Origin of the sequence: Enterococcus sp. AZ095a (assembly GCF_050546735.1) — a bacterium.
GTDB lineage: Bacteria > Bacillota > Bacilli > Lactobacillales > Enterococcaceae > Enterococcus_D > Enterococcus_D entomosocium.
Genome location: NZ_CP172953.1, coordinates 800344 through 858014, shown reverse-complemented (window position 1 = coordinate 858014; position 57671 = coordinate 800344). Strand labels below are relative to the sequence as shown.

The 57671-nt window shown below is 39.4% G+C and carries 40 protein-coding genes, 1 tRNA gene and 2 pseudogenes (2 of these 43 only partly in view); 9 read left to right on the top strand and 34 right to left on the bottom strand.

From position 1 onward, the window contains the following. The 8 genes from IGJ26_RS03860 to IGJ26_RS03825 all read right to left on the bottom strand — a co-directional run. Nucleotides 1–178: the beginning of a MurR/RpiR family transcriptional regulator gene (locus IGJ26_RS03860; protein WP_008377233.1), read on the bottom strand. 560 nt of this gene lie to the left of the window's left edge; 178 of the gene's 738 nt are visible here — the first part of the coding sequence; its start codon is at nt 176–178; its stop codon lies beyond the left edge, outside the window. A gap of 42 nt (nt 179–220) precedes the next feature. Further along, nucleotides 221–1027 carry an MBL fold metallo-hydrolase gene (locus IGJ26_RS03855; RefSeq protein WP_430599887.1) on the bottom strand — a complete coding sequence of 269 codons (807 nt, stop codon included), beginning with the start codon at nt 1025–1027 and terminating at the stop codon, nt 221–223. Between the two features lie 55 nt (nt 1028–1082). Beyond that, on the bottom strand, nt 1083–1937 hold the full coding sequence (locus tag IGJ26_RS03850; RefSeq protein WP_005237391.1) for a two-component system regulatory protein YycI: 855 nt from the start codon (nt 1935–1937) through the stop codon (nt 1083–1085). Then, nucleotides 1938–3248 carry a YycH family regulatory protein gene (locus tag IGJ26_RS03845; protein WP_086372670.1) on the bottom strand — a complete coding sequence of 437 codons (1311 nt, stop codon included), beginning with the start codon at nt 3246–3248 and terminating at the stop codon, nt 1938–1940. After that, nucleotides 3245–5086: a cell wall metabolism sensor histidine kinase WalK gene (gene walK / locus IGJ26_RS03840; protein ID WP_008377228.1), complete on the bottom strand. Its 1842-nt coding sequence runs from the start codon at nt 5084–5086 to the stop codon at nt 3245–3247. The genes IGJ26_RS03845 and walK overlap by 4 nt, the downstream gene beginning before the upstream one ends. 3 nt (nt 5087–5089) lie before the next feature. After that, the gene (yycF, locus tag IGJ26_RS03835) at nt 5090–5794 is read right to left on the bottom strand and encodes a response regulator YycF (protein WP_010747607.1); all 705 of its coding nucleotides are present in this window, start codon (nt 5792–5794) and stop codon (nt 5090–5092) included. 132 nt (nt 5795–5926) lie between these two features. Further along, complete coding sequence (locus IGJ26_RS03830; protein WP_005237394.1) at nt 5927–6787, bottom strand: DegV family protein; 861 nt, start codon at nt 6785–6787, stop codon at nt 5927–5929. Next, nucleotides 6780–7346, bottom strand: a complete 567-nt coding sequence (locus tag IGJ26_RS03825) for a DUF1836 domain-containing protein (protein WP_086299705.1) — start codon at nt 7344–7346, stop codon at nt 6780–6782. The genes IGJ26_RS03830 and IGJ26_RS03825 overlap by 8 nt, the downstream gene beginning before the upstream one ends. Nucleotides 7347–7615: 269 nt before the next feature. On the opposite strand from IGJ26_RS03825, the gene IGJ26_RS03820 reads away from it, so the two are divergent. After that, nucleotides 7616–7688 (top strand) — tRNA-Lys (locus tag IGJ26_RS03820). A 149-nt stretch (nt 7689–7837) separates the two neighbouring features. Continuing rightward, nucleotides 7838–8007 (top strand): annotated as a pseudogene (locus IGJ26_RS03815) (ISL3 family transposase); the annotation flags it as partial. A gap of 348 nt (nt 8008–8355) precedes the next feature. On the opposite strand, the gene IGJ26_RS03810 reads toward IGJ26_RS03815, so the two are convergent. The 4 genes from IGJ26_RS03810 to IGJ26_RS03795 form a co-directional block, all read right to left on the bottom strand. Beyond that, nucleotides 8356–8607: a type II toxin-antitoxin system Phd/YefM family antitoxin gene (locus IGJ26_RS03810; protein WP_194199809.1), complete on the bottom strand. Its 252-nt coding sequence runs from the start codon at nt 8605–8607 to the stop codon at nt 8356–8358. A 391-nt stretch (nt 8608–8998) separates the two neighbouring features. Further along, nucleotides 8999–9487 (bottom strand): AAA family ATPase, encoded by a 489-nt coding sequence (locus IGJ26_RS03805; RefSeq protein ID WP_005237399.1) that lies wholly within the window; start codon nt 9485–9487, stop codon nt 8999–9001. Nucleotides 9488–10025: 538 nt separating this feature from the next. Then, the gene (locus IGJ26_RS03800; protein WP_194199808.1) at nt 10026–10415 is read right to left on the bottom strand and encodes a DUF4430 domain-containing protein; all 390 of its coding nucleotides are present in this window, start codon (nt 10413–10415) and stop codon (nt 10026–10028) included. An 87-nt stretch (nt 10416–10502) separates the two neighbouring features. Beyond that, nucleotides 10503–12980 (bottom strand): vitamin B12-dependent ribonucleotide reductase, encoded by a 2478-nt coding sequence (locus tag IGJ26_RS03795; protein ID WP_194199807.1) that lies wholly within the window; start codon nt 12978–12980, stop codon nt 10503–10505. A 141-nt stretch (nt 12981–13121) separates the two neighbouring features. Here IGJ26_RS03795 and IGJ26_RS03790 point away from each other — a divergent pair. Next, nucleotides 13122–13660: pseudogene (locus IGJ26_RS03790) on the top strand (hypothetical protein). Between the two features lie 559 nt (nt 13661–14219). After that, entirely contained in the window at nt 14220–15647 is a 1428-nt protein-coding gene (locus IGJ26_RS03785; protein WP_005225272.1) for an APC family permease, read from the top strand. Between the two features lie 115 nt (nt 15648–15762). Here IGJ26_RS03785 and IGJ26_RS03780 read toward each other — a convergent pair whose 3' ends face one another. From IGJ26_RS03780 to IGJ26_RS03760, 5 genes are all read right to left on the bottom strand, one after another. Continuing rightward, the gene (locus IGJ26_RS03780; protein WP_008377216.1) at nt 15763–16401 is read right to left on the bottom strand and encodes a TetR family transcriptional regulator; all 639 of its coding nucleotides are present in this window, start codon (nt 16399–16401) and stop codon (nt 15763–15765) included. A 47-nt stretch (nt 16402–16448) separates the two neighbouring features. Continuing rightward, nucleotides 16449–17150, bottom strand: a complete 702-nt coding sequence (locus tag IGJ26_RS03775; RefSeq protein ID WP_430599886.1) for an ABC transporter ATP-binding protein — start codon at nt 17148–17150, stop codon at nt 16449–16451. A 5-nt stretch (nt 17151–17155) separates the two neighbouring features. Continuing rightward, entirely contained in the window at nt 17156–18232 is a 1077-nt protein-coding gene (locus IGJ26_RS03770; RefSeq protein ID WP_430599885.1) for an ABC transporter permease, read from the bottom strand. 318 nt (nt 18233–18550) lie between these two features. Continuing rightward, complete coding sequence (locus IGJ26_RS03765) at nt 18551–19510, bottom strand: L-lactate dehydrogenase (protein WP_034878749.1); 960 nt, start codon at nt 19508–19510, stop codon at nt 18551–18553. Between the two features lie 103 nt (nt 19511–19613). Further along, nucleotides 19614–20582 carry a TDT family transporter gene (locus IGJ26_RS03760; protein WP_042890594.1) on the bottom strand — a complete coding sequence of 323 codons (969 nt, stop codon included), beginning with the start codon at nt 20580–20582 and terminating at the stop codon, nt 19614–19616. 150 nt (nt 20583–20732) lie between these two features. Here IGJ26_RS03760 and IGJ26_RS03755 point away from each other — a divergent pair, with 150 nt between their 5' ends. Beyond that, nucleotides 20733–21587, top strand: coding sequence for a LysR family transcriptional regulator (locus IGJ26_RS03755; RefSeq protein WP_008377207.1), 855 nt, complete (start codon nt 20733–20735; stop codon nt 21585–21587). A 100-nt stretch (nt 21588–21687) separates the two neighbouring features. On the opposite strand, the gene IGJ26_RS03750 is transcribed toward IGJ26_RS03755, so the two are convergent. The 14 genes from IGJ26_RS03750 to IGJ26_RS03685 all read right to left on the bottom strand — a co-directional run bounded on the left by IGJ26_RS03750 (nt 21688) and on the right by IGJ26_RS03685 (nt 46423). Continuing rightward, nucleotides 21688–22032: a DUF7006 family protein gene (locus IGJ26_RS03750; RefSeq protein WP_005237412.1), complete on the bottom strand. Its 345-nt coding sequence runs from the start codon at nt 22030–22032 to the stop codon at nt 21688–21690. A gap of 588 nt (nt 22033–22620) precedes the next feature. After that, complete coding sequence (locus IGJ26_RS03745) at nt 22621–24855, bottom strand: glucosaminidase domain-containing protein (protein ID WP_016621802.1); 2235 nt, start codon at nt 24853–24855, stop codon at nt 22621–22623. A 170-nt stretch (nt 24856–25025) separates the two neighbouring features. Continuing rightward, a complete protein-coding gene (locus IGJ26_RS03740; RefSeq protein ID WP_008377200.1) occupies nt 25026–26543 on the bottom strand; it encodes a hypothetical protein in 1518 nt (505 codons plus the stop codon). Further along, nucleotides 26536–27354 carry a hypothetical protein gene (locus IGJ26_RS03735; RefSeq protein ID WP_016621803.1) on the bottom strand — a complete coding sequence of 273 codons (819 nt, stop codon included), beginning with the start codon at nt 27352–27354 and terminating at the stop codon, nt 26536–26538. The genes IGJ26_RS03740 and IGJ26_RS03735 overlap by 8 nt, the downstream gene beginning before the upstream one ends. A 66-nt stretch (nt 27355–27420) precedes the next feature. Then, complete coding sequence (locus IGJ26_RS03730; RefSeq protein WP_233499089.1) at nt 27421–28146, bottom strand: class A sortase; 726 nt, start codon at nt 28144–28146, stop codon at nt 27421–27423. Nucleotides 28147–28240: 94 nt separating this feature from the next. Beyond that, nucleotides 28241–33241 carry an LPXTG cell wall anchor domain-containing protein gene (locus IGJ26_RS03725; RefSeq protein WP_430599884.1) on the bottom strand — a complete coding sequence of 1667 codons (5001 nt, stop codon included), beginning with the start codon at nt 33239–33241 and terminating at the stop codon, nt 28241–28243. A gap of 89 nt (nt 33242–33330) precedes the next feature. Continuing rightward, nucleotides 33331–35001, bottom strand: a complete 1671-nt coding sequence (locus tag IGJ26_RS03720) for a poly alpha-glucosyltransferase (protein ID WP_225869261.1) — start codon at nt 34999–35001, stop codon at nt 33331–33333. Nucleotides 35002–36209: 1208 nt separating this feature from the next. Then, the gene (locus tag IGJ26_RS03715) at nt 36210–37700 is read right to left on the bottom strand and encodes a helix-turn-helix domain-containing protein (RefSeq protein WP_430599883.1); all 1491 of its coding nucleotides are present in this window, start codon (nt 37698–37700) and stop codon (nt 36210–36212) included. 532 nt (nt 37701–38232) lie between these two features. Further along, nucleotides 38233–41466, bottom strand: coding sequence for a lectin-like domain-containing protein (locus tag IGJ26_RS03710; protein WP_086316942.1), 3234 nt, complete (start codon nt 41464–41466; stop codon nt 38233–38235). After that, nucleotides 41459–42538 carry a DUF916 and DUF3324 domain-containing protein gene (locus tag IGJ26_RS03705; protein ID WP_086299163.1) on the bottom strand — a complete coding sequence of 360 codons (1080 nt, stop codon included), beginning with the start codon at nt 42536–42538 and terminating at the stop codon, nt 41459–41461. The genes IGJ26_RS03710 and IGJ26_RS03705 overlap by 8 nt, the downstream gene beginning before the upstream one ends. Before the next feature lie 80 nt (nt 42539–42618). Then, a complete protein-coding gene (locus IGJ26_RS03700) occupies nt 42619–43440 on the bottom strand; it encodes a WxL domain-containing protein (protein WP_005237417.1) in 822 nt (273 codons plus the stop codon). Beyond that, the gene (locus IGJ26_RS03695) at nt 43437–43787 is read right to left on the bottom strand and encodes a hypothetical protein (protein ID WP_005237418.1); all 351 of its coding nucleotides are present in this window, start codon (nt 43785–43787) and stop codon (nt 43437–43439) included. Before IGJ26_RS03695 ends, IGJ26_RS03700 begins: the two co-directional genes overlap by 4 nt. A gap of 1308 nt (nt 43788–45095) precedes the next feature. After that, nucleotides 45096–45524 (bottom strand): GNAT family N-acetyltransferase, encoded by a 429-nt coding sequence (locus IGJ26_RS03690; RefSeq protein WP_008377173.1) that lies wholly within the window; start codon nt 45522–45524, stop codon nt 45096–45098. A gap of 182 nt (nt 45525–45706) precedes the next feature. Continuing rightward, a complete protein-coding gene (locus IGJ26_RS03685) occupies nt 45707–46423 on the bottom strand; it encodes a GntR family transcriptional regulator (protein ID WP_005237422.1) in 717 nt (238 codons plus the stop codon). Nucleotides 46424–46571: 148 nt separating this feature from the next. On the opposite strand from IGJ26_RS03685, the gene IGJ26_RS03680 reads away from it, so the two are divergent. Further along, nucleotides 46572–47981 carry a PTS transporter subunit EIIC gene (locus IGJ26_RS03680; RefSeq protein ID WP_429976581.1) on the top strand — a complete coding sequence of 470 codons (1410 nt, stop codon included), beginning with the start codon at nt 46572–46574 and terminating at the stop codon, nt 47979–47981. Between the two features lie 11 nt (nt 47982–47992). Beyond that, complete coding sequence (locus tag IGJ26_RS03675) at nt 47993–49084, top strand: GDSL-type esterase/lipase family protein (protein WP_225869260.1); 1092 nt, start codon at nt 47993–47995, stop codon at nt 49082–49084. Between the two features lie 296 nt (nt 49085–49380). On the opposite strand, the gene IGJ26_RS03670 is transcribed toward IGJ26_RS03675, so the two are convergent. Continuing rightward, complete coding sequence (locus IGJ26_RS03670) at nt 49381–49971, bottom strand: nucleotidyltransferase family protein (RefSeq protein ID WP_430599882.1); 591 nt, start codon at nt 49969–49971, stop codon at nt 49381–49383. Nucleotides 49972–50353: 382 nt separating this feature from the next. Here IGJ26_RS03670 and IGJ26_RS03665 point away from each other — a divergent pair, with 382 nt between their 5' ends. Then, complete coding sequence (locus tag IGJ26_RS03665; protein WP_430599881.1) at nt 50354–50674, top strand: DMT family transporter; 321 nt, start codon at nt 50354–50356, stop codon at nt 50672–50674. A gap of 225 nt (nt 50675–50899) precedes the next feature. After that, entirely contained in the window at nt 50900–53521 is a 2622-nt protein-coding gene (locus tag IGJ26_RS03660) for an HAD-IC family P-type ATPase (protein ID WP_430599880.1), read from the top strand. Between the two features lie 89 nt (nt 53522–53610). Here IGJ26_RS03660 and IGJ26_RS03655 read toward each other — a convergent pair whose 3' ends face one another. Together IGJ26_RS03655 and IGJ26_RS03650 are read right to left on the bottom strand one after the other, a co-directional pair. Then, on the bottom strand, nt 53611–54399 hold the full coding sequence (locus tag IGJ26_RS03655; RefSeq protein WP_176374326.1) for a MerR family transcriptional regulator: 789 nt from the start codon (nt 54397–54399) through the stop codon (nt 53611–53613). Nucleotides 54400–54650: 251 nt separating this feature from the next. Next, nucleotides 54651–57671, bottom strand: partial view of a mucin-binding protein gene (locus IGJ26_RS03650; RefSeq protein WP_430599879.1) — the 3' portion only. 2463 nt of this gene lie beyond the right edge of the window; the window shows 3021 of its 5484 coding nt (coding positions 2464–5484); the start codon falls outside the window, past its right edge; its stop codon occupies nt 54651–54653.

Genomic DNA, 57671 nt, shown 5'->3' with positions numbered 1-57671 from the left:
AATATCCACGATAGCCCAATTTCGTGATACATCGTAAAATCGTCGACGTTGAGACGTGGCATGCAGCTGACAATTCGCGAATCGTCAGCTGATCGATCTCTTCAAAATGCTGGACAATGTATTTATAAACTGCCATTTCAAGCTCGTTCAAAGTCTTGATTTTTTCTTCATCAAACATCCCACTGCCTCCACCCAACAAATTCATCGCTCTGATGATCGATTAGATCGCAAATAATTCCGTCGCTTTGTCAGGATCGGTATCAAAGACTTCAAACGTTTCTCCAACACCTAGATCATGTTCTTTCATGGTGTTGACCATCGTTAAGTGCGCCAACTCTTTCAGGTTGTTTTCTTTACTTAAATGACCAAGATAGACCCGTTTGGTGTTGTCGGTCAAGATATCCGTCATGACAAGTGCGCCATCTTCATTCGATAAGTGACCGCGATCTCCAAGAATCCGCTGCTTGAGACTCCATGGATAAGGACCCATTCGCAACATTTCTAGGTCATGGTTGCTTTCCACAAGGTACGCATCGGCGCCTTTGATAATGCCTCGCACATGACCGCTGCAATAACCGGTATCCGTCAACATCACGAATGATTTGCCGTCTTTATGGAAACGATAAAATTGCGGCGCTGCAGCATCGTGAGAGACGCCAAAGCTTTCAATGTCCAAGTCACCCAAGGTCAGCACTTTTCCCATTTCAAAGATATGTTTTTGTTCGACAGCGACGTTACCGATCATTGGATCCATCGCTTGCCATGTTTTTGTATTCGCATAGACATCAAGTTTGTATTTTCGTGCCAGTACTCCAACACCGTGGATGTGGTCCCGATGTTCGTGGGTCACAAGAATGGCGTCCAAGTCTTCTGGTTTGCGCCCTACTTCATCCAATAATGAAGTGATCTTCTTGCCGCTCAAACCGGCATCCACTAAGATCCGCTTTTTATTGCTTTCGATATAGAGCGAATTCCCTGAGCTTCCGCTGGCTAGAATACTTACTTGAAAGGCATTTTCCTTCATCATGGTTTACGTGACTTCCTCTCTGGTTGTTTCAACGAGTTCCATTATACCCGCTTTTTTATGGATTTTCTACCTTTTGAACGGCATTATTCGTGATGATCCGATTGCTGAAGGCATTGACCGTTTCGATTTGAATGGTGTCATCGCCATCTAATTGGAAAGCAATAAACCATGCAGGAATATACACGTTTTTTTCCCTAACCTTCAAAATCATCGTATAGGCTAATTCCGTCCAGAGAATTTTCGAGTGACTTGGCAGCTTGTTGTTCAGATAAAGCGTATTTACTGCTTCTTTTTCTGAATAGACCGTCATCTTTTCCCTTAGAGGCGTAATATTGGAGATATGTGTTTGCGTATAACGGGCAATCTGCAGTAGATCATCCGTTTGTTCTAAGGTGATATCGATCCGACTTGAGCTGTCATTGAAAGGAATGCCTTCATACGACTGGACCGCCACCACCGTCGGATGATTGGCGTTCAAGACAGAGAGGTTTTCCAAATAGTCATATTCATCCCCAAACAGGACTTGGTCTTTACGTTGCAAGAAACCATTGACGGTTTCTTCCGTTTGAGAATCATCACTGATATAAAAGCCATTGGTTGAGACATGGATCAACTGCTGCCCTTTGACCGTCGACCCTCTTTTGAACTGAGTATTGAGTTGCGGATTTCGTAGTTCTGCCTCAAAATCCGTCTGTTCACCGCTCAAATAATAGCCACTCAAGACCTCGTCTGATAATTCACCAGAATACCGAATGTCCTCAGAATCGAGTCGTTGTTCGATAGGAATCGTTTGGTTTGATTGTGAAACCATCTGATGCTCGCTGCGAGCCTCACTATAAACATTGAATAAAAAGACATTCAGACCAAGAAAAGCGAGGAAAAAAATCCATTCGATTCGTTTAAAATCCAATTAATTCTCCTCCGTTTCTGCTAATTTTGTCATTAATGCATCATAGCTAATCCAAGACGAGTCATAATTGACATACCAAGCAGGTGTCAAATCAACCAGTGGTGCATCTTTGATCTCCCCCCATTGATAGCCGACGATGATCTGTTGCAACAGCTCTGGGTCAGCCCCTGCCGCAATCAAATCATTTTTGACTGACAAACTAGAAGGCAATTCAATCTCCGTTTCAGAAGGAATCGGCACTTGAATTGCGTTCAAGCTGGCAGAAATCGTCATTTCACGACTGCCGGTCTGACCACTTTCTGAAAAAGCGACACTGATCACCCCTTGGCCGCCAGTACTAAAGACTGGATAGCCTTCGACGAAAACCCGATAATCCAAGTGTTTGTCTTGTTGATCAAAATAGCGGATCGTCCCAAAGTTATTGCCTAGACGAATAATGTAATCCGCACTCAACATTGCCAGATCCATTTCATCGGAACCGTCTGTGGTGGTTTCAAACTTGACTTGCTGCTGATCTTGCAAGACCGTCATGTTTTGCCCACCTTCATAATAGTAGGTATCGACACTTTCGTCATTGATCTTGACATTTTTAGGATTGCTGAAAAAGGCTTCTCGGAACAAACTCTGAGACTGTGTCGAAGAATAGTAGCTGTATTTTTTTAGCTTGATCGAATCCTGCGTATAGTATTGATTGCTGGATCGTTCTTGATCAGTCCTCATTGCCGTCCATTCCCGAGGATTGTCTGCTAGTAAGTGTTTTACTTGGCTTTTATCCCAGTCGATCTTGCCTCGAACTACTCGTTGATGGGTAAAGTCAACAAATTGGATCGTATTTTCTTCGAGATCAAACTGGATGCGAGAAAACGGAAAATCCTCTGTTTCACTTTCGTCCTCTAAGGACAGTTCTTTATCAAAGGTTTTCTCGTAATCTTTCAAGTAAAACGTCGTATAGTAGTTTAAGGATATTCCTTGATCGACCTCTTGGGCTTTCGAAAAAGCCTGTTCTTCACCATAGGTTCGCAGGGTCAAATCACTGATCGTTGCCTCGTTGATCACCTCTTGGATCTCTCGAATCACCGCTTCAGAGTTGGTTTCTTTGATATCCTCTTCGTCATTCCATGTCAGATATAGGGGCAAAAACAAATCACTTTTTTGTTTGTAGGTTTGAACCGAAGGATTGACGCCAGTATCTGTTTCGGTGCTGGCATTGTTGAACCCGGTCGGATTTAGCCAAATCATATAGGAGAAATAAAAACTCAAGGCGATCATCACGATCAAACCTGCTCGAATGATTTTTTCTGAGATTCTCATACCCACCAATCCTCCTCATACGGTTCATAAGGCAACATGATGTAAAATGTTGACCCGCGATTTTCTCGACTTTCCGCCCAAATCGCACCGCCATGAGCTTTGATGACTTCACGTGAGATCGCCAACCCTAAGCCGGTGCCTCCTTGTTGGCGGGCTCGAGCTTTATCGACTCGATAAAAACGATCAAAGATCTTCGTGAGATCTTTTTTCGGAATTCCTAGTCCTTGGTCATTGATGCTAAGGACGATGTTATTATGAGTCTCCATCAATTTCACCGTAATAATCCCACCATCTGGCGAATATTTGATGGCATTATTCATGATGTTGTCGATCACTTGGATCATTTTGTCCGTATCGACTTCCACCCACAATTCTCGTTTGGTGAACTCCCGACGAATCAAATATTTTTTGCTTTCATTCGTCACCATCATGTCAAAACGATCCAACACGAAATTAACCATTTCATTGAAATTGATGTATTCCAACTGCAGTTGCGAATTGCCGCTATCCATCCGCGACAGACTCAACAGGTCATTGATCATGCGAATCATTCGATCCGTTTCATCCAAAGTCACTTTCAAAAAGTTCGGCGCAATTTCTGGATCTTTCCAAGCACCCTCACTCAGCGCTTCGATGTAACTACGCATACTCGTTAGAGGTGTTCGCAACTCATGGGAAACGTTGGAGACAAATTCTCGCCGTTCCTGCTCATTTTTTTCTTGTTCCGTGACATCGTGCATTACCGCAACTAGACCGGAAATGAACCCGGACTCTCGACGGATCATGGAGAAATCAATGCGCAAGATCAGATTTGTTCCCGTCAAATCATTGCTAGGACGTTCCAAAAGCATGTCTTCAGGATTTTCCAAAAGCTTTCGTAACGTGTATTCTTCATCGATTTCCAATAACGTCAAAATCGACTGCCCGATCGCTTCTTCGTTTGTGACATTCAACAAGGACATCGCCATCTCATTGATGGTAATGACTTTGCCTCGTCGGTCGGTGGCAACAACGCCGTCTGTCATGTGGGATAAGACACTATCCAAGCGATTTCGCTCGGACTCCATCGCCTCTTGAGTCTCTTCGATTCGTTCTCCTAGTTGATTGAAGGTTTCCGCCAATTGTCCCAATTCATCTTTCCCATGAATCGCGACCTTGCGGCTATAATCTCCTTTAGCGATGCGAATCGCTTGTTCCCGCATCTCTCCAATTGGTTGGGTAATCGAACGAGAGACCAATAGTGCCACAATGATCGAAATCACTGCCGCTATCAGCGAGGCGGTAACAAAAATGACCGCCGTCGTACTGACTTCATTGTACTTTGACTCTAGATTGCTCCGTAAATAAAGGGTTCCTAAAACGGTATCCCCTGTCGGTGATTGGATCGACTGGACGATATTGAACACCCGCTGACCGCTGGATTCATCATAAAGGACTTCACTGCGGTTCGTATCGTAATCACGGTAATCATTTTTTTCTCCCACCGAGCCACGATCATTGATATTGGTGGTTGCACGAATAATCCCTTGCTCATCCACCACCCGCATCTCCAAAATTTCTGAAGAGTTGGTACTCGTTAAGATTCGATTCAGGGAAGCATTCATGGAATCCCAATCCAACCCGTCATCATTATCCATGCGACTCAATTCAGAGCCTAATGTCACCACTAACGTGCTGGCCCGTGCCTCCATGTCGCGTTTGAAGGCATCGACCGTTGTTCTTTCCAATTCGCGAATAAAATACGCCCCGATAATCTGGATCGCAATCAATAAGATCAAGATAAAAGTCAGGGCGATTTTGAAGTTCACCGATTGAAAAAAGCGAACCTTATTTTTCATAGCTTATTCCTGTTCTGGGTTCCGCAAGTAATAGCCCACTCCGCGACGAGTAACCAAATAGTTTGGATGGCTCGGGCTGTCTTCGATTTTTTCACGCAAACGGCGCACCGTCACGTCAACGGTTCGAACATCACCAAAGTAGTCATAGCCCCAGACAGTTTGCAATAAATGTTCTCGGGTCATCACTTGACCAAGATGTTTTGCCAAGTAGTGCATCAATTCAAACTCCCGGTGCGTCAATTCGATGGCTGCACCATTTTTAGTGACCATGTAGGCATCCGGATGAATTGTTAAATCACCAATCGTTAATTCGCTGTTGGCATTGTCGTCTGCTTCCTTCGCAGCTGCCGAGCCGCGACGCAGATTGGCTTTGACGCGGGCCACCAATTCCCGGTTTGAAAATGGTTTGGTTACATAATCGTCCGCACCAAGCTCAAGGCCTAGTACTTTATCGATTTCAGAATCTTTGGCTGTGACCATGATGATCGGCATGTCATGGGTTTTGCGCACTTCCCGTGCAACTTCCAATCCATCCATTTTTGGTAGCATCAAATCAAGCAAAATCAGATCAGGATCGACCTCGGCTACTTTTTCTAATGCCTCTTCTCCATCATAGGCGGTATATACTTCATATCCTTCTTTGGTTAAATTAAATTTGACGATATCAGAAATTGGTTTCTCATCGTCCACTACTAGGATCTTTTTCAAAAATGTCACCTCAATTTTTTTTGGTTTCTTACTTATTATACATTATTTAAACAGGCTTTTCATCTTTCCCAAAAACCGCCGCCTCATTCTTAAGGAAAGCACAAAAAAAGAAAGGCACGGGGCCTTTCTTTTTTACTCTTCTAAGAGTTGAATACCGATCCCTAACAACCCAGGACCCGTATGGACAACTAACGCGGGAGAGATTTGCCCAAACAAGATTTCTTTGACCTTAGGAAATTCGGCTTCTAATCTTGCTTTCATCTCTTTGGCTTCTTGTAGTGCATCACCTTGGGCCACGGCTAAACGCACATGGCGATGGTCACCGATGAATTGCTTGATCAAGTCAACGGTTTTATCCAAGCTTTTCTTCCGTCCACGAGATTTTGCGACCGTATAGTAGATCCCTTCTTCATTACAAGAGATAATTGGATTCAATTTCAAAGCATTACCTAAGATGGATGCAACCAGACCGATCCGGCCGCCTTTTTGTAAATACTCTAAGGTAGCTACGTTGAAAAAGACTTTGTTTTTCGGTACTTCATTCGTTAATTGTGCCCGCAATTCTTCCCAAGTCACGCCTTTTTCTAACAGTTCTGCCGCACGAATCGCTTGCAGCCCTGCACCGATCCCAATATTTTTCGTATCAAGTACAAAAACCTCAAGATCCGTCCGTTGTTCACCTAACAGTCGAACGACATTAAACGTTCCGCTCAATCCGCTGGAGATGGTTACGGCAAGGACTTTTTCATACCCATCGGCTTTGATCCGATCAAAGATTTCCCCGATCGCCGCGCCATCAGGTAATGAAGTACTAGGAATCTCTTGCGGCAAACGTTCGTAAATTTCTTCGGCAGTAATATCAACTTTATCGGTATAGGTCCGATCCTTGTAGATTATTTGCAATGGCAGCATATACATGCCGTATTGCTCCATGATCTGTGCGGGAACATCGGTACCTGAATCAACTAATAGGGCAATTTTCTCTTTATTCATGGGCTTCTCCTTTATGTGTTTCTAAATAAATGACTTCTAATTCGATGGTTTTTTCTGCCAACAATTTATTAGCAAAGGAACGCGTTGCACCTTTCATGGCCACTAATTCAATCGGGATTGGTTCCGATGCCATTTGCTCGGGCTCTCCCATTGCTTCTTTGCCAACAAGATGAATTGCTTTTTCTTGTTCTTCACAAAATACATTATAGGCATTTCTGATTCCGACAGCTTTCCCTTGAAAAAGGATGCCTGTCTTTATTTCTGGAATTGTCAACACTTGCTTCAGCATCGTGATCGCGATCAAAAATGCGAGATGCTTTTGGTTGTAACGTTTTTTTTCTGGTGCGGGGATCATCCCTTTTTTGACATAATTATTGACCATAGAAGAGGTCAATAGCGGATGTTTTTCTGTTTGGATCACAGGTGATAAATATTGGTCAATCAAAGTGATTACCTGATCCATATACAGTTCCAGGGTTGGCAACTCTTCCCACCTAGGCAGATGGAATTCCAGCAGCGATTCACCCCATGTTTTCATGTTCGATTGTAATTTTTCCATGTCATCCTCCATTTTGACTAACAGAAGGTTAGATTATCACAAACTAATCATCTAGTTTCGATAACTAGATACATTTTATCACGGTTTTCTGAGTTTTTAAAGCAATCTGATCAATCTTTTAAGAATTTCCTATCATTTGAAATTGGGGAACGAATGGTGTTTTTTTAAGATAACCCCTGTTTTCCAACTGGAAAAAGCGCACATTTTTTTCAAAAGAATGATTGATTTTTAAACACCGGAGTGCTAAGATAATGAAGTACTTTTGGTACGGGCCGTTAGCTCAGTTGGTAGAGCAGCTGACTCTTAATCAGCGGGTCGCGGGTTCGAGCCCCTCACGGCCCATTGGGTGCCAAACCCACGGAACAGGTAAATGTTGGTGCGAAAGCATTTCGAAAACATTTATGCTGTTCCATTTTTTTGTTTATAATTATCACCTTACGAATAAAGGATTTTTTTGATAAGAAGATTTCTTATTCGAAGAGGTCTGTGTAAAACTTCAAAAACTTTTGAGCGATGAAGAAGGCATCTCAATACGATTCTCTCCCTTACTCAAACGATGACTCATTTACCGATCACGAAACGAGTATTCTACAGATTTAAATCATTTGAGAACATGAGAATTAGAATCATTTTGATCAATCAATTAATCAAAGTAAGCTAACAAAAAATCTGAGCCAGAATGCTATTCATTCTGACCCAGATTTGATTTTGTACGACTCATCAGTCCTTGTTGACAAAGAGTCGAAATAGTTTAGCATATTATATCCCACGTTCATAGTGTGACCAAACAGAGAGAATCGTGATCGTTTTACTCTCTTCTTCCACGCTGTAACCAACCTGTGTTTGATATTGAGACGTCTTGAACAGTAAGGTAATCCTGGTAATTTTTCGTAAGGCGGCGGTGTTTGAAAAGGATTTTCCTTAATGACTTTGATCAGTTCATCAAACTTACTAGTTAGATTGATACTCTTCAATTTAGACAAATCTTTGCGAGCATTCTTTTTGATCTTTACATTCTATCCCAATCAATTTCACCTAAGTCTTCACTTTCTTCATTCTCAAAGTGTTTGATCCGATCAAGTACACCCACATTTTGTAAGTTGAGCGTTTCTTGTAAGGAGTTCCAATCGCTCTTACTAATCATGCTGACGCTTTCTTCCTCTTTTGTACTCGCAATTTCTACAGGTTGACTGTCAGCCACAACATGCTTAATGATTCCATAAAGGTTTTTTCTTGCATTCGTTGGTGTAATTACTTCCATGTTTTCTCCTCCTTCTATTTAAAAATCTTAAGCATATTATAACGTACGTAAATAAAGAGGAAGAACATATTTAATTTTTCTTACAAGTCTTCAAGTCTTTTAGTAATCGTTTTTTGTGCCGTAATTTGTGGTTTCGATTGCTCAAATTGGTTACTGTTTGCCGTCCTATTTACCAAATGGGCGGTTTCTTGTATTGATTCTTGGTCTTTAACAGCTGCCATAGTCATTTTGTCTTCAGCGGCTTGCTTTTTGATCCGTTTATTAATCGAAGAATGCAACAAGAAAAGAAATTGCCAATCACTGTTTTGCTTCTAGTATGACTGTCCTTTGTGTCCTGCACAGTAATAAGACTAAATGTATTGAAAAGGAGTAAAAACATTTTGATGCTACTTCATTTATTCTTTTGCTCAATCACTACTTCATCTTCATTTATCGGTTCTTCGAATCCTGAAAAAAACCGTTGAAGGATTTCTTCTGTAATAGGAAAAGCGGAATTTGCAGTCTGGACTTTATTTCTGATCGCTAATCGTTTTCGTAAAGTATCATAATCAGCTTTTAGATAGATTACTTTAATCGTCACATCATATGCTGCCAGTAGTTCTCTATAAGCGTCTCGGTGACTTTTAGCCCAAAAACTAGAATCGACAACTACGTTTTTTCCTTCTTGAACAGCCCTTACTGTAAGCTCTTTCAATTTAACTGAAGATAATGACGAAACTTTTGCATATTTTTCCGAAGGGTAATCAACACCATAAACGCCATAGTCTTCCCAAATTAATTCATCTATTGCTAATCTTACATAACCTTCTTGCTCTTTTTGTTTTGAGTAAGTGGTTTTGCCTGCACCACTAACGCCACACATCAAAAGTACCTCAACCATTATTCTCCTCCTACCTTTTCTGATCAATAAACAAAGAGAACGAAAAAACCTTATTTGTAATCAACGCTCGTGTTTTAGACCACTGTTCGCCACCCACATCTGATGATACAATGATAACATTGTTTTTATGAACAACAAGCAGATTGGGAAACAATCGCAAGAAAAATAGTAAGTAAAACCATATATTAGAGAATAGAAGCGTTAGCCACTTAAGCTAACGGATAAATCAAATTTTTGTCCATTTCCACTCTACTATAAAAAAATTATTTTCTACAAAAAATAGGAACGAAAGCCAAAATACGAAAGAAACATCATGGCTAAAACTTATGTATGTAATGGTATCTTTATTTCTATTATTCCAATTTTAAAATAAAATAAGCCACCACTCCAAACTATGATAGAAAAACAAGAATAGACTCTTGAATAGAACTTGAATGCAAAACTACCTCCAAAATAAACGCAAGAGTCTATCTGTATAGATAAAGATCTTTATGTGCAAGTTCTTTTGCACCAATAAAGATCCTTAGAATCAAACAAATCAGAATGTTTTCAAATCAAATGTGATAGTGTCATTGTTCTTTAAAATCAACGCTTGTGCCCCTTTATCGGTCATTTCGTCATTGACGGTATAGACCCAAAATAGATTGGCTTTTTGATCTTGGCTGATGCCGTTGATCGAGGTGATAAAGTCATCTTTTTCTTTGATCGCAAAGTTTTCTTTCATTACTTCCAGCAGCGACTCATTTTCTCGGAACGTTACTTCTTTTGAGGTCACATCTTCTTGATTTTGGATGACGATCGTAGCTGTTCCTTGTTCTTGCTTCAAGGAACTTTGCTGCGTGCTTTCTGACGTTACACTTGCCTGTTGACATCCTGTAGCGACGAGTAATGTGCTCACTAGCATAAATACGACAAATACTTTTTTCATCTATTTCTTCCTCTCCAATAGTCAAAATACTAATCGTTTTTCTATCCAATATGCGGATAAGAGTTATTTTATCAATCCCGTTTTTTCTTAGAGCCCGCATTTTAATTGGATTTTACAGTTTGTGCAGGTACTACAGCCGCCGATTTCCTCAATGGTTCCTTCATGGCAGATGGGGCAGATTTCACCAGAGACGACGGGTTCATCTACTTGAACGACAGGCAGCGGTTCAACTTGTGCGGTCAGCTCATTTTCTACCGCTTCTAAGGTAAGTACTTGTGAATCTCGGCTGCCATCTACATAGACGGTCCCTCCTTTGGCTCCTCCTTCATAAAGATCTCGATAAACCTTGGCTACTTGGCTTACTGTATATCCTTTTGGTGCATTGACCGTTTTTGAAATGGAGCTATCCACCCAACGTTGAATGGTGCATTGCACACCGACATGTTCTTCGGGCGTCAACTCCATAGCGGAAATGAACCATGCCGGCAACTGCGCTTTGGTTCTTTCAGGATGATCCATCAGGTATTCGTCAACGATCTCCGCATTGATTTCAATAAACTTACCTAGTCGACCGCTTCTAAAATAAGAAAAGGAGTAGTAAGGTTCTAAACCGGTTGAAACTCCCGTCATCGTGCCTGTCGATCCTGTTGGTGCAACGGTCAAAAGATGAGAGTTACGAATGCCGAATCGCAGCACGCCTTCGCGGATGTGCGCTGGCATTTTTTTCATGTATCCTGTATCGACAAATTTCTTCCGCAACGCTTGCGTCTCTTGGTCATTTTTTCCAATCAGGAAGGGAAAGCTGCCTTTTTCTTTCGCCAATTCAATGGATGCCTCATAGGCAGTGACTGCCATTTCCTCGAAAATTTGATCAACGAATTGATTCCCTTCTGCCGATCCGTATTTTTTCCCACAGTAGATCAATAAATCTGCCAAGCCCATGATCCCTAATCCAACACGTCTTTCCCCTTTCGCCTGCTGCTCATTTTTGTCAAAAAAGTAAGGCGTTGCGTCAATAACATTGTCTTGGAAACGAACTGCTTTTTTCACGGTTTCTTTTAGTTTGGCAAAATCAACGGTGCCTTTCTGGCGATCCGCCATGTTTGCGAGATTGATGGCTGCCAAGTTACAGACGGCATAAGGGGTTAGGGGCTGTTCACCGCACGGATTGGTTGCCACGACTTTTTGTCCGTATGCTGTAGCATTCGTCATCTTGTTGGCATTATCGATAAAGAAAATACCAGGCTCAGCAGAATACGTTGCACAAAAAGTAATCAACTCCCATAACTCACGAGCTTTGATCCTTTGATAGGTTTTGACTTTATGACCAGCTGCTGCCCATTCTCGCACATCCCCGACTTCCGCCCATTTTGCATCATATTGCGCCATCTCTGCTTCTGAATAATTGTCAATATCTGGAAAGCGCAGCTCATACCATCCATCTGTCTTCACTGCTTCCATGAATTCTTCTGTCAAGCAGACTGAAATATTCGCGCCAGTTAAGAAATCACTTTCTTTTACCGCATAGCTGCCACCTATTCGCAATTTTTCTTTGGCCTTTTGGATCATGTCATTATGTTCCTTATCTGACGATTCAGGCAGTTGCGCTAGATAAGTGAACATTCTTTCTTCCATTTTTGTCAAAGGGTCAAATTGCAGTTTTTCATTGATTAGTTGTTTGATTGCTGTATTCGTGACTGTTTTTTTCAGGTGAAGCAATACAGCAGGATTTTGAATTTTAGAAAGAATAAACGCAAAAATATCTGGATGCCAATCTGCCATCATAATCATCTGCGCTCCGCGACGACTACCTCCTTGTTCGACAAGGTTCGTCAAGTTCGCCAAATCATTCAGCCAAGAAACTGCCCCAGAAGACCGACCGCTGACGCCGTGGACCACACTTGATTTTGGTCGCAAGGTCGACCCATTGGTTCCAACCCCGCCACCACGACTCATAATCTCCATGACTTCTTGTCGATGGACAGCAATCCCTTTTCGGGAATCATGGATGAAAGGCATCACAAAGCAATTGAAGTAGGTAACTTGAGAATTTGTTCCTGCTCCATAAAGTACTCTGCCTGCGGGAATTAGGTTTTGCGCCACGATTTGTTGGTAAAACGTATCAAGGAAGCGCTCCTGGTCATGGGACTCGTTGGCAGAAATCCCTTTGGCTACACGATGCGCCACTTGCTCAAAAAAGAGTTCTAACGGTTTTTCAATGTCACTTTTTCTTCTTTTCACAAGTCCACTGGCTTGTTCATCAGTATCTTCTAACGCTGAACGATAGGTCTCTTCCACTTCGATAGAGACTAGTTCCCCATCGATTGCTTTCACAATACCGATTCCTCGTGCAGGATATTTAGGATCAGCTTTCGTTGTCAAAATCACCAAATCATCCTTACCCAACGTTTGATGGGTTTGATCCTTGAATGAGTAACGATCCAACATAATCAAACGAGCGATTCCCTCAAATGTTTTGGTCATTTCCGGTGTGATCGCCGAAACTTCTTGGAACAACTTGATATCCTCGTTCAATTTCTCAATCGTTTGTTTTTTGTAGTCCATTTCTTTCCCTCTCCTTCTAAAAGCACAACATATTGTGCTCCGTTTTTATTATCGTACTATATAATGTGTATTTCAATCTTGAATTATATTATTTTCCATGTATAATGAGAATGATTATCAATTAGAAAGTCGGCGATTTTCATGCTTCCTCCCCAATCCAAGGTATTCTCCGTTCAAAGAATTTCTCATTTAGCACTGCTCACCGCAGCGTGTATCGTTGGACGGTTGGTTTTTGTCTTTATCCCTAACGTTCAGCCTATGAGTGCCCTTTTATTTGTAGTGGCTTTTTCTTACTGCTTAACCGATGCGTTGATGATTGCCTTGCTAAGTTTGCTCGGAACAAATATCTATTTAGGCATGGGTCCCTGGACGATCAGTCAATTGGCTGCACTTACCGGCACCATCGTTCTTTTTCAACAGCTTGGAAAAATCCCGATCATCAAGAAAAATCGTATCCTGCAAGCTTTCTTTGCCTTTCTTTGCGGACTTCTTTATGGCTTGATCGTTTCGTTGATGGAGGTTTGGCTTATCAGTTTCCTTCGTTTCTTGCCTATTACCTTCAAGGACTACTGTTCGATTTCTTCCATGCCAGTGGAAACTTCGTCTTTTATTTGCTTTTATGGCCAGTATTTGAGCGAATAACACCCAACTCCTATAAATTGAAGAAAAAAAACCAGTGATTTCGATGGAATGAAGAATCCGGCTAACTTTGTTTTCGTGTTTCTTTGAAAGAATGTTAGCGTAAAGTTATTGTTAGAAAAACAAAAAAACTATGGCTACTCTTCTGTTTCCTTTGCTTAAAAATCTATCCAAAAAGTACCAGCTAAAAGCCTTTCGAAAGGGTTTCTTTCATCTTTATGCGTCCATTCATTTAAATGAGACGTTCTCTATTTCATCCACGCCCTTGACCGAATGTAGTAGCATTTCTTTCAGATTATTAATGAATGATGATGTTTGCTTTTTCTATCATCAGAAATTTATTATTTTTTTTAAATAACAATTTAATTTTTCTTGACCAAAAGAATTCAGAGGTTTATCCTAACTATGGAAAATCAATGACTGGATAAAAAAGAGCAGCTGAAATTTTTTTATTCAATTTGACCTTTGACATTTGTGAAAAAGTGCATAAGAAACTTGATAGTGATCAAGCGCTTACGGAAAGAAATTTTTTTCTCACTAAATTTCAAAAAACGCTCTATTTTAACCAGTCAGAAAAATCATTTTAAGAAGGAGAAAGCGATGAATGAGAAACAATTACGCTGGTATAATATTGCGCTGATGGCGTTCGTCTCTGTTTGGGGACTGGGAAATGTTGTAAACAATTACGCTCAACAAGGATTGACTGTTGTTGTTTCGTGGCTATTAATTATGGCTCTTTATTTTGTACCCTATGCATTAAGTGTTGGTCAGTTAGGATCGACCTTCAAAGAGTCAAGTGGTGGTGTCTCCTCATGGATCAAAGAAACCTCAACAAAGCGGTTGGCTTTTTTTGCTGCTTGGACTTATTGGGTCGTTCACGTGCCCTACTTGGCACAAAAACCCCAAGGAATCTTAGTATCCTTGAGTTGGTTATTTAAAGGAAATGGTACATTTGTATCGACGATGGGTTCCATGGAAGTCTCGTTGATTTGTTTAGCTATTTTTCTATTCTTTTTATGGATTGCCTCTAAAGGATTGACGACCTTAAAAATGATTGGGAACATCGCGGGAACAGCCATGTTCGTGATGTCGATTCTTTTTATTCTTTTAGCAGTCACCGCTCCAGCAATGACTGGTGCTGAAATTGCTACACCAAACATGTCATCTGTTTCAACCTATATCCCTAAATTTGACTTTACCTATTTAACCACGATCTCGATGCTGGTATTTGCGGTAGGTGGCTGTGAAAAAATCTCGCCTTACGTAAATAACACAAAAAATCCTGCAAAAGAATTTCCAAAAGGCATGATCTTTTTAGCCGGTATGGTGGCGTTATGTGCCTTGCTCGGCTCGATTGCTATGGGGATGCTTTTTGATGCCAACCATATTCCAGAAGATTTGATGGTCAACGGCGCTTATGAAGCCTTTCAACGACTTGGAAACTTCTACGGAATCGGCAACTTCTTTGTCATTCTTTATTCCATCGCCAATGCGTTGGCGCAAATCTCTGCTTTGGCCTTTTCAATTGATGCCCCATTGAAAATATTACTGTCTGATGCTGATTCAGAATTTGTACCAAATGGCTTAGCAAAACTAAACAAAAAAGGAACACCAGTAAATGGATATATTATGACTGGTATCCTGGTAAGCATTTTGATCATTATTCCAGCACTAGGAATCGGCAATATGACCGAACTGTACCGTTGGTTGCTGAACTTGAATTCAGTTGTCATGCCACTGCGTTACTTATGGGTCTTCTTAGCCTTTATGCTAGTCAACAAACACGCCAATCGCTTTACTTCCGATTATAAATTCGTGAAAAACACCAAAGTTGGCTTTGGGATTGGCTTATGGTGCTTCTTGTTCACGGCCTTTGCCTGCATTTTAGGGATGGTTCCTAAGCTTGATTATGCGGCAGATCCGCAAGCTTGGTTCTTCCAATTGGCCTTAAATATCATTACGCCGATCGCCTTTCTTTTGATTGGCTTGATCTTGCCAATCATTGCGAAACGTGTAAATAAAAAATAATCATTTGCTCAAAAAAGAGGTGTCCGACAACTATTTCGGTTGTCGGGCACCTCTTTCTTTGTAAATGAACTTCTCCGCCGCGTGCGGTATTTGGTCCATCCTCTTACCGAAGCGTTCATTCCTCTTTGTTGTACTCTTTGTTGTGCTCTTTGATTCCATACTTGATCCATTGCACCTTATAGCGAAAATCTTTGATCAGCTCTTTTGCGGTCCATTCATTCGAAATAAAATCTGTCAGACTATCCATCACGACCGCCATAATAAAGTAAAGGAAACTGACGGCTTCTTGCGTATCATGGATCGTGAAACGATTTTCTTCCAACAGCTCCAACCATTGGCGAATCATGGGCGAATCGTCAGGGATCGCATCGCGCTTCGTCCAGGCATTGCTTTGGGTACATAAGTGGATCATTTTCCAATGATCATCTTCAGGTGACCATTGACTGCACCAAGCCAAGTATTCTTCGATCCCTTTGAAAAAATCATTTTTGTTGCGATTGATAAACGTAAAAATCGCAGAATGGATTTGGTTGGAATAGTTGGTGATCGCATAGTCATAGGCATCCTCTAAGTTTTGAAAGTACTTGTAAAACGCCCCTCTAGAAATGTGCGATTTTTCGACGATGGCAGAGACCTTGACTTGACTGATATGCTTGCTAAAAAATTCTTCTAAAAGCACGGCATCGATTTTTTCTTTTTTCTCTTGTTTTAAATGAAAAAATGTTGTACTTGGCAAGGGATTCTCCTCCATCATTCGCAATCTACTCCCTCTATTATAAACAAATCCCTCTACTTTTCCACTCAGACTTGTGCAGTTTCTCTTGATGGGGCGTTTTGTTCGATCAGATTGCCATCTTCCATTCGGAAAATGCGATCACTCCATTGGATCATTCGCTCGTCGTGGGTGACCATGACTGTCGCTTTCTTTTTCTCATGCGCTTCTTTCACTAATAACTTCACGACTTCATACGCATGATCGGTGTCTAAGCTGGCAGTTGGTTCATCCGCTAAAATCAAGCTTGGGTCATTAAACAAGGCCCTGCCGATCGCTACTCGTTGACGTTCCCCACCAGATAAATCGCGGGGAAACTTGTCTTGAAGGTCGAGAATATCTAATGAAGCAAGCAATTCATCAATCCGTTCCTTTTCCTTGGCTTTCCCTGTAACTTTGTCGACCAAATAAAATTGTTCCTTTACCGTTAGAAAAGGGATCAAATTCGAGCTTTGCAAGATAAACCCAATCTCTTTAAAACGCAACTTCCCTCGTTGCTTTTCATTTAATTGGGAAAAGTTCACCTGGTTGATGATGATTTCTCCCGATGTTGGACTTTGTAAGCCGCCAGCGATAGTCAAAAAGGTACTTTTTCCTGAACCAGAAGGGCCGATGATACTGACAAACTCCCCTACTTGAACGTGAAAATTCAGTCCTTTTAATGCCGTTACTTCCGTATGCTGCTTGCCAAATTTTTTTATAATATCCTTCATTACTAAAATGTCTTTCATCTTTGTTACCCTCCTATTGCCGTGATTGGATCGACTTTTGTGACCGTCCGAATGGAGAATAAGCCGCCTAGAACTGCCACGAGAATCAAGATGCCGCTATAAAGCAGCCATTGCTTTAATTCAAAGAAAAATGGCATGGCATCTGGTAAAAACAAGCTGGTGCCGTATGCCGCCGCAAAGGCTAGGGCTACCCCGATCACTCCTACCATAAATGCTTGCGCAATAATTGATTTGGCAATAAAGCTGGTCCGAATCCCTTGGGCTTTCATCACACCAAAAATCGCTGTTTTTTGTAGGGTGATCACATACATGAAAATCCCCACGATTGCCGTTGCAACAACAAATAAGAAGTAGATCATGGCATTTAAGGTCAAGTTTTGGGCAGAAAATCCAGGAAGCTTTTCAATAAAGTCTTCCGTTGCCAACACTTTAAGCTGGGTTCCTTCTTGGTTATCGACTTTAGGATCACTTGATTTGGTCACAATGATATTGATGGGCTGCTCCTTATCAGATGCGAATGGTTGATTAGCAAACTTCATTTTCGTCCAAGTATCGAGGGAAGTATAAATCACTGGTGACACCGTATAAGACGTTTCTGGGGTGATCCCAACGACTTTGAAGGTTTCATCTGAGCGTCCGATTTTCACTTGGTCTCCGACCTTGATACCTTCTTCTGCTAAGTTTTCTGAAATCGTGATCTCATTTTCTTTTGAAAACAGCTTGCCCTCTAAGACTTCTGGTAACAAGAACGCATCGTCTTGTGTACCAAAAACAGTCACATTGACTTGTTCATCGTTGACCGTAATGACACTGCTGTATAAACCAATTGGGGCTTTTTGTGTCCCTTCTACACGGTCTAAATCCCATCTCGTCAATTGCGAAGCCGCAAATGTGTCATTCGCATCTTCTGATAAAACGATCGCGGATGAATCCCAGTCGACGATGGCCTTTTTAAAATCCCAGTTAAGTCCGGTAGCTAAGCCAGACAATATAAAAACAACATAGGCGATCAAAAACATGATTCCTACGATCAACCCATATCTTAATTTTGAATAACGCATTTCTTTTATAGCCAGAAACATTGTTCTTTCCTCCTACTTTCCAAATATTGACAAAGTGTCACTTTTTGAAGAATACCACATAAGGTGACACTTTGTCACTTTTTACAACTCGGAAAGTTTGTAAGGTTGATCGATCATTCTTTTTCTGTCATTCACTGAGGATGTTTTTTCCTAAAGGAGTGTGAATAAAGAGAGTTGAATACTGGGCGTTTCGCGTAAAATACGCCATTTCCTTTTAACATTCTTTGCTAGATGAAAAAAAGCATGGCAGACCGTAAATAGTCGAACCATGCTTTGGCAAAAACGAACACGAGGATTTCATTATTGGTGTTCTAGAGATCAGCTGACTTTGCTTTGTCCAATTGTGGAAATTACTGCTCGTAACTGATGACACGAAGTATCAAACTGCCGTTTTTCCTCAGGTGTAAGCGTCAATTCAATAATTTCGCGGACGCCGTTTTGGTCCACGACTGCAGGAACCCCTGTGAATAAATCGTTGATGCCATATTCCCCATTAAGGTAGGAAGATACCGGCAGAATCGCTTGCTCATCATTTAAGATCGCTCGAACGATTCTTGCGACACTCATCCCTATCCCGTAAAAAGTTGCTTGTTTTCGATCGATGATTTCATAGGCAGCATTTTTTACTCGTTCAGAAAGAACCGCTAGATCGGCAACGGTCAAACGATCCTTTTGCTTGATCAATTCTACGATCGGTTTCCCACCGATCGTTGTATGGGACCAGACAGCGACTTCCGAGTCACCGTGTTCCCCAATGATGTACCCATGAATATTCCGTGGATCGATGGCTAATTTTGCCGCCACTTCTTTTCGAAGTCTTGTGGTATCGAGGGTCGTTCCCGTACCAACGACCCGATTGGCTGGCAACCCGGACACACGCCATGCTTGATAAGTTAAGACATCGACTGGGTTTGAAGCGATAACAAGCACGCCATCAAAGCCTGAAGCCATCACTTGTTTTGTGACGCTTGCCATAATTTCGGCGTTCACATCAATCAATTCAAGCCGTGTTTGTCCTGGCTTTTGGTTGACCCCTGCGGTAATAACCACGATGTCAGCATCTTTACATTCCGAGTACTCTCCAGCCCAAACTTTGATGTTTTCTTGCCCCCATGACATACCGTCTAACAAATCGAGGGCTTCTCCTTCTGCTTTGTCACGATTGACATCGATCAAGACTAACTCATTGATCAGTCCTTGATTGATCATGGAATACGCAATGCTCGTTCCAACGAAACCTGTTCCGACAACGACAACTTTTCTGCTTGTACTTTTCATGTGCGATCCCTTCCTTTTCTTTTCAAATACTTGTGCTATTGTTTTGCGTATATTACGTATTTTCTCAAAAAATGTATGTTCTCTTGTGTACTCTTGTGTTTCCTTAATAACTATGACCGGCAATCAGCGCTTTGGCTTGCTGATACAAATGAATTGCATATTTTCCTAACACATAGCAGACGACAATCACGGCAAAGCTTGTTTCAATAATCGTTAAGGCTTGTAGAAACCCAAATATCAGTGGGTGATTCGCAAAAAACTGCGCTGATTTGAACATAGCAGTCGCTGAAATCACAAGAGGAAACGTAAATGCCGCATAGCTTGGGTAAAAGCCGACTGCCAGCATGTTTTTCATATAAGCGACGACACAAAAATAAATCGTTTGTGACAATAACAGCATAAAGGCGACAAACCAAGCAGAGCCTTGTTCAAATACGGAAAGGTAACCTGCTAAGCAAAGAGAACCTGGTGCTGTTAAAATCGTGATCAAAGGAACTGCCGCACGTTCCGTCAGCTTCTGATGGACGATTCGTTTTAAAATAATCGGCAAAAGCGCAAAATACAATACCAATGCGATCCAGACGATCACTTCCCCCAGCTCTTTAAAAAAGACAGCAGAAGTATTGGGAATGACGCCAATACCGACGAAGGTAATAAACCAGCTCGGATAAATGTATTCCAGCGAAAGGTCGACAGGCAAAATATGCACGACAACAAAATAGATCATTAAAGCAAAATGTAAGCCGATAGCCCCCCACCAGAGCAGATCATTCATCACTGCATCGGGAATGACCCGTTCAAAAACAGTGGAAATCACCATCAGCGCCATCGTAAAGGTCGGCGCCACAGAAGCAACGATTGGGTTTTGCAACTCTGACATCGTGTGCTTAAATGTAAAGCATACTTTCAGAAGGAAGAGCCCCATGATGAAAATACCAAGGGTGCAAAACGCATTTCCAACCGTCTCCATTCCTTCTGAATACAATAAATTCCCCAATGACACAGTGCCTAAAATCAAGCCACAAATCGGGATTGGCAATGAATGTAAAAAATGCTGGATCGATGTTTTCATCAACTCATCCTTTCTCAACGTATGAAAATTTCAACTAAATTTGCTTTCTTTTTTCTCTACACTTATACTATAATCACCTGATAACTATTTGTAAAATTATACTTTTAAATACTAATTATAAATATTATTAATAATAAAGGAGTCCCCAAAATGATTGAATTGCTCAAAACCTTCATTGTTGTTTATGAAACGAGAAACTTTAGTCTTGCCGCCAAACAACTCTATAAAACTCAACCAACGATTTCCTTGCAAATCCAACGCTTAGAGGCCGAACTTGGCTTCAAACTTTTTGAACGTAAAGGAAAACAATTGATTTTACCCACCAGCCAAGCGGAGTTTTTGTATCCTCGTGTGGTCGAGTCTCTCCGCTCATTGTCCACTATTTTTTCGCAAGCCAAAGACACCAAAAATTTTAAAACAGAGTGTGTGCTCGCTTGTTCGAATACGACCGCCGTCTACTTACTGCCCAGCATCATGGCGCAGCTGATTGAAGAATTTCCAACGTTTGCCTTTGAAATCAAAATCATGAATTCTCAAGAAGTAATCGATGCCGTCGAATCAAACAAAGCCCATATTGGGCTGATAGAAAAATCAATCGTTTCGCCATTGATCCAAAAAGAATTCGTTTATCGCGATGAATTGGTGTTAGCAGGCAACCTCGCTTCTGATTTTTGGGTCTTGCGGGAAAACGACTCGGGGATGTACTACATTAACGAAACCTATCTGTACGCACAGCACTTGCATCCGCAAATCATCAAAGCCAATAACAGCGAAGTGATTTTGTCCCTACTAAAACAAAACATCGGCAAATCGATCATCTCGAAACTTTCATTACCAGAAGAGTTGCCTTGGCAGGAACTTGATCCAGAGTACCGCTATCGTGATCTTTTTATCATTCAGAATCGTCAGCGTGCGACGCCGGAGACCGGAGAGATTTATGAGGAGATTAAACGGCTGTTGTTGGAAAGGAATAGAGCTGCTGGTACTGGTGAATCGAGAAGATAACAAAATATCCTTTATACTGATTCTTAAGAAAATTTCTCAGAATCAGTATAAAGGATTTCCATCAGACAACTTCGATTTTTTGCAAAAAAACAAAATACATTTATGCGACGTTAAATACTAAAGAATATCTCGTTTCCATACTTAAATCATACCCACATAGTTCTTTAAAATAGCTTTGATAGTCATTTTCAATGATACGGATAATTTCTTCGCTTGGTAGTTCTTCAAATTTAATCAATTCAACTAATAGGTTTAATTTTGCATCAATTCCCAAAATTCTTGGCAGCACACTCCAAAAATTTTCTTTTGAGATTTCATCAGTTAGTTGGTTTAAACGCCGCAACAAATCAATTAAATAGTCTTTCAAATCTTTTTCTTTTCTTGATGCATTCCTAAATTCTTTTTGATAATAGCTGCTATATTCTTCTTTCATTGTGAATAGCATGATTCATAAGGTCCTCTCTATGTGATTATTTCTTTCTAATGCGTTCCAAAAAATAGTGAACATTTTTTGGAAGCTAATAAAATACATGCCTCTCGATAAAGTAGTTTAATAGGTGAGATAATGTATGAATGATACTCTTGAAACCTCTTCTTTAAAAAAATTTCCAGATGTAATTTATGAAGAAGCGACAATAGCCAATAAAAATCTCCTTCATTATGGGAGTCACTCTTGATCAACAAAAAACGATCAAGATGTAAAAGTGATTTTAAACATGCTATTAACGTCGGATTCATTGAATCCCCCTTGAATCCGAACGAGTTGGAAAGAGAAGATCCCCCAAAGAATACTGATAACCGCCAGTCTACTATTAAACATTTTACTTTTATTTTACATCACTGCCGATACCACTAAGCATTCATTTTGAGCAACTGACGTTCTTCTTTTAATACTTGTAAGACTTTTGATGTTAAGGTTCTATCGAGCATTTTCTCTTCCTGCTTTACTACCTTCATTTCCTTATTGACTCTTTTAGTTACACCTTTCCATAATAAGATTCATTCATCTTTTACTTGCCTCTTTTATTATTACTTATTTCGGTGTGATATATTGAACCAACGAGGAACGAGCTAGATCATTGCCAATCACTCGGTAAGAAATCGTTGTACCACCATAAACGTTTGCTTCGGAAATTAAAATACCATTCGGTCCAACCGCTTCTACAAATGCGACATGACCATACCTGGGATCCGACCCCGCTGTCCCGTGGCTGAAAGAAATCAAGGTTCCGGCTTTGGGGGTTCGACTAACTTGATAACCTAATCTAAGACCAGTAGTTCCCCAATCTCCCCCATTTCCCATGTAATCATCTACACGACCACCTAATTGTGCGACTCGATTAAAGGCATACCAAGTACACTGACCTACAGGATAAGAACCAGAAGTATTATAATCTTTCCCATTATAAGCTGGGAAAGTCATTAACTCCCGATATTCATTTGGAACTTCTTCCAATCCTTTAATGAAGACACCACTTTGTTGTGATTGATCCTCATCGTATTGGGTCAACTCGTAAACAGCAATCAAAGAATTCAATTTCTGATTATAGCTAGTGTCTGTTGCATAGGTTCCGGTTAAAGCATCAGTTGCACGCAAATAGTTTTTTGCTTCTGAGCGCCAGACTGATTTATAAAAAAATGAATCGTGGGAAACGCCTCCGCGAATCAATGCAATATAATCTGTTAACGATTCATCGTAACTTGGATAAACACGAAAAGCATCTTGAATTTCAATCATTTCGCCATTTCCTAAATCCTCTTTGGTAGTCATCACTACTGCACCTTCTCGATAACTTCCTTTAATACCGAAAAGGTTATAATAGGGTGCCTTTGATAAAAGACTACTACCGTTGCCACTTTCTAAAATAGCTTGCGCAATCAAGACTGAAGCAAAGACGTCATACTCTTGCCCTAGTTTCCGAGCTTTTTCACTAATTTGTTTGATAAATTCATGTGTAGCAGTATTAAATTGGAAATCAAGTTGTGCTGGATAATTTTTCACCAACTCTTTACCTACTTCAGTTAACTCTGGTGATTGCGCACGTTTAATCAATAATGAAATGTTTTCTTCATCCCATTCTTCTTGATCGACCTGTTGATAGGACAGCTTCTCAAGATAAACCACTGAAGTCGCTGATTGATTTAAATCAACGTCTTCATTCACTTCATCTTCTTGAGATTCTTGTTCCAATGTTTCTGACATTTCTTGTGTACCAATTGTCCCATAATAATCGTTTCCTAGCCAAATTCCCAATAATTGATTCCCTTCCGCAGTTTCCTTATAGAGAATATCACCAGGCTGTAATGAATTATAGGTTGATTCTTTCATATCAAGATTTTCTAGATTTGTCGCCAGTACTTCGTTATAAAGTTCTTTCAGCCAAGTATCGACTTCTTTACTCTCTATGTCATCTGCGCCAACCTGTCGAATTGTTTGATACACCAACGCAGCTTGCCAGGAGTGGTCAAAGCTAGCTAATAACGGTAATGTGAAACTCCCTAACGTTGATTCAGCCACTTCACTACTTCTAAATGCATCTGGAAGTTGATTCTCTGCACTATTGAGTAAACCTTCAAAAATTGTATCAATTTCTTGATCTGTAGCAGGTGGTCGAGTCACCGGAGCACTCGGTGGAAATGGATTAGCTCCTGAATCAGAACTTTGATCCTCTTGATTTGTTGAGGAAGTTGGTGGATCGGGCTGCACTGGTGCCTCAGAAGAAGGTGGTACTGTTTGTTCAGCTTCTGGTACTTCAGACGGAATCGTTTCTTCTATTGGGATATCTGGTTGCTGCGATTCTTCAGGTTTGTCTGACTCTTGTTCTTCAGTGTTTTCTTCCCCCAACTCTTCATCTTCCCAATGAGACTCTTCTGGAAAGTCGGTACTTTCATCGGAAGATTCACTTGACTCTTCTATTATTGGAACATAACCACTAGACAATTCGGTTTTGGAGCTGGTACTCATTGCTATATTCGATGTTACATTAGACGCTTGTCGCATACTCGAAACTAACTCTATGTTGGGTTCTTGCAAATCAACATTCGATTGCTTCCTTTCCTTTGAGAAGGTGGATTGGCTTGCGTCTTCTGATTTATCAGAAAGATGATCAGTTAAATTGCTTGCCAACAAAGTTGGTGTGGTAAAACTTTGTGCTGCTAATACACCTAGGCTGATTAGTGTGATACCTATCTTCTTATTTTTCATCTTAATACCTCCTCGCGCTTCATTCTCTCTTTCATTGTTTCTTGCTTTCCTATTTCTATTCAAATAAACGCTTTTTTTAAAAATGTTAGATTATTACACAAAAATTTATCTATATTAAATATTCTTTGTTCTTAGTATTTTGCAACAGTTGACCATACATGACCGATATCCGATAAAAATGGTATGATTATCTTGTTTCTGTTGACTGTTGCAAGAATGCTCTTTCACAAAAATTATTTGTATTCTTCAAAGTCATTAAATTGTAATTTATTATGTGCTAGCTGTTTTACTTTAAATTGCAAATCTTCAAAAAGATTTGTCACTTCGTCTTTTGTTTCATCTACGTCGAATAGAATCTCTTTTGCTCTCTCATGAATAGAACTAACACGTACTTCTGCTAATCGAATCATTTTATTGGCTTCTAACTGTGCTTCTTCGACAGTTCTTTTAGCTTTTCGTTTTGCGAATGCTAATACTTCACCAATTTCCTCTTCGAACTCTTCTTTCTCTTTTTGCAACTTCTCTTTTTCTTTTGTTAATTTACTCAACTCTTTTTTTAATTCTTGAACTTCTTGAATTTCTTCAAGTTCTGTCTCTAGTTCCTGAAGGTCCTGGATTGCTTTTGGAATATCTTTTTTTGTAATAACTAATTCTGCTATTTCTTTCTCAGAAAGCTTATCTTTCAAAGTATCAATCTCATGTTGTTTTTCTTCTAATTTTTCTTCATAGCTTTCTTCAACTTTGTTGATGGTTGCCTTTAACTGCTCTTTCTCGACCTGCCATTCATCATATCTTTTTTGTGTATCAGCAATAACATTGGTTAATTGGCTTTTTAGTTGTTCAATTCGATAATCTTCCGTATTTTCTTTTTCTAATTCTTCACTATTTAAATGATTAGGGCCGTATTGCTCTAATGATTGTGTTAATTCAATTACTTTTTGTGTTGCTTTATTTAGTTCGTGTGTAAGATATTGGTTATCCTTCTTACTAGTTTCGAATTTATTTTTTAACTCCTGATACGCTTCTTTTATTTCTGAATTTTTATTTTGATTTTCAATCTCTTCTAATTTTGTTCTTAACTCTAGGTTTTGTGTATTCAATTCACTTTCAACCATATTTTTTTGACTAACCATTTCTTCTAACTTAGTTGAAAGTTCATTTTTTTCATTTATTGCTTTTTGAAGTTCCTTTTCAGTCGTTTCCTTGACTTCAATAGCCAATCGTAATTGTTCCTTCAAATTACTTCCGTCTTTAGTCTCTTTGTTCTTTGATTCCAAGTCATTTTCAATTTTTTCTTTTTGGCTTGTAATCTCTTTTACTTTAGTTGAAAGTTCGTTTCTCTCTTTTAATGATTTTTGTAATTCCTTTTCAGTCGTTTCGTTTACTTCAAGAGCTAGTCGTAATTGTTCCTTTAAATTATTTCGATCTTCGGTAATCTTTTTTAAATTATTCTCCTGCTGCTTCTGGATTTCTTTTATTGCGCTAAGATCATTATTTATTCTTTGATGGTTTTTCTTACTCATCTCTAGTTCTTGAAGCAAATTGTTCTTCTCAGCTACTAATGTATTGACCTTTTTTTCAAGTTGTTCAGTTCGCTCTTGTTTCTTATTGTTATTCTCCTGAGAGTGCTCTTTGACTAATTTATCGCTTTCTAACTCAGACTCAGTGTCATATAGATCAATAGACTCAACATTTACTTCTTGAATTTCATCTAATAATTTTTTGTAAAAACTTTTTTCTTTCTTAGCCATTCGTTATTACTTCTCCTTTTTGCTCTACTTTTTCTTTGACTTCAGTCTTATTTTCATTTTCTTGCTCCACACTATCATCGCCCTTTTCAAGCAATTCTAGTTCACCAGAATCTGTCCTTAAAAATACTTCATCAGAAATCATAGTTTCTGTATCGCTATCAAAAATTTGAATGTTTGCCTGATTTAAAAAACTTATGTCTTGAACTTCGCTTAAATAAACTTCGATATTTTCCTGTATCTTTGGTAGATCTTGTTGATTATTTACTTCAATATAGATTGACAAAATTAAGTATTGTAAAGGTACATTATTAGTGATGATTGACACAGTACGACCAAAATAGGGCGTAAGATCCCTGCCTATTTTTTCTTCATAAACAAAACGCTCTTCTGGCGTTATCTGTGCAAGGAGATCTTTCCAATCAATCTCAGAAAGACCAATACCCTCTTCCGGATAGCTATAGATTGATAGTTCCAAAAATTTTTCTTGTGCTTTTGATAATTCATCTACTTGTTTTTCTAGTTTCGTTAATTCTCCCGAAACATTTTCTACATACTTCTTCTCTTTCATTTGTAATGTTCCTAATGTAATTAGGCTAAGGAGCATTGTGGCAGTCACACCTAAAATAATCCAGATATTTACACTTTGCTGTATTTGCTTAAAAACTATTAATTTTTTTTTTAGCAGCAAATCATTTCCAATTGCTAATTCTGTTTTCTTTAATTGTCGCTCTTTAAAAATCCTCCATGAGATGAGTATTAATAAGGCTATGCTCACGAGAAGCACAGATAAATAGATATACAATTTTTTCACCCTATCTTAATTGAGTTTTTTGGTACACCGTCTGTTCCATTGGAAAAGTAAGTATTAATTTAATTTTTAAGTAGATTCAAAAAAATCATTATGATATTCCACTGTCTCTATCAATTCTCCTTGAATTACTAGTCTTCTTGTTCCTCTGGCATCATCACATGTCACAAGAGTAATCATCTTCCGATCGGGGATATCTTCAATTAAATACGTACTTTCTGGGTTTACGATTTCTTTAAAAGAAACACTGTAGATATATACTTGTTCCAAGTCTGTTATGTAAATCAAATCATTGATTTCCACACGCTCTAAAGGCCTAAATAATAAGCTTTTACTTTCACTTCTATGACTTGCAAGACTATAGTTTCCCTCTCCCATAACTTGGTCTTGTTTCATAGTTCCTGCTCCAAAACTTAACGTAAAATCTGTTACTCCAAAAAAAATAGGTAAGTCAATACCTACGCTTGGAATCAAAATTGCGCCCATCGTCCTATCCTTAGCTACTGTTTCGTTATTTTCATCTAGCTGTAATCTGACAATCGAAGACAAACTTGTCAATGAGATTGACTCAAAATCAAAACTGTTTTCTTCAATGGGATCATTTTCTAATTCTGTTAATTTTTCATGATTCTCCTTCACTTGTTCCTTTGTCATATTTTCGATGGAAAACTGTTTTACATTCATATTAATGATTTGATTTTTTAGAGGAACACTAAAAATAGCTATTGCCCCTAAAATTATTAAAAATACTATGAGTATATTGGATATATACTTCTTCAGCGTGTCTTTAGCCATATACATTGACCTCTAAACTATTAATCCTTAAAATTGTTGATAGAACACGAAGAGTGTGTTCTATCAACAATCCAATTTTTATTTCTTTCTATTTTTATTTCTTTTTCTTTTTCTTTCTATTCCACAATCCAAATCCAGCACCTACAGATGCTAAACCACCAACAACTGAGGCTGCAATCGAGGAAGAACCTGTTTGTGGTAATTTGCTACCCGGTTTCTTATTGCCAGAGCCTGAATCGGAATCAGCATCCGCATCTGAATCGGAATCGGAATCGGCGTCCGCATCTGAATCTGCGTCGGCGTCGGCATCGGAATCTGAATCGGCATCTGAATCCGCATCAGCATCGGCGTCCGCATCGGAATCTGAATCAGCATCTGAATCAGCATCTGAATCGGAATCGGAATCAGCATCCGCATCGGCATCTGAATCCGCATCAGCATCAGCATCTGAATCGGAATCGGAATCGGAGTCGGCATCCGCATCAGCATCGGCGTCCGCATCCGCATCGGAATCGGCGTCCGCATCGGAATCGGAATCGGAATCGGAATCAGCATCGGCGTCGGAATCTGAATCGGAGTCTGAATCTGCATCCGCATCGGAATCAGCATCGGCGTCCGCATCCGCATCGGAATCTGAATCCGCATCGGAATCGGAATCAGCATCAGCATCAGCGTCCGCATCCGCATCGGAATCGGCGTCCGCATCGGAATCGGAATCGGAATCTGCATCCGCGTCGGAATCTGAATCGGAATCCGCGTCCGCATCTGAATCTGAATCCGCATCTGAATCAGCGTCGGAATCTGAATCGGAATCGGAATCCGCGTCGGAATCTGAATCGGAATCGGAATCCGCATCCGCATCCGCATCTGAATCGGAATCAGCATCTGCATCCGCATCTGAATCGGAATCAGCATCTGCATCTGAATCAGCATCTGAATCGGAATCAGCATCCGCATCGGCATCTGAATCGGAATCGGAATCGGCGTCGGCATCCGCATCTGAATCGGCGTCGGCATCTGAATCGGAATCAGCATCCGCATCTGAATCGGAATCTGAGTCGGCATCCGCATCTGAATCGGAATCGGAATCTGAGTCGGAATCTGAGTCGGCATCCGCATCTGAATCGGAATCTGAGTCGGCATCCGCATCCGCATCGGCGTCGGAATCAGAATCAGCGTCGGAATCGGAATCCGCATCAGCGTCGGAATCGGAATCTGAATCTGCATCAGCATCAGCATCTGAATCGGAATCTGAGTCGGCGTCCGCATCCGCATCTGAATCGGCGTCCGCATCGGAATCGGAATCGGAATCCGCATCGGAATCCGCATCCGCATCGGCATCTGCATCGGCGTCCGCATCCGCATCTGAATCGGCGTCCGCATCGGCGTCCGCATCCGCATCTGAATCGGAATCCGCATCTGAATCAGCGTCGGAATCGGAATCTGAATCGGAATCTGAATCCGCGTCGGCATCTGAATCGGAATCGGAATCGGAATCCGCATCCGCATCCGCATCTGAATCGGAATCCGCATCCGCATCGGCGTCCGCATCGGAATCCGCATCGGCATCCGCATCTGAATCGGAATCCGCATCCGCATCCGCATCGGAATCGGAATCTGCATCAGCATCTGAATCGGAATCGGAGTCGGCATCCGCATCGGCGTCGGCATCCGCATCGGAATCGGAATCCGCATCTGAATCAGCATCCGCATCTGAATCGGAATCGGAATCGGAATCCGCATCTGAATCGGAATCTGAGTCGGCATCCGCATCCGCATCGGCGTCCGCATCGGAATCGGAATCCGCATCTGAATCGGAATCGGAATCGGAATCTGAGTCGGCATCCGCATCGGCGTCGGCATCTGAATCGGAATCCGCATCCGCATCTGAATCAGAATCGGAATCTGCATCGGCGTCTGAATCGGAATCGGAATCCGCATCGGCATCGGAATCGGAATCGGAATCGGAATCCGCATCAGCATCGGAATCGGAATCGGAATCTGCATCGGCGTCTGAATCTGCATCCGCATCAGCGTCGGAATCGGAATCTGCATCGGAATCTGCATCTGAGTCTGAATCGGAATCTGCATCGGCGTCTGAATCTGAATCAGCGTCTGCGTCTGAATCTGCATCAGCATCGGCATCAGCATCGGAATCGGAATCGGAATCAGAATCCGAATCGGAATCTGAGTCGGCATCCGCATCGGCGTCCGCATCTGAATCGGAATCGGAATCCGCATCCGCATCGGCATCTGAATCGGAATCGGAATCTGCATCGGCGTCTGAATCTGCATCCGCATCAGCGTCTGAATCTGCATCAGCATCGGCATCCGCATCGGCATCGGCATCGGAATCTGAATCCGCATCCGAATCGGAATCTGAGTCGGAATCTGAGTCGGCATCCGCATCGGCGTCCGCATCTGAATCGGCATCAGCATCCGCATCTGAATCTGCATCAGCATCGGCGTCCGCATCTGAATCGGAATCGGAATCTGCATCGGCGTCTGAATCGGAATCGGAATCAGCATCCGCATCTGAGTCGGAATCCGCATCAGCATCTGCATCTGCATCTGAATCTGAATCTGAGTCGGCATCGGCGTCGGCATCCGCATCTGAATCTGAATCTGAGTCGGCATCGGCATCCGCATCAGCATCGGCGTCCGCATCCGCATCGGCGTCGGCATCCGCATCTGAATCGGAATCCGCATCTGAATCAGCATCCGCATCGGCGTCCGCATCTGAATCGGAATCGGAATCAGCATCAGCATCGGCGTCGGCATCTGAATCGGAATCCGCATCAGCATCGGCGTCCGCATCTGAATCGGAATCGGAATCGGAATCAGCATCAGCGTCTGAATCGGAATCGGAATCTGAGTCGGCATCAGCGTCTGAATCGGAATCAGAATCTGCATCGGCATCAGCGTCTGAATCGGAATCTGAGTCGGCATCTGCATCTGAGTCTGAATCCGCATCAGCATCGGCGTCCGCATCTGAATCGGAATCGGAATCAGCATCAGCATCGGCGTCTGAATCGGAATCTGAATCGGAATCAGCATCTGAGTCAGTATCAATAGGTTCTTGTATAATTACAGCAACCATATCAGACTGTTTATCATCACGATTTTCCTGATGTCCGTTTACAACAATACTTACTTCATCACCAAGATTGAGCTCAGCATCTAGTGGAATTTCAAATTCACCGCTAGCATTGATTGGTACATTCTTCTCTACAAGTTCACCATTGATATAAACGTCAAGTGAATACGTTCTACCAAATGTATCATCTTGTTCATGACTTCCTGTTATTACATTGTCACCAACATAGATATCATTTAGTTTGGGTTGATTGACTACCCAGTTATTGTAGCCAGTTGTGTCATCGACATTTACTGTTGTCTCAACTGCCTTAGTTCTTATCTGACTCGGATTAGCAACATCCGGTTGTTGTCCGACAACTCTGACTGTTACTTCATCGCCATAAGAAAGATCTAGATTTAATTCATTTACATCATATGCGAATACATAACTTCTACTTGTTACTGGAATATCTTCTTCAGTATTAACGAGACGGCCATTCACCAGTAGTTCTAAGTTATAGCTTCTCTCGTACGCTCTACTCTGAAGTCGAACACTTCCACTAATCAGTTGATCGTCTTCTTTTAATGGATCAACTCTTGCAGCTTGAACTTCCCATTGATCATAGTCATCGATATTTTCAACAATCATCGTAGTTGTTGAGCTTACTTTATCTTCATGCCCATCTTGTTTTCCAATGACATATGCTTCAACAACTGCACCTTCAGGCAACGGCGCTGGTGATCCATCCACGATCCACATTGAAGAGAATTCAAAATCATTTGAGATATTTTCTCTTCTTAGGACTTCCTGCCCTTCAATAGTCAATACTAAATCATACGTTCTTCCCGCTTGACGATTTTGTGGCAAGTTTAACCCAGTAACTAAATACTCACCAGTGTACGCTTGATGAACTATTGGATTACTTACTACCCAATCTTCATAGTCTACAATATCTGTACCTGTGCTATGGTAAGTAATACCAGAATATTTTGTATACCTTTTTCCATTGCGCAATACGTATTGATGAACTCCTTTTACCCTTGCGGTAACGATATCACCCTCTCGCAGAAAACTACCAAAATCGTATTCCCAATTGCCGTCTTCATCCATACCAATTGTATCTCTTGGTACACCATTGACTAATAGTTCAACAAAATAATCGGTATCATGTTCATTAACGAGATCTTGCTTCCCATTTCCATAGAAATTTTGATCGTCAGAAGTTAATAATGTAGTCGTCTCTACCGGGTTCTCTATCCAAGTGTTATAAATCCCCTCAGAAGAAAGTTCCCCGGATATTGTTCCACTACCTCCAATAACAATCCAGTCTGCACTAGTTGTTACACTTCTAACAGAGTAATTATCCTTCCTAATCACCATGTTGTCTCGAGGATTATCTTCTTTCCATCTTGCCAAATCAATCTTTAGATCAATAGCAATATCTACACTACTCAACTGAATTAAATAGTTAGGGGTATAATAGGTGATGGAATGGGTATCAGGATCATACCCCATCGTTTCATAACCTGAGATAATGCCGGTTCTCGCATCCCATACATCTTTAATGTCTTCAGTTACATCACCCCAACCTAAGAAAGTTGACGGTCGAGAAATCGTTCCTGAAATATAGTCTGTATAATTTGGGGTTAAGAAGAATTGATCTGCTAAATCAGGATCTAAATAGATCGTTTGCTTAAATTGAGAAATCAAACCAATGTTTAGCCATGTATTAGATTCACCTGCTGTTGCTATGTGAATCCCGTCCTCATCTGCAGATAATTTATTGAACTTATCTGTGAAGCCAAAGTTAATCCCTATTCGAGGTGCAACTTCTTCATAGCCTCCTGTGCTATCTGTAACGTTTACAGACTCGGCATTTACTTTTGTTTCAGCTACAAACAAGCCGCTTGTAATTACACCAGCAATCATAGCATTGTAAATTAGTTTATTTTTAGCATTTTTTTTCTTAATATTTTTCCTATTCAATGACTGAACGTGATCAAATTGATTTTTCATTTTTTCCTCCCTTTTAGTAATTAATAAGATTTCTATTAATTGCTAAGTTCACATTCAAAATAAATATAAACTTAGCAATTAAGTGAACCTCAATTGCTTTTGAGATAATTCTTATAATTGATTAGTCCACTTAAAAAGTGCTCTGCATCATCTATTCTCATTCTAAAATTATCGTGTCTTGCAAAAAAACCACCAGCAATGATATTTGGTTTTGCCATATACATAGCAACCTCCGGATAAAACACCCCTACGTTCATTTCATGCAACGCTCGCTTATCCATAGTTGGTTTTATATCCTTCGCTTTAGGAAACTTCTCTAACAAATGTGAATATTGTTCACTTGTATCTAAGTGATCAACAAATTTAGCAGCCGCAACTAAAAGTTCTAGCATGGTAGGATAAGCAGTGTCTCGTTTGTTGATAAAATTCAAATTTTCTGTAGCATTTCGAATACCAAACTCATAATATTCCTCTTTAGGTAATAAAGCTGATAGCTCATTAACGGCATAGCTTATCCAATGGTCATGGTATTTATAATATTTTTTTTCTACTAATTTTTTCAAAATTGATTCCGCTAATGATAAAGTGGTATCATCTGGAATTTGCTTATACGCTCTAGCGAGACCGAATAGTACTTCGCCATCGTAATAAACTGTCCGGAAAGCCTCTTTTACTTCTAACTTTTCGTTTAGAACGTGAATTGTATCTCCATCTTGAATAAAATATTCTTTGATCATTTTCACCGTATTGATAAGAATTTCTTCATACTGTAAATCACCAGTTATTTCTTGATACTTTGAAAATGCTAACAGCACCATCGCATTGCTTCCAAGTTTGTATTCAAAGGCGTCGATTCTTCGATCGATAATATCTTTGAAAAGCAAGTGTCCTTCAATATCAGTCGTTAGGTTTTGAATCCCCCAGTCAAGCCCACTCTTAATTTTCGGAAGATCTTCTTCATAGGTTTCTAAGTCTTCGACTGCTTCTAACCACGCATACAAAGTGGAAAAATGTCTTACCGTATTGTAGTTGATTAGCGTTTTATTAAACTGAGGAAAATAGCCATATATGAATTTTCCTGAATCAAGTATTTGGTCGCTTAAATATTTGCGCCCATCTTTAATCACTCTTTCTAAATCAGATACAATATTTTTCTTCAAATGCTGTCTCACATTGATCCCCGGTCCACGATACTGAAGCTCATAGAGTTCCGAGCCTTCATTCACCATTATTCCTCTCGTTCTAAAAATGGTGATAGCCTTGAGGGGATCGGGTAAAATAATAGGTTTCTTATATTTCCGGAAAAGATATTTGCTCAGATTTACATGATTGAAAGATAAATTTGGTTTATTTTTCCCAATTTTATGCTCTCTATCCGGTTGGAAAATCATATTCCCATTAATTTCTTCTTCCAGCAAAGAAATACGTAATTCCTCATCAAAAGCGATCCCATATCGAAAATAGTTGTTTCTTGGTGTTTCTTTTAGCATTTCGTCAAATTTTTGATAAGGAATTTTCTTTGAGTAGATGACAACATCAAATTTGAGATACTTGACCATACTCAAATTATTTCTTTCAAAAAATCTTTGAACCTTAATCCATGTTCTATCAAAATCCTTCGAGCAGAAAGACTTTACTTCTGCCCTACTTTGACCAGTTGACCACGAAATGTAGATGACCGTTTGACCTTGCATATTACTTTTTTCATAATAGCTACTAAGTTTTGCTTTAATTTGAACTAACTTTGAGTGCTTTAACATTGAACAACTCTCCAATTTAATCAGTTTGACCAGTTTTTGAGATAAATCTTCCATTCATTGCGTTAAACTTTTACCCATTGCTATGATTTCAATGAATGCTCATGACTGTTTATACATGTAGTGAGATAGCTAACTATTTGATGTACTCATCCCCCTTTTTCTTTTCCTTGAACCATTTTTCTTAAGGAGCGTCATTGAAAAATAAGGTTTTGGTTCGAAAGCTAAGATGACATGCTGCGTTCTTTTCTATAGATCCTAAAATTTTATTACTTACCTGCTTCGCTTTTATAAAATAAAAAAGGATGTTTACCGCAAATAGTGAATATTTCCACGATCGAAAACAATGAATTTGATCGCTAATTAAAAGTATTGAAATTACGCATCCTCATTACACATATAAGGTTACACAGGGTAGTGAAGAAATTAAAATCTAAATTTTCATAGCATATTGCACTTTTCAGAAACGCAGATAAAAAGATGATTTTTTTAGCGTTAATATAACAAATAATAACCATATGTCTTTTTTGAAAACTTCGCTAAAAATTGGAATAAGAAGAAAGCCCATTATGGTTCGATAACGTTTCCATCTATATAATCTTTTGTTAATTTTAATAAAAAGAAAGAATATTTCGCTTTGTATCGGTATATAAGCTTAATATAAATTAGCCATCAAAATCTTCATTATATAAACTTATTACTATATAATTTGCCTACTTTTATTTAAAACTTCCTAATACGATTCATGTAATAAGAGAAATATCCCTTCCATATATAACAAATGAACCCTTCAAATATTTCAACTCAATCAATGAGGCAAACCAAAAAAATACGTAGAAAAGAACTCACGTCCTTTTCTACGCAATCGTAACTGCTACTCGCTAGCTAATAATTTTTATGTTCTCACTTTACCAGTAACGAATTCCATTTTGACCATCTCATCGATTAATCGGTAATTATTATGAGATTTAATGAGCATGACTCATCATTAATTTCCCTCGTGAATCCCCATAGAAACATCACAATACCTTAATATGACGAGTTGTAAAATAATCATAGTGCACACAAAAAGTATGATGAATTCCAATCTTTCGATTTGTGTACAATTTTGCTTTTTGTACTTAATCTTTGAATAAGTAAAATCATCAACCCTAGTAAGTATTTTAATAAGATTATCTGTCTTGATTTTCAAAACGTATTTTTTAATCAAGTTAACTTGTCACTAAAGTATTTAACCTCTGCATTAGTTGATCCCAATCTTTCTGATTTGGAATTGTATTAATAAGGAGATAATCTTTCTCCAACTCATAATCAAAAATATATGGTCGGTAATTCGTGACTATTAAATCTGTTTTATTAGATTTTAAGCGCTCCTCTGTCAACTCTGGTAAGGATAAAAAATTTAGCTGATAGCTTTCGCCTAACAAACGTTGTGCTTGAAGACGGATACTTTGAACCACCATTGAATCGCCCTCCAATAAAAATAAAATATTTTGACGAGGCTGATGAGAATGAATTAAAAGTTCAATAAATAAAGTAAATCCAACAGCTAATTCTTCAAGTGCTGTAGCAGATAATCTTAATTCCTCCTGATGTTTTTTCAGGAACTCTACATTTTTTTCATAGGATGATTGTTGCATGGCAATATGTCTCACTTCTATTTGCTGTTTATTCCATATTGGCCAAAGGGCGTTACTTAATTGCCATGCAATGAAATAAGACCTCGTAAAGGTTATTAACAAAGGACGATCCCATTGACTAAAGAGTTCATTTGAAAAGTAATCAGTGACTATTGCAGTAGTTTGAGGCCATTGATCAAATCGCAGCAAAAAACACTGCTCGTATTCCAAGCAACTTGTAGTACGTTTTGATACAATCATTAAATAGAGCCAGACTAACTCATCTTTCGGCAGGAGAATTCCGTATTCTCTATCAATGATTGGGATCAGTGACTCAAATAACTGGTAATCCTCATCCTGATAAACGAGTCTCTTAGCCCATTTGGGAACCTTAATCAACTGTTCTTGTTTTACTCTTACCATAGTCAAGTAAAGTAATGAATAGAAGGCAGCAATTGAAATTCCCGTTCCTATTTTATAAGTTTTCAACTCTACTGAAAGTTCTTTTCGAATAATTGCATGCAGGTCATCTGGGGGGCGAACCGTTTGTGGAGTTTGTTCGCCTCCATAATAAAAATCAAAGAAAAATTTCCTTATGTTTGACTCCTCTCCAATAAATTTTACAGGTTTAAAGCTGAGGCTAAGATCGTATTCTTCCAATGTTGGTTGTGTCTTTTTTAAAAAACGTCTTAGGGTAGTTTCTGCATAATTGTACTGATGTGCGAGTTCATCGAGGTCAGCAAAATCACCATAAAAAATTCTTTCCAATATTTCATAAAGTGCATCTTGGTCTAAAAGTTCCTCTTTTTTCTCTTGGTACATTAGACGATCGATTTCAGCAAAACGAAAACCAGTATTATTTGAATAAATAGCAACACTATCACCGAAGTGTTCTTTTATTAAATGAATATCTTTGACTAGTGTACGTTGGGAGATTGCCAATTTATCAGCTAGCGTAATAGTTGTAAAAGTCTCTTCTTGTTCTATAATAGTTAAAATTCGCATCCATCTTCTGATCATAGGACTTGTAATAAAAGCAATTTGAAGTTCACGCATCATATTCCTCGCTTTATTTGTAATCATTTTCTATCTTTCCATCTACTAACTAGTACTTAAATAGATTGCTAATACTCGCTTTAGTATCGCTTTGTTCATAAGTATCATTCGCTCTATTAGCATTCATTTAGTTCTTTTAGAACCTAGGAACTCTGGTATGTTTTAAGAAATTTCTATCACTTGAACAATGGATCCCTATCCAACACTGATCATTTTAGAAACATACCTTGATTGTAGACTTCACCACAAAGAGACCTGTTAAGCGATCAGAAAAGTATCGTAAGCCTTCAACTAAACAAAGAAAGACACCTATATTAATATCTGTCAGAATAATTTATGTGCGCCCATAAAAAAGGGAGGAATCATTGATTTATCATTATTGAATGACGTGTAGATGATCTGTCAAAATGCACGTATAGGCTATTCTGATTCTCGATTTAATACTTGTCCAAACTTAAACGAACGGTAGCATGGATAGTAGCTATCAACTCCATCGCAGACCTTTTCACTTGATATTTTCCTATATAAGCCAAAGAAACAAACTTTTTCACGAGAGAAATCAATTAGATGGTACCGAACTTAACTCCCAGGTTAATGTCGTTTTATAACTTGCAGCATCAGGATTGGCCCCCTTAGGAACCTCTAAAATCACACTTCGACCAGCACTTTCAAAATCACCAAATCGATAAATCCATGTTCCCGTCCCTTCAGCTCCTTGAGCTTTTAAAACCGTGCGTTTAGCTCCACCAGGAATAAGTGTGATAGGTGTCGTCTGCTGCAAGCCAGGTTCGATGCCATCTTGTACTGAAACTAATTGTTGATTCTGGAATATAAAGCTTGCCCCTGTTAACTCCGATCCTGTTTCAGCGCTATAGAATTGCTCGTTTTGACTCACAGAGAGCTCCCATCCCCCACGAGTATTTGATGGACGGCGATCGCTGACTTGAACGTAATTTGGTCGAATCTCCTCTTCAATGAACATTCCATCAACTGATAATAATCTTTGTGGCTTAGCGTAATATCTTTTGTCTTGTGCGGAAATTGCAAAGGAGCCAAAATAAAAATTGGATGCAAAATCAATACTGAACAATCCCTGGTTTTCAGGCAGAGATGAGGGATTTTCAGGATTTACTTCTTTATCTGGAGCTAGTGGATCTAACGGAGAAACACGATCATTTTCTTTTATATAAACGAATCTGATACATTTGGGAGAGTCTCTTTGAATTTTTAAAGTAAGAGATTGCACATCTTCTAAGATTTCCTCATCATTTTGAATATATAAGAGTTCATATCCTTCAAAATATTCTGCAGAAAATTCTTTGTGTTGATTCACGGGAATTTCAACGGTTTCTTCTTTAATAACAATCGTTCCTGGCTCGGCGACGTGCATCACTTTGACTTCATTTTTTGCTCTAGTAAAGTAATAAACAATTGTCTTTTCTTCATCTGAAAATGTGTAATATCCTTTGTCGTCAATCAGCGAAGAGGAGTCTTCACTAATTCCTACAAAATCATAGCCATTAAGAAATGGTTCATCACTTTCTTTACTCTTAGGATCGATGAAAGTGGAGTCACCCAACTTGCCCGTAAAGGATTCCCCAGACAAAATATTCTCCTGTGTATCAATATCTTTGTATTCAACGTTGACCGATCCCTCTCCAACAATATATTTAAAGTAATCTACCTCTATCTGTTGTAGATTACTCTGAGCGCCTGTTGCTGCTGAAATAATAAAAGACAAAGCAGTAACATTTCCACTAGATAGCCATTCACTGACATCATGGTGCCAAACCTGACCATTATACTCAATTGACAAAATCGAATCATACTCTCCGGGATTATAGGTCATTTTAAACTCTCTAAATAAATTATTATTATTCCTTAAGATCGCCTTTGCTGCTGAACTATCGTTATTGTTACTTACATGGCTAGTCAACATTCCATCGTCTCTGGTATAGATGAATGACCCATGTGGATTGTGGGTAACCAAAGGCCAAACACCAGTTGATCGAAACTCGTCTAAATCTGCAGTGGCAGATCCCGAATCCACACGATTGTGATAAGTATCTAATTTAAATCCCCAAGCGTTTTGCAGTCCTGCTATGCCCATCCCTTGTCCAGACTGACCTAACGTATCAAGTTCAGATTGATGGAAGCCAAAACCTATTCCATCACCGCCATCACTTCCGCTCAAAGAACTACCCGATGCTCCTTGTCCTCCGTTTCCATTCCCAATATTGACACGACCTTTAAACTCAAAAGGATGCATATTACTCAATTTTTCTTTAAGTAAAATACTACCGTTTTGATTACTCCTATCCTCGGTTAGTGTGACGATTCCAGTTTGGTCATTATAAATTGCCGAACCGCTCAAATGAAAATGGTCCAAAAAATTGGTCCGATCCCCTTCAATAAAATCATATTCCGTAGCTGCTGCCACATACTCAAAGCGATCAAGACGAATTTGATGGAGGTTGACTGACCCACCTGTCGCAGCAGAAATGATAAAAGATAAGTCTTCTGTGTCTATCCACTGAGAAACATCAACTCGCCATACTCTTCCTTCATAGCTAATACTGAGTATTTTGTTGTCGACACCGGGATTGTAAACTAACGAGAAATTTCGAAAAGAGTTATTACTGGGATTTGTTGTGACTCGAGGAGGCGCTTCATTCCCTTGATAGTTTCGCAGGATGCCTGAGTTTGAGTCTGTATAAACAAATGCACCAAATGCAGAGTTTGAAGTTCCATCTATTGACGAGGGGTCCGCTTCAGTTAGAGCTGTTGCACTACTGTTTCTATACGTATCAATTTTAAAGCCAAAAGAAGAAGCCAATCCTGCAAGCCCCATCCCCTGACCTGTTTCACCTACAGCATCTAAGTCATCCGCATGAAAACCAAAGCCGACCCCATCGCCACCTCTACTCGAACCTAAACCCGTATTACTGAGACGTCCAGTATTAATCGAGCCAGTGACTCGCATAGGATAACCAGAGAGCATTTTTTCTTTTAGAGTTATGGCACCGGCTTGATTGGTTACTTCTTCCGTGAGTGTCACTTGACCAAAACCGTCATTCTTTGCGTTGCCAATAAAATGAAAATAGTCTTGCAGATTGTTCACATCTACGATAACTTTTCTGTTCTCGTTTAATGGTGTGCCTTCAAAAACTTCATTGAATAACTCAAGATGTTCACTGTATGCTTCATAATCAATACCCGTTTCTACACTTTCTTGTCCAGCAATTCCATCTTCATCAGGAAAAATACCATTGTTTTCCTCTGACTCTGTGTCCCTAGCATCATTTGTAGGTTGCTCTTCTTCTATTTCAAGAACAAGTATTTTTTCTAATACAGATACTTGATATTTCCCTGGAACTTCGAAAAACAAAGGAATGTCAAATGTATCTTGAGGACGAACGGATTCAATTAGCCACCGACCTAATTGTGCTTCTTGTTTTATAGAAATACCCTCTGGTAATTTTTCTTCAACAATCTGTGCCTCTTCTGGCAAAGTAATAGGAACAGATAGATACTCACTGTTTGAAAAAATCTTTACGATTATCGGTTCTGATACTTTTCCTTTAAGATAAGTATCAGAAAAATGAAAGGTTTCATCCTTTAATTCATCCGCTTCTGTTTGCTCCACGATAGAAGGAAATTCATTAGTTTCAGACACATCATCAAAATCAGTAAGCGTTTCTGCAAAAGCCATGTTCAATGGTACAGAGAATGATTGTGCAATCATTTTGAAAGCGATAATATAAATTACCGCTTTCCTAAATAATTTACTCATCCGATCTCACACCTCCTGACTTTCTTTTAAGCTTTTTCTTATAGAGTTCGTAAACGATCATCCCCAATAACGCAAAAAATAAAACAAGTGATCCTATCATCCACCAGTTTGTGCTTGCGTCAATCGTGACATCTGTACGGTTATAACTTCGCGCTTTTTCAGAATCAATCGTAAATTTTTGTTCCCAGGACCACGACTCCCCTTTAGAAGTTGCTGTCAGTTTCAAAAGATAATTGCCAGCTTCAAAACGATCGCCTCCCAAAGGAATTGGAAAATGAAAGTGGGAATTAGGTGCCATCTGCATTTGCTCGTCACTTGCCTCATAAAGAATTTCTGTTTCACCTTCGCGCTGAACACTCGCTTTAATGGCTAGTCGATTCACAAAGGTTGGCGTCACATTTTGAATCGTCGCGCTAATTACATTGCGAAAGTTCAATTGATTTGGGAAAACATCTAAGAGTTCTAAATCTGGTTCTACAGAATCTCGAGTATTGCTGACCACAACTCCTATGACATAAGCAAATTCATTTTTTACTGCAACCCCCTCTTGCTCACTAACCGTTTCTTCTGTCTCTTCCTTCACTTCACTAATACGCAGCCCACCTGCTAGAAATCCATCAAAGGAAGCGTCTGGCATTTGAAGTGATAAGTTCACTGTTTTTGTTTCATTTCCACTGAGCTCGACCACATCTGGTGATTCAATCAATTCGTCAAGAGAATATAGTAATGTTGGGTCCGGTTCTTCTGCCTTTTTGCCATACTCCACGAAACCATGCACATTGGTATAAGCAGTATGAGGGGTGATTCGCACTTGAATGGTTTCTTCACTCCCGTTATGAAGCTTTAAGGACAATTTCTCTTTTGAACCTGGTGCTAGATTCAGATCAAAGTAACTATTTGTACTGTCTACTTGGCTAGCAGGTAATTCCGGTACAACATGAAAATTCAGGCTACTTTCTTCGGCTTGGACCAATGCTGGAAACAAGAAAATCGAAAGAAGAAAAAAAACCTTATATTTAAGGAACAAATGCTGTAAATAAGTAGATATATGAGTATGGTTCAAATGAATCATCCTTTCTAAAAAAAACAACGCTACACATTCATGCAACGCTGTAGAGAATTTTTCATAAAGTTTTCTGGTGCCTGCTCTTACTAAATATTATTTTCTTCATCACCAACATCGCCATTAGGAGTCGTTGTCAAATCCCATAACAGTGTTGCCTTATACGTGGTCGCATCTTTAGCAGTAGAACCCGGAACATGCAATTTGATGGCACCATTTTCTACAACATCATTTTTAGAATCAAAATCTTCTGAGGAAAATTGATTTGTCAGTTCTTCTTGATTTCCCCAGACAACTGAAGAAACCCCGGCGCCTTGACCTTTTATCGCTCTCATCACTGAACGAGCAGCCCCGTTTGTGAGTAGTTCTAAATTATCTTCATGAGCGCTAGGTGAATTTAAATTATTGCTTCCCTCGTACCTAATCTCAGAACCAACAAACTCTATCCAAGCACCCGTCAAAATATTGTTTTGTGTTTGTGACTCAAAATTACTTAAACTAACTTCTAGATCCCAACCGGCATTTGTTCCTCGTAGATCATGAACCTGAGCAAAACTGACATAAGGTACTTTATTATCGTCACCCGTTGTTCCAGATTTTTGCTGCATTTCTGCAACCATGTTATATTCTCTATCTTGATTAGAAATTACTTGTGTACCGAAATTCATCGTTGCTACTTTCATGATGGATAATTCTCCAGTGGTCCCAGGAATTTCGGGTTCAATCTCCACATCTGGATTTGGTACTGGATTCACCACCTCTAGCTCTCCATCCTCTTCACCCGCCGGACGAAACTCAACTTGTCCATTCGAGGTTACATCTCGAACCTCTTGTGAATAAGCTTTGGTCGCACTTCCAGCTAAAATAGTGGTAGATAATACGGCAATTGACGCTAAACGAATAAATTTCATATTTCATTCCTACTTTCTTTTAATTCATATATGTTTTTCAATGCTTTCCCCCACCAACAAACGACAATGATAAGTAAACTTAATCCAATCGATTTCCACCAAGTGTTTGTGATCATATTTGTTTGTGGAAAAGTTTTTTCCAAACTTGAACTACCATCTGAAGGTGGCTTGACAACGTGAACTGGTGGCTTAGGCTCTGGCGCGCCAATGGGTTCGTATGTACCAGTGAAACTAATCATGCCTTCAGTTTTCACTTCTTGAGTTTGTGTACCATAAACAATAGTTGGAAAATGGATGAAAACTACTATGCAAAAGACCAACATTCCCTCACCTATTTTTGATTTCATTCACCACCCTCCTTTAGTGAAAATTAGCCATCAATTTAGATGACTCATTGTATTTTTCTTTTATAAAAGCTGAATCACTTCTAACAGATATTTTTGAAAAATAAATCTTTTAGTCTACCTTTTAAAATTAGTGATTCAACTTTTCGAAAAAAAACGGTGCGTTCTGTTTGCTTCTTGCATCTAATAGATTACAAGTGGGTAAGAAAAAATCAAAATCGAAATTTTCATAGCGCCATGCATTTTTGAGAAAAATAACAATTATTTATAACCCGTATATTCATTTATTATTTCTTGCATACTAAGTCCCCCCAGAGAAAACAATTGTTTTTTAATAAAAAAATAGTAAAAATCATTTTTAAAATGGCACCAAATTCGCAAAAATACCGTGCAAAAAAAAACAAAAAAAGCAGCTTTTAAAAATTTTAGGTCTTGCTTTTTTTAAGTTGTTGCTTTCCTGTGTCATTCCCTTGATATAGCTAGGCTATTCATATCAATACCGGGTATTTCTTCTAGTTATTAAAAATCAGTAGATAAGAAAAAAAACTTTCTTGCTAAAATAACAGGCCATAAATAGAGGGAACTTCCATCATAAACTCATCTCTTTTTCAATATTTGCATAACACGAAGTAAATATCGAATGGCAATTTTGTATCTTCTTTACTACTATATTTTAAGAAGAAAGGGTGATTAAATGAGGGTCGAAAAAGTAAAATTGACTGCTTTTATTTATAAAATGAGCTGTCTGGAATATTCATATTCTTTGATTAAAAGCGGGTATTCCCCTATCAAATTAACCACAGAAGAAGAGAATGAAATTGAATCTATCATCAATACTCGATTACATCGATCCTTGCTATCAGCCAATCGAAGACGATTTAAATTCAGCAAAGTGAAACTTTCAAGAAAAGGAAAATCAGCTTATCAAAAACTAAAAAAGTTTGAGTATCTGATTGATCTTTAGCAAACATTAATACATTCCTATGATTAGACGGATAAAAATGTAGCAATTAAATGGGTTTATCTAATGTACGTCCATTTTCCTCAACGATTGAGTGATTTTCTTACCACTATTCAAGTCATAGAAATAGAAAATTATCTATTTATTCGTGGACCAGTTAATAAAATTATCCTCTTCACTAAAAGATTAAAGAAATGTTCCTCCATGATCTATGCATTTGTATCTGAAGGCTACAGCTAGCATTGATCCCTTAGAACCTAGATTTTCTGTCTTAAATTGAACAAATAAAAACGTGGATACAAAAAAGACGCTGAAGAGTCGTTTGTCACTCCTCCAGCGTCTTTGCATTTTTATAATTCCTTGATAAACCGTTTCTGTTCATGACTGCTGTGGTAGCCATGGTTTTCATAAAACTTGTGGGCAGCATGGCGTTTGACATTCGAATTTAATCGAATGCCTTGCATTCCTCGCTGTCGGGCTTCTGCTTCAATTGCCGACAGTAGTTTCCCGCCAACGCCTTGCTTTTGCACTTGATCATCCACTACCAAACCTAGGACATTAAAAAATCGCCCGGCAGAATAAACTGTTGAATATGGCTGTGCTTCAATCATTCCAACTGCTTTTCCCTCTATTTCAGCGACCAGCAAGAGATGATCCTCCTCAGCTAAAATTCTCTTTAGGCCTTCGATCAATACTTCTTCTTCGATTGGATAGCCTAGTACTTTCGACAAATGAGCTAGTTCTTTATGATCAGACAATGCAGCAGCTCTAATTCTCATAGTATTCTCCCACCTTTTGGCTTTTTATTCGGTCTTGTTTTAGATAACTCACATTCATTTATCAACTTAGAAATAAATGACAGCTAGTTGATTTGTACAAGTGCAATAGAAAAAAAGTATACAGACAATGTACTAGAAATCCCTTTGCTATGATCTTTTATGTTATTTAGCTAAACCAGTTTTTAATTTTGATCAAATGAAATGAGTGCATATTCGTTAGGAATATACCTGATTGTCGTATATTCGAATAATTTTCCCATATCATTATAGACCGCATTTTCCAATATTCCCACACAATTATTTTTTCCTAAAGCTAATTCTTTAAAGTCAGAATCTTTTGCAGATTCAACTTTCATTATAGACTTTGATGCAGCGATTTTAAAATCTAAGTTTTGTTTGATATGGTCGTAGATTGATCCGGCTATGATTTTCTCATTAAGACCCTTAACGATACTTTTTTTGAAATAACTCGTATCTGACATCATCGCTTTCCCATCAATGAGGCGTAATCGTTTCACAAGGTATACTCTTTCACCAACCGGAAATGAAATTTTTTTTGCTAATGAATCATCAACAGTCAACTCGTGAAATTCTTGCACAATTGTTTTTTTTTCGACCTCAGTATCTGCGGATAGTGCCTTCAATCCTTGAAAATTTCCTACCTTGAAAGACTTCTTGTCAATCTCGATTCTTTCAAGAATAACTACCCCTCTTCCTTTCACACTATAAACCAATCCATCTTCATTAAGCAGTTGAATCGCTCTGCGAACTGTATTTCTACTAGTACCAAATCGCTCAATTAACGCCATTTCGGTCGGTAAAACCATTGTATCGTTATAGAGTCCCTCATTAATTTCATTTTTCAAAGTGTCATATATATCCCGAAACTTATTCACCATAGTTCCACCTCACTCTTTCAGTTAATTATAACATGATATCATTCTACCTATACAAAAAACTTAAATTTGTTTAAACAAATGCTTGATTATTTGTTTAAACAAATTTAAAATGAGCGTAACCGGTTAAAAGAAATGAGGAGGTTTTATTATGAGTGACAAACAGTTAACGGAGTACATGATTGAGTACGTTGGTGGAAAAAATAATATCAAAAATGTGATCCACTGCATTACACGTGTTCGTTTCTATCTAGTGGACAAAGAGAAAGCCGATACAACTAAGATAAAAGAGTTGGATGATGTAATGGGCGTAGTAGAAGCTCAAGGACAATATCAGGTGGTTGTTGGAAACAAAGTAAATGCTATTTACGAGGAAGTAATGCGCCAGTTAAACAATGATCAAGTCTTTGATTCTACAGAGGGAGTGGTGGAAAATGATTCCAATAGTGATTTTCTTCAGCTATTTCGAAATGGCTTCAATCAGTTTATTGGCATAATTACAGGTTCAATGATGCCCGTCATCGGTCTTCTTGCAGGAGCTGGAATAATCAAAGGATTACAAGCTTCGTTGGTGACGTTTGGTTTATTACAAGATAGTTCGCAATCTTATCTATTGATTAGCACGATTGCAGATGGCATTTTTTATTTTTTACCTGTCATCTTAGGTTTTACTGCAGCTCAAAAATTAAAGGTGAATCCTATTGTTCTGGCAGTCGTGGGTGCGATACTCATTCATCCAAATATAGTCACTATTGCTTCAAGTACAGCTGCGAAGGTCGCTATTTTTGGCATAGAATTCCCCATTATGAATTATACAGCTTCGGTTTTCCCTATTCTGGTCGCTGCTTGGTTAGCAACGTATGTTGAAAAGTTTTTAAAGAAAATTGTTCCTCTCGTGATTTCTTCCATTGTGTCACCAATCGTTGAAGTTCTGGTACTAAGCTTAGCCGTTCTTCTTATCATCGGACCAATCATAACGATTATTAGTGATGGGCTAGCATTCGGAATTAGTACCATTTTTGACTTTAACACGATTATTGGCGGAGCAGTCTATTGCGCACTTTTTCCAGTCTTAGTGGTCTTCGGCATGCATTGGCCATTGATTCCGATCATCGTCAACGATTTAACTGTTAACGGATTTAGTATGATGAATGCCTTCTCGTCTGTATTGATGATGGGTATTGCGGGTGCAACATGCTCAATCGCATTGAAAACAAAAAAAGCTCAACTAAAACAAGTTGCCTTTGCTGCCACTCTTTCACAAATATGCGGTGTTGGCGAACCTGCAATCTATGGTATTCTACTAAAATACAAAAAAGTCTTCTATCTCGTGACCCTTTCAAATATTTTTGGTGGTGCTCTAGCAGGTTTCCTTCACTTGGTCAACTATGGATTCGCAGGTGGGGTTATAGGATTTGCCTCTTTTATCAACCCGGTTGCAGGGATCGATAAAAACTTCTATGCTTATCTACTCTCTCATATAGGAACATTTTTGCTATCCTTTCTTTTGACTTGGCTTTTTGGTTTCAATGATAAAATGAAAGCTGCAGATGAACTGTAAGGTGATATATGATGAAAAAAATAATTTGGCATCAAGTATTTTCTAATTACCAAGTACTAAACTTTTCTCCTAATGGACGTAAATTACGTTTAAGAATCAAGCAGCCGCTTTCTGGACAACGATTAGCACTCGAACTTTGTAACCGCTATGATTCTTTTGATTTAAACGTAGAGTCGATAAAAATCAGTAGTAATCCGGGAAACCAACAATCCAATGTTATTACCTTAGATAATCGACCACAATTCATTGTCCCAGCTGGATCCACTTTATGGACAGATGACATTGATTTTTCAGTAACCAAAGGAGCCGATATTCTGATAGAGGCATTATTCTCCAACGAGATCAATCGAGTATCTTCCTCGGCAAACTTACTATCTGATCAAGTAGTCCATTCGAATATAAGAGAAACCAATAACTTTATTTTTGGGATTACTTCAGTTGCTCTAGAAACGAAAGTTGATGCAAAAGTCATTGCTTTTTTTGGCGACTCTTTGACGAATCAAGGATATTTTAGTGATAGTGTCATCGACAATCTAAACAAACGTGGTCTGATTGCAACAAGCTTTAATGCTGGCATATCAGGCAATCGTCTGACACATGCTGGTTCAGGGATTTCTCGTTGGAAAGACAGCTTTGGTGTTGCAGGAATCGACAGGTTCCAAGCAGATGTCGTGGATCAAAAGCCAGATTTGATCGTTTCATTGATTGGGTTAAATGACTTATTTCATCCAGGAACGGGCTCTCCACTTTCAGAATTACCTACCAAAGATGAGTTGATCAAACACTACAAAGTTCTAATAAATCTGGCAAAAAAAGCAGACATTCCGTTTGTTCCCCTCACGCTTCCCCCTTTTAACTATTCTTACAACCAAGGAAAGCCGAGTTGGACCGAGGAAAAAGAAGCTATCCGAACTGCGTTTAATCAATGGATAATGACTCAAGCAAATACGATCGATATCAATGATATGGTAAGAGATCCTTCTGATAAAACGAGATTAGCTTCTGCATTTGATTCGGGGGATCATCTGCATTTTTCTCAAACTGGAGGGGAAATTTTAGGAAAAGCTGTGGCTGAGAAAATTCTTTGCCTTTCATTGCTGTGAATTGATAGACTCTCAACAAAAACTGTTAAAAATAGTCAAAAATAAAACCTACCTCCCATACACATCTGGTTAAAATGTATACGGGAGGTTGACCTTTTCACTATGAATTTTCTTCAACTCTGCACTTGAATATCCTTACTCTCGATCACTAGCAATTATTCTACATACAATGTCACAAATTTTGCATGGCCTATCTTTTCAAGAGTGGTTCTGAAATCAAAATAGATAGAAGTTTGTTAACAATCAAATAGTTTCTATTCAAAGATTAATGCATAAATCGCTATGTTCATCAATTGTTACCGCCAGCCAATCACCGTAAGTTCTGGCCACTTCGAGCCCCATTTCTCAGCTTTTCTTTCATAAACTTCACGGGAAATCATCGCTTTGTTTGGTCTTACTATCCCAGAAAAGAGGTCATACATGCCATAAGGGGCAAAAATCTGGAGCTTGCTTTCCTGATCGAAAAAAACACCGATCGAAGTTGCAGTACTGGGCCAAGTACTGATCGCTTCTTCAGTAGAGGTATATGCGGGAATAGAAAACCCGAATTCTTCTTCATACCATAGGTGCACCCTTGCCTCATTCTTTACATCCAGCGCATATTGATTTTGTTTAGTAGTTTTCACTATTTGTTCTAGTACCATTCGTTCTTTCTCTTGACTCAAATCTGTGTCAAAAAAAACGATATCCACATCACTTATTCCGTAACCGATGGGCTTAGAAAAAAGATGATTCCATACAGACTGCGTGATACTTCCACCGCCGACATGAAGGTTTGGAATACCTAAAGCCGAGACATCTTTAATAATCTTGTAAAGAGTAGTATCTTTTTTCAAAATATCAATCAATACCGTTTCTTGAATAGCTAGACTCTTATTCTGATACATTGTTCTTCTCCTTCCCTAAAGATTATTTTTAACTAATTTTCAAAATAATTGTGAGATTCTAAACCATCTAAATAAGATGCGAATGTATATTTAACTAGATTCTGACAAAACTTATTTTACTTATAGATATTGTATCATTTTCTTCAAAGTAATTGCTTTCAAAAGGAAAAAATGACAAATATCAACTTATAAATCAAAAGAGCGGTAGTTATCAACCATTTCCACTTGTTTGACAATCTCTCCCTTTTCAGCTAAGATTTTATTATTGTTACATTAATTGAATATCCAAAACACCACCGGGTGATAGAAGTGTTTGGTAAACTCATTAGGTCCTTGAAGAGTTTACTGAATGCTTATTTTTTTTTGAGGAGGAGAATAAATTATGACATGGATTTATTTACTTTTAGGAGGATTTTTTGAGGTCGTATGGGCATCTACCATGAAACTGAGCAACGGGTTTAGCCACTTTTGGTATAGTATTTCAACAGTCATCGGAATGCTTTTCAGTTTTGGCTTCTTGGCTTTAGCGGTCAAAAACCTACCATTAAGTATCGCTTATCCTGTTTGGACAGGGATAGGTGCGGTGGGATCGATTATTGTGGGGGTCGTGTTCTTTAAAGACCAGCTATCCCTTCTGACTTGGGTTTTCATCGTCTTATTAATAGTTGGTATTTTGGGCATCAAGTTTACCAGCGGACATTGATTTAGCCATTTGATAATAGTTTTGCTAGCCTTTTTGTAGGTACCTTCATCAATCAAGCGCCTTGACTCCTATAACGAAACACGGAGCCAAATCGCCATTTTCAGCCCATCTAAAGAATTTTTTTTTGCAATTAGCCTATAGGTAAAAAATATTTTCAAAAAACGTTTGACCTTATAGTCACTCTAACCTTTATGCTATTCATGTAAAGAAAACGGAGGGAAAATAATGAAACAATGGCATAATTTGGATATTGAAAAGGTGCAGTCAGCGACAAGTAAGACGCTTATCACAAATGAGGTACGTAAAGCGTATCAAGAAAAACACGGGAAAAATAAATTACAAGCATCAGAAAAGACACCCGAATGGAAGAAGTTTTTATCTTACTTCCACGATGCGTTAATGTATGTCTTGATCGGTGCAGCTGTTTTAAAATTTATTACGGGAAGTTTAGTTGAAGGAGCGATCGTTTTACTCGTTGTCGTTTTAAACGCAATGATTGGTTACTACCAAGAGAGAAAAGCAGATGATTCACTATCTAGCATTTCAAAATTACTTAGTTCAAAGGCGACAGTCGAATCTGAAAACGGACGTCTTTCAATCGATGCAGAAAATTTGATTCCAGGGGACCGTGTTTATTTATCACCTGGTGATGTTATTCCTGCTGATTTGCGTATGGAAACCGTGAATGAACTAAAAATCGATGAATCGATTCTGACTGGAGAGCCTGATGCAGTCGTAAAAACAAGTGCTCGTTTAGAGGGGCAAATAGCACTTGCTGAACGAACCAATATGGCGTACTCAGGTACGCAAGTACAGTCAGGAACTGGAAAAGGGATCGTTGTTGAAATTGGCTCGGACACTGAGATTGGTAAAATCAATGCTTCTTTAGCAACCATTGAAGTGAAAGAAACCCCTTTATTGAAAAAAGTGAACGAAATGAATCATGCTATTTTTAAAGGGATCGGCGTCTTTATCTTCTTATTAGGATTGATCAGCTACTTCATTTATGGCATGAGTCCGATGTATATCGTGTCAGCAATCATTGCTTTGATCGTTTCTTCTATTCCTGAGGGATTGCCTTCTATCTTGACGATTATTCTGTCTTCCGGCGTGAAAAATATGTCTGAGCAAAATGCGATCGTAAAGGGATTGCCTACTGTCGAAACACTTGGCTCAATGACAGTCATCTGTTCTGATAAAACAGGTACTTTGACCAAAAACGATATGACCCTTACCAATGTGTTTTCTAATAATCAGGTAACAGTGATTGATCATGAAGACCAAACAGATTCTTCGAACAACGAACTGCTAGCCAAAATCATGCAAAACTGTCAAGAAACACAGAGTTTCGATGATCGCCACTGTCCAGTGACCGGAAATGCAACAGAATTAGCTTTATTACGTTGGACCAATCGTATTGGCACACCGCGGATCAAGAGTCTAGAAACATTACCTTTTGACTCAAAATATAAGTATATGGCAACAAGCCATTTGATCAATGGGAAAAAGCGGATTTTTGTAAAGGGTGCTCCAGATATCGTTTTAAATAAAGCGACTGCTGCACATATTGATGGGCAGATAGCGGAGTTTGATCATGCACAGTGGGAAAAGATCAATTTGGCTTTTGCTTCAGAGGGACAACGAGTGATCGCGTTTGCTTATAAAGATGTAGATACAACGACTGAATTGACTCATGAAGAGATGGACGAGCTCGTAATCATCGGATTAGCTGGCATTATCGATCCAGCAAAAGAATCAGCGATCGAAGCGGTAGCAGATTGTAAAAAAGCCGGGGTCAGAGTCGTAATGATCACCGGGGATCACCCAACGACCGCAAAAGCGATTGCCAAAAAATTAGGAATCGACCATTCTGAACGGGCAATCACTGGAACTGAATTGGATCGTTTATCCACAGATGAGTGGCAAAGAGTGGTAAAAAATACCAATATTTTTGCCCGAACGACACCTGAGCATAAGCTGATGATCGTTACTTATTTACAAGAACAAGGCGAAATCGTTGGAATGACTGGTGATGGGGTCAATGACGCACCCGCACTTAGAAAAGCAGATGTAGGGATCGCCATGGGAATTAAAGGAAGCGATGTTAGTAAACAAGCTGCCGACATGATCCTCATTGACGATAATTTTGAAACGATTGCAAAAGCAATCAAAGAAGGCCGTCGAATTTTTGATAATTTAAAAAAGACGATCCTCTTCTACTTGCCAACCTGTCTGGCCCAGGGGCTTTTGCTGATCGTTTCTATGTTGGGAAATCTTCCTTTACCACTAAGCACAGTGCAGATTCTTTGGTTAAATCTAGTTGCGTCAATTACACTCTCCTATGCGTTAGGTTTTGAACCAGCTCACAAAATGATCATGAATCGAGCACCTCGTGATATGAAAGAAAAAATCATTTCCAAATATACACTCTTTCGAATCGTTTATGTCGGCCTACTCTTGACCTTCTTCGGCTTTCTAACGATGAATGCATTCGGCGACGAAGCTGTCAGACAAACCGTTTTGATCAATGCGATCGTTTTCGGTCAAGCTTTTTACATGATCAACTGTCGTGAGATCACGGATTCAGCCTTCAGTAACAAAATCAAGCAGAATAAAGCCTTGATTTACTCATTACTTGTTATGGCGATTCTCCAATTAGGAATGGTCTATTTTTCACCATTGCAAAGTATCTTACAGACCACCTCTTTAACTTTATCCGAACTGCTTATCAGTGTTCTCCCAGCAACTCTACTTTTCTTATTAGTAGAATCTGAAAAGCACGTAACACGAGTCATTCTAAAGGAAACTACTCCCACCTACTCAATGGATACCAAAGTAGAGAAATAAGAACAGTTCTATTTCATAAGTCATCTTATCGATAAACTTGCTGAATCACTAAGTACCAATAGATACGTTTCTCCTTGATCGATTCCGTTTTAATCGGGTTGATCAAGGAGAATTTCTATTTTACTCACGTATTCTTCCGGTAAATTCGTCTCATGAAAATCAATCAAGTAGAACTCATAAAAATTTCCTTTCGCGACCAGTCTATTTTTCTTTAGGTAACTTTTTAGTTCTGCTAAAGCAGCTAAGCGCTGCTTATATGTGCCCGTATAATAAATAGCGAGATACTCTCCTGCAGGCATTGTAAATGCCTTCTCATCTGCCAAATCGTTTGTCAGACAATAGAAAACTTGATGCCTAAATGCGTCTTCGTGCGGCAGTAAAATCGTTCCGAAAACATTTTGATTATTGGCATGCAGTTCTTTTTCAAATTGTTTGTGCAGGCGTTTAAGTTCAAAGTACAAGTCTTTCCCCATTGTGTCTTTCTCTTGACTTAAAACAAGGTACCGTTCTTCATAAAATGTACGTTCAATTTCATGGTTTTGCTTTTTTTCAGCGTAGACAAGCAAGTCAATTCGCTCTTTTAACAAATCTTGTTTCTCTTTTAACGCATGGATTCTATCTTCTAATTGCTCCATCTCGAAATGAAGGATTTCTTTAGTCAGCGCTTTATTCTTTGTATCCAAGTAGTTCTTAATTTCCTCAAGTGATACATCAAAAAAACGCAGGTCTCTAATGGTATTTAATCGCTCAATATCCTCGTATGAGTAATCTCGATACCCATTCTCAGTATAGTTGGGTGATAGCAAACCAATTTGTTCATAGTACCTAAGAGTATGTGGTGTGATATCATAGTTTTCACTCACTTGTTTTATCTTCATAGTTCCATCCCTCCCTTTATCTTTCATAGCGTGTCTCTGTCACAAAATCATATCATAATTTTCTTCAGAAAACGAAGGAGTTTTTCTATTGAAGTGGTCAGAAGGTTTGGTGTGTGATAGTACTTGAACAAGCTTCAAATCATAATGAAAAGACTGCTGATAAATTTCCAAGATTAGTATGGGAAATTATCAGCAGTCTTCTACTTCGCCAGTATTCTATTCCATTTCATAAGAAAGCTTTTTCTGATTTCTTATTTTCGTTTCTGTCTTAAGCGTCTTAAGAAAAATGCTAGCAGGGATGATACCGCCATAGTCACTCCAGCGTATAATATGAAGGGTTCCTCTTTCTCTCCTGTTTTTGGAAGACTTTTTTCACTCGTGACTGTTCTTGTTGTTTCTGATACGTTAGTCGTTATTTTCATATCAGTAGACGGTGTGTTATCATCTGTTTTTGTCTGATCATTTGGCGTGTTGCTTGACTCTTTTGATGAGTCTGTTGGATTGGCTTCGTCTGTTGCATTTTTTATATACGTCACAGTCAGCTCCGTATCTTCATCTTCTGCAGTCATTCCTGTTTGTTCTTTGACTGTCGTCAGGTCTGCCGTGTAGCCCTCAATTTGCTTGCTTTTCACCTCATCAAATGTCGTGTCACCATTTGTGGCTGTCCAGTCACTATATGCGACTTCACCAGTCAGCAGATTGGTTGTTTCCGTGCGTGTATAGGTTAAGGTTTCCGTATAACTTTCTGCCGCTTGGCTACCATCTTCATAAACATAATGAATCGTCCGCGAAACCTCTTTACTTTCCTCTTTCGTTTCCGTATTTGCTTTGTAGATCACAGTCAACTCGGTATCTTTTGCATCGGGTTGAATATTCGTAATTGCTTCGATCAACTCATTATCTGGTGTGCAATATTCAATCATTGGGCTGGAAATTTCAGCAAAAGTCGTGTCGTTGTCTTTTGCCTTCCATTCGCCATAGGTCACTACACCAGTTGCCAAATTCTTTGCTATCACCCGGGTGAAAGTGACTTTATCGGTATGATCGTCCGCCGCTTTGCTACCATCTTCATAGACGTAATGAATCGTTTGCTTGACTTCCTCAGTTTCTGTTGCGGTTTCCATTTTTGGCACATACGTAACGGTGACTTCGATGTCTTGATTATCAACCGCTACTCCTGTAACTGCTTCGATCGTTTCCTTATCGACGGTATAGTTCTTAATCATAGGACTTTTCACTTCATCAAATGTCGTATCATCATCTTGGGCTTGCCATTCTCCATAGGTCTTGTCACCAGTTGCTTCGTTGGTGGTGACCGTCCGCGTGAACGTGACCGTGTCTACTTTATCTGGCACGGCTTCTTTGCCGTCTTCATACACATAATGAACCGTTTGTTTGACCTCTTTGGTTTCTGTTGACTCAGTCATATTTGGTGAGTAAGTAACAGTTACTTCGCGGTCTTTGGTGTCGGCTGTCAAACCTGTGACTTCCTCGATGCTTGTTTTGTCTGCATGATAGTTCTTGATCTCAGGACTCTTCACTTCGTTAAAGGTCGTATCGTTTTCTTTGGCTTGCCATTCGCCATAGGTCTTGTCGCCAGTTGCTTCGTTAGTGGTGACCGTCCGCGTGAACGTGACCGTGTCTACTTTATCTGGTACGGCTTCTTTGCCGTCTTCATACATATAATGGATCGTTTGCTTGACTTCTTTGGTTTCTGTTGTTTCGGTCATATTTGGTGAGTAAGTGATTGTTACTTCACGATTTTCTGATTTTTCTGTCAGCCCTGTAACTTCTTCGACTGTTGCTTTGTCTGCATGATAGTTCTTGATTTCAGGACTTTTCACTTCGTCAAACGTTGTATCATCATCTTGGGCTTGCCATTCGCCATAGGTCTTGTCACCAGTTGCTTCGTTGGCGGTGACCGTCCGCGTGAACGTGACCGTGTCTACTTTATCTGGCGCGGCTTCTTTGCCGTCTTCATACACATAATGAATCGTCTGTTTGACTTCTTTGGTTTCTGTTGACTCAGTTATATTTGGTGAGTAAGTGACAGTTACTTCGCGGTCTTTGTCCTTTGCTGTCAAACCTGTGACTTTCTCAATGCTTGTTTTGTCTGCATGATAGTTCTTGATCTCAGGACTCTTCACTTCGTTAAAGGTCGTATCGTTTTCTTTGGCTTGCCATTCGCCATAGGTCTTGTCGCCAGTTGCTTCGTTAGTGGTGACCGTCCGCGTGAACGTGACCGTGTCTACTTTATCTGGTACGGCTTCTTTGCCGTCTTCATACATATAATGGATCGTTTGCTTGACTTCTTTGGTTTCTGTTGTTTCGGTCATATTTGGTGAGTAAGTGATTGTTACTTCACGATTTTCTGATTTTTCTGTCAGCCCTGTAACTTCTTCGACTGTTGCTTTGTCTGCATGATAGTTCTTGATTTCAGGACTTTTCACTTCGTCAAACGTTGTATCATCATCTTGGGCTTGCCATTCGCCATAGGTCTTGTCACCAGTTGCTTCGTTGGCGGTGACCGTCCGCGTGAACGTGACCGTGTCTACTTTATCTGGCGCGGCTTCTTTGCCGTCTTCATACACATAATGAATCGTCTGTTTGACTTCTTTGGTTTCTGTTGACTCAGTTATATTTGGTGAGTAAGTGACAGTTACTTCGCGGTCTTTGTCCTTTGCTGTCAAACCTGTGACTTTCTCAATGCTTGTTTTGTCTGCATGATAGTTCTTGATCTCAGGACTCTTCACTTCATCAAATGTTGTATCATCACCTTTGGCTTGCCATTCGCCATAGGTCTTGTCACCAGTTGCTTCGTTGGCGGTGACCGTCCGCGTGAACGTGACCGTGTCTACTTTATCTGGCGCGGCTTCTTTGCCGTCTTCATAAATATAATGGATCGTTTGCTTGACTTCTTTGGTTTCTGTTGTTTCGGTCATATTTGGTGAGTAAGTGATTGTTACTTCACGATTTTCTGATTTTTCTGTCAGCCCTGTAACTTCTTCGACTGTTGCTTTGTCTGCATGATAGTTCTTGATTTCAGGACTCTTCACTTCGTCAAACGTTGTATCATCATCTTGGACTTGCCATTCTCCATAGGTCTTGTCACCAGTTGCTTCGTTGGCGGTGACCGTCCGCGTGAACGTGACCGTGTCTACTTTATCTGGCGCGGCTTCTTTGCCGTCTTCATACACATAATGAACCGTTTGTTTGACCTCTTTGGTCTCCGTAGATTCGATCATATTTGGCGAATAAGTGACAGTCACTTC

Excerpts from the sequence above, each read along its gene's own strand:
- IGJ26_RS03755 (WP_008377207.1), top strand. The coding sequence starts at position 20,733 with ATGATTGAATTGCTCAAAACCTTCATTGTTGTTTATGAAACGAGAAAC.
- IGJ26_RS03740 (WP_008377200.1), bottom strand. The coding sequence starts at position 26,543 with ATGGCTAAGAAAGAAAAAAGTTTTTACAAAAAATTATTAGATGAAATT.
- IGJ26_RS03845 (WP_086372670.1), bottom strand. The coding sequence starts at position 3,248 with ATGAGAATCTCAGAAAAAATCATTCGAGCAGGTTTGATCGTGATGATC.
- IGJ26_RS03825 (WP_086299705.1), bottom strand. The coding sequence starts at position 7,346 with ATGGAAAAATTACAATCGAACATGAAAACATGGGGTGAATCGCTGCTG.
- IGJ26_RS03765 (WP_034878749.1), bottom strand. The coding sequence starts at position 19,510 with ATGAAAAGTACAAGCAGAAAAGTTGTCGTTGTCGGAACAGGTTTCGTT.
- IGJ26_RS03660 (WP_430599880.1), top strand. The coding sequence starts at position 50,900 with ATGAAACAATGGCATAATTTGGATATTGAAAAGGTGCAGTCAGCGACA.
- IGJ26_RS03715 (WP_430599883.1), bottom strand. The coding sequence starts at position 37,700 with ATGATTACAAATAAAGCGAGGAATATGATGCGTGAACTTCAAATTGCT.
- walK (WP_008377228.1), bottom strand. The coding sequence starts at position 5,086 with ATGAAAAATAAGGTTCGCTTTTTTCAATCGGTGAACTTCAAAATCGCC.
- IGJ26_RS03805 (WP_005237399.1), bottom strand. The coding sequence starts at position 9,487 with ATGGTTGAGGTACTTTTGATGTGTGGCGTTAGTGGTGCAGGCAAAACC.
- IGJ26_RS03775 (WP_430599886.1), bottom strand. The coding sequence starts at position 17,150 with ATGAAAGACATTTTAGTAATGAAGGATATTATAAAAAAATTTGGCAAG.
- IGJ26_RS03665 (WP_430599881.1), top strand. The coding sequence starts at position 50,354 with ATGACATGGATTTATTTACTTTTAGGAGGATTTTTTGAGGTCGTATGG.
- IGJ26_RS03690 (WP_008377173.1), bottom strand. The coding sequence starts at position 45,524 with ATGAGAATTAGAGCTGCTGCATTGTCTGATCATAAAGAACTAGCTCAT.
- IGJ26_RS03760 (WP_042890594.1), bottom strand. The coding sequence starts at position 20,582 with ATGAAAACATCGATCCAGCATTTTTTACATTCATTGCCAATCCCGATT.
- IGJ26_RS03855 (WP_430599887.1), bottom strand. The coding sequence starts at position 1,027 with ATGATGAAGGAAAATGCCTTTCAAGTAAGTATTCTAGCCAGCGGAAGC.
- IGJ26_RS03830 (WP_005237394.1), bottom strand. The coding sequence starts at position 6,787 with ATGAATAAAGAGAAAATTGCCCTATTAGTTGATTCAGGTACCGATGTT.
- IGJ26_RS03695 (WP_005237418.1), bottom strand. The coding sequence starts at position 43,787 with ATGAAATCAAAAATAGGTGAGGGAATGTTGGTCTTTTGCATAGTAGTT.
- IGJ26_RS03750 (WP_005237412.1), bottom strand. The coding sequence starts at position 22,032 with ATGCTATTCACAATGAAAGAAGAATATAGCAGCTATTATCAAAAAGAA.
- IGJ26_RS03680 (WP_429976581.1), top strand. The coding sequence starts at position 46,572 with ATGAGTGACAAACAGTTAACGGAGTACATGATTGAGTACGTTGGTGGA.
- IGJ26_RS03785 (WP_005225272.1), top strand. The coding sequence starts at position 14,220 with ATGAATGAGAAACAATTACGCTGGTATAATATTGCGCTGATGGCGTTC.
- IGJ26_RS03710 (WP_086316942.1), bottom strand. The coding sequence starts at position 41,466 with ATGAGTAAATTATTTAGGAAAGCGGTAATTTATATTATCGCTTTCAAA.
- IGJ26_RS03655 (WP_176374326.1), bottom strand. The coding sequence starts at position 54,399 with ATGAAGATAAAACAAGTGAGTGAAAACTATGATATCACACCACATACT.
- IGJ26_RS03705 (WP_086299163.1), bottom strand. The coding sequence starts at position 42,538 with ATGATTCATTTGAACCATACTCATATATCTACTTATTTACAGCATTTG.
- IGJ26_RS03780 (WP_008377216.1), bottom strand. The coding sequence starts at position 16,401 with ATGATGGAGGAGAATCCCTTGCCAAGTACAACATTTTTTCATTTAAAA.
- IGJ26_RS03725 (WP_430599884.1), bottom strand. The coding sequence starts at position 33,241 with ATGAAAAATCAATTTGATCACGTTCAGTCATTGAATAGGAAAAATATT.
- IGJ26_RS03810 (WP_194199809.1), bottom strand. The coding sequence starts at position 8,607 with ATGGAAGTAATTACACCAACGAATGCAAGAAAAAACCTTTATGGAATC.
- IGJ26_RS03770 (WP_430599885.1), bottom strand. The coding sequence starts at position 18,232 with ATGTTTCTGGCTATAAAAGAAATGCGTTATTCAAAATTAAGATATGGG.
- IGJ26_RS03675 (WP_225869260.1), top strand. The coding sequence starts at position 47,993 with ATGAAAAAAATAATTTGGCATCAAGTATTTTCTAATTACCAAGTACTA.
- IGJ26_RS03720 (WP_225869261.1), bottom strand. The coding sequence starts at position 35,001 with ATGTTAAAGCACTCAAAGTTAGTTCAAATTAAAGCAAAACTTAGTAGC.
- IGJ26_RS03800 (WP_194199808.1), bottom strand. The coding sequence starts at position 10,415 with ATGAAAAAAGTATTTGTCGTATTTATGCTAGTGAGCACATTACTCGTC.
- IGJ26_RS03670 (WP_430599882.1), bottom strand. The coding sequence starts at position 49,971 with ATGTATCAGAATAAGAGTCTAGCTATTCAAGAAACGGTATTGATTGAT.
- IGJ26_RS03730 (WP_233499089.1), bottom strand. The coding sequence starts at position 28,146 with ATGGCTAAAGACACGCTGAAGAAGTATATATCCAATATACTCATAGTA.
- IGJ26_RS03700 (WP_005237417.1), bottom strand. The coding sequence starts at position 43,440 with ATGAAATTTATTCGTTTAGCGTCAATTGCCGTATTATCTACCACTATT.
- IGJ26_RS03795 (WP_194199807.1), bottom strand. The coding sequence starts at position 12,980 with ATGGACTACAAAAAACAAACGATTGAGAAATTGAACGAGGATATCAAG.
- IGJ26_RS03685 (WP_005237422.1), bottom strand. The coding sequence starts at position 46,423 with ATGGTGAATAAGTTTCGGGATATATATGACACTTTGAAAAATGAAATT.